The 56513-nt window shown below is 57.9% G+C and carries 54 protein-coding genes, 1 tRNA gene, 1 pseudogene and 1 riboswitch (1 of these 57 running past the window's edge); of the genes and pseudogenes, 28 read left to right on the forward strand and 28 right to left on the reverse strand.

What is annotated here, in order from left to right; translation table 11 throughout:
• The 4 genes from BMY44_RS13385 to BMY44_RS13400 form a co-directional block, all read right to left on the reverse strand.
• On the reverse strand, positions 1-1120 hold the 5' portion of the coding sequence (locus BMY44_RS13385; RefSeq protein WP_089995775.1) for a sensor histidine kinase. The gene continues 824 nt to the left of window position 1, outside the view; the window shows 1120 of its 1944 coding nt (coding positions 1-1120); the start codon lies at positions 1118-1120; its stop codon lies beyond the left edge, outside the window.
• 195 nt (positions 1121-1315) lie between these two features.
• The gene (locus tag BMY44_RS13390; RefSeq protein ID WP_089995778.1) at positions 1316-2002 is read right to left on the reverse strand and encodes a hypothetical protein; all 687 of its coding nucleotides are present in this window, start codon (positions 2000-2002) and stop codon (positions 1316-1318) included.
• Positions 2003-2097: 95 nt separating this feature from the next.
• Positions 2098-2739 carry a response regulator gene (locus BMY44_RS13395; RefSeq protein ID WP_089995781.1) on the reverse strand — a complete coding sequence of 214 codons (642 nt, stop codon included), beginning with the start codon at positions 2737-2739 and terminating at the stop codon, positions 2098-2100.
• Between the two features lie 172 nt (positions 2740-2911).
• A complete protein-coding gene (locus BMY44_RS13400; protein ID WP_089995783.1) occupies positions 2912-4291 on the reverse strand; it encodes an NAD-dependent succinate-semialdehyde dehydrogenase in 1380 nt (459 codons plus the stop codon).
• A 198-nt stretch (positions 4292-4489) separates the two neighbouring features.
• Between BMY44_RS13400 and BMY44_RS13405 the strand changes: the two genes are divergently transcribed.
• Positions 4490-5530, forward strand: a complete 1041-nt coding sequence (locus BMY44_RS13405; RefSeq protein WP_089995785.1) for a Gfo/Idh/MocA family protein — start codon at positions 4490-4492, stop codon at positions 5528-5530.
• Between the two features lie 178 nt (positions 5531-5708).
• Here BMY44_RS13405 and BMY44_RS13410 read toward each other — a convergent pair whose 3' ends face one another.
• From BMY44_RS13410 to BMY44_RS13425, 4 genes are all read right to left on the reverse strand, one after another.
• On the reverse strand, positions 5709-5978 hold the full coding sequence (locus BMY44_RS13410; RefSeq protein ID WP_207510549.1) for an NfeD family protein: 270 nt from the start codon (positions 5976-5978) through the stop codon (positions 5709-5711).
• Positions 5978-6871 carry an SPFH domain-containing protein gene (locus BMY44_RS13415; RefSeq protein ID WP_089995791.1) on the reverse strand — a complete coding sequence of 298 codons (894 nt, stop codon included), beginning with the start codon at positions 6869-6871 and terminating at the stop codon, positions 5978-5980. The genes BMY44_RS13410 and BMY44_RS13415 overlap by 1 nt, the downstream gene beginning before the upstream one ends.
• A gap of 42 nt (positions 6872-6913) precedes the next feature.
• Complete coding sequence (locus BMY44_RS13420) at positions 6914-8164, reverse strand: D-amino acid dehydrogenase (RefSeq protein ID WP_089995794.1); 1251 nt, start codon at positions 8162-8164, stop codon at positions 6914-6916.
• Between the two features lie 110 nt (positions 8165-8274).
• A riboswitch (glycine riboswitch) is annotated at positions 8275-8361 on the reverse strand.
• A 77-nt stretch (positions 8362-8438) separates the two neighbouring features.
• A complete protein-coding gene (locus BMY44_RS13425) occupies positions 8439-8894 on the reverse strand; it encodes an NUDIX domain-containing protein (RefSeq protein WP_089995797.1) in 456 nt (151 codons plus the stop codon).
• A gap of 35 nt (positions 8895-8929) precedes the next feature.
• Between BMY44_RS13425 and BMY44_RS13430 the strand changes: the two genes are divergently transcribed.
• Entirely contained in the window at positions 8930-10183 is a 1254-nt protein-coding gene (locus BMY44_RS13430) for a DNA polymerase IV (RefSeq protein WP_089995800.1), read from the forward strand.
• A gap of 217 nt (positions 10184-10400) precedes the next feature.
• The gene (locus BMY44_RS13435) at positions 10401-11918 is read left to right on the forward strand and encodes an ABC-F family ATP-binding cassette domain-containing protein (RefSeq protein WP_089995803.1); all 1518 of its coding nucleotides are present in this window, start codon (positions 10401-10403) and stop codon (positions 11916-11918) included.
• Positions 11919-11988: 70 nt separating this feature from the next.
• On the opposite strand, the gene BMY44_RS13440 is transcribed toward BMY44_RS13435, so the two are convergent.
• Positions 11989-12852, reverse strand: a complete 864-nt coding sequence (locus BMY44_RS13440; protein WP_089995806.1) for an N-formylglutamate amidohydrolase — start codon at positions 12850-12852, stop codon at positions 11989-11991.
• Positions 12853-13005: 153 nt separating this feature from the next.
• Between BMY44_RS13440 and BMY44_RS13445 the strand changes: the two genes are divergently transcribed.
• Together BMY44_RS13445 and ykgO are read left to right on the forward strand one after the other, a co-directional pair.
• Positions 13006-13080: transfer RNA gene (locus BMY44_RS13445), tRNA-Val, on the forward strand.
• A gap of 81 nt (positions 13081-13161) precedes the next feature.
• Positions 13162-13287, forward strand: coding sequence for a type B 50S ribosomal protein L36 (gene ykgO / locus BMY44_RS13450; RefSeq protein WP_010141322.1), 126 nt, complete (start codon positions 13162-13164; stop codon positions 13285-13287).
• A 74-nt stretch (positions 13288-13361) separates the two neighbouring features.
• On the opposite strand, the gene BMY44_RS13455 is transcribed toward ykgO, so the two are convergent.
• The gene (locus BMY44_RS13455; protein ID WP_089995809.1) at positions 13362-13760 is read right to left on the reverse strand and encodes a hypothetical protein; all 399 of its coding nucleotides are present in this window, start codon (positions 13758-13760) and stop codon (positions 13362-13364) included.
• A 222-nt stretch (positions 13761-13982) separates the two neighbouring features.
• Between BMY44_RS13455 and BMY44_RS13460 the strand changes: the two genes are divergently transcribed.
• The gene (locus BMY44_RS13460; protein ID WP_089995812.1) at positions 13983-15215 is read left to right on the forward strand and encodes a DVUA0089 family protein; all 1233 of its coding nucleotides are present in this window, start codon (positions 13983-13985) and stop codon (positions 15213-15215) included.
• 17 nt (positions 15216-15232) lie between these two features.
• Here the strand turns inward: BMY44_RS13460 and BMY44_RS13465 are convergent, their stop codons facing one another.
• The 9 genes from BMY44_RS13465 to BMY44_RS13505 all read right to left on the reverse strand — a co-directional run bounded on the left by BMY44_RS13465 (position 15233) and on the right by BMY44_RS13505 (position 26284).
• On the reverse strand, positions 15233-16882 hold the full coding sequence (locus tag BMY44_RS13465) for a peptidoglycan-binding domain-containing protein (RefSeq protein ID WP_089995815.1): 1650 nt from the start codon (positions 16880-16882) through the stop codon (positions 15233-15235).
• A gap of 12 nt (positions 16883-16894) precedes the next feature.
• Positions 16895-18097, reverse strand: coding sequence for a phenylacetate--CoA ligase family protein (locus tag BMY44_RS13470; RefSeq protein WP_089995818.1), 1203 nt, complete (start codon positions 18095-18097; stop codon positions 16895-16897).
• 71 nt (positions 18098-18168) lie between these two features.
• The gene (locus BMY44_RS13475; protein WP_089995820.1) at positions 18169-18876 is read right to left on the reverse strand and encodes a hypothetical protein; all 708 of its coding nucleotides are present in this window, start codon (positions 18874-18876) and stop codon (positions 18169-18171) included.
• On the reverse strand, positions 18836-19663 hold the full coding sequence (locus tag BMY44_RS13480) for an ABC transporter ATP-binding protein (protein WP_089997167.1): 828 nt from the start codon (positions 19661-19663) through the stop codon (positions 18836-18838). Before BMY44_RS13480 ends, BMY44_RS13475 begins: the two co-directional genes overlap by 41 nt.
• Positions 19664-19781: 118 nt before the next feature.
• Positions 19782-21068 (reverse strand): ABC transporter substrate-binding protein, encoded by a 1287-nt coding sequence (locus BMY44_RS13485; RefSeq protein WP_089995823.1) that lies wholly within the window; start codon positions 21066-21068, stop codon positions 19782-19784.
• Between the two features lie 56 nt (positions 21069-21124).
• Positions 21125-22201 carry a branched-chain amino acid ABC transporter permease gene (locus BMY44_RS13490; protein ID WP_089995826.1) on the reverse strand — a complete coding sequence of 359 codons (1077 nt, stop codon included), beginning with the start codon at positions 22199-22201 and terminating at the stop codon, positions 21125-21127.
• Positions 22202-22308: 107 nt separating this feature from the next.
• Positions 22309-23304 carry a branched-chain amino acid ABC transporter permease gene (locus BMY44_RS13495; RefSeq protein ID WP_089995828.1) on the reverse strand — a complete coding sequence of 332 codons (996 nt, stop codon included), beginning with the start codon at positions 23302-23304 and terminating at the stop codon, positions 22309-22311.
• 117 nt (positions 23305-23421) lie between these two features.
• Positions 23422-24180 carry an ABC transporter ATP-binding protein gene (locus BMY44_RS13500; protein ID WP_423219759.1) on the reverse strand — a complete coding sequence of 253 codons (759 nt, stop codon included), beginning with the start codon at positions 24178-24180 and terminating at the stop codon, positions 23422-23424.
• Between the two features lie 148 nt (positions 24181-24328).
• A complete protein-coding gene (locus tag BMY44_RS13505) occupies positions 24329-26284 on the reverse strand; it encodes an AMP-binding protein (protein WP_089995833.1) in 1956 nt (651 codons plus the stop codon).
• A 236-nt stretch (positions 26285-26520) separates the two neighbouring features.
• On the opposite strand from BMY44_RS13505, the gene BMY44_RS13510 reads away from it, so the two are divergent.
• Both BMY44_RS13510 and BMY44_RS18105 read left to right on the forward strand, forming a co-directional pair.
• Positions 26521-27126: a hypothetical protein gene (locus tag BMY44_RS13510; RefSeq protein WP_089995835.1), complete on the forward strand. Its 606-nt coding sequence runs from the start codon at positions 26521-26523 to the stop codon at positions 27124-27126.
• A 33-nt stretch (positions 27127-27159) separates the two neighbouring features.
• Positions 27160-27351 (forward strand): hypothetical protein, encoded by a 192-nt coding sequence (locus BMY44_RS18105; RefSeq protein WP_131801613.1) that lies wholly within the window; start codon positions 27160-27162, stop codon positions 27349-27351.
• A gap of 5 nt (positions 27352-27356) precedes the next feature.
• On the opposite strand, the gene fdhF is transcribed toward BMY44_RS18105, so the two are convergent.
• Positions 27357-30122 (reverse strand): formate dehydrogenase subunit alpha, encoded by a 2766-nt coding sequence (gene fdhF, locus BMY44_RS13515; RefSeq protein WP_089995838.1) that lies wholly within the window; start codon positions 30120-30122, stop codon positions 27357-27359.
• Between the two features lie 124 nt (positions 30123-30246).
• Positions 30247-30534, reverse strand: a complete 288-nt coding sequence (locus tag BMY44_RS13520) for a YggT family protein (protein ID WP_089995841.1) — start codon at positions 30532-30534, stop codon at positions 30247-30249.
• A gap of 135 nt (positions 30535-30669) precedes the next feature.
• Here BMY44_RS13520 and BMY44_RS13525 point away from each other — a divergent pair, with 135 nt between their 5' ends.
• The 8 genes from BMY44_RS13525 to BMY44_RS13555 all read left to right on the forward strand — a co-directional run bounded on the left by BMY44_RS13525 (position 30670) and on the right by BMY44_RS13555 (position 37705).
• Positions 30670-31212 carry an acyl-CoA thioesterase gene (locus BMY44_RS13525; protein ID WP_089995844.1) on the forward strand — a complete coding sequence of 181 codons (543 nt, stop codon included), beginning with the start codon at positions 30670-30672 and terminating at the stop codon, positions 31210-31212.
• Positions 31213-31276: 64 nt separating this feature from the next.
• Positions 31277-32665, forward strand: coding sequence for an MFS transporter (locus BMY44_RS13530; RefSeq protein ID WP_089995847.1), 1389 nt, complete (start codon positions 31277-31279; stop codon positions 32663-32665).
• Entirely contained in the window at positions 32662-33564 is a 903-nt protein-coding gene (gene mepA / locus BMY44_RS13535) for a penicillin-insensitive murein endopeptidase (RefSeq protein ID WP_089995850.1), read from the forward strand. Before BMY44_RS13530 ends, mepA begins: the two co-directional genes overlap by 4 nt.
• Positions 33565-34419, forward strand: a complete 855-nt coding sequence (locus BMY44_RS13540; RefSeq protein ID WP_089995853.1) for an esterase-like activity of phytase family protein — start codon at positions 33565-33567, stop codon at positions 34417-34419.
• Between the two features lie 88 nt (positions 34420-34507).
• Complete coding sequence (locus BMY44_RS13545; RefSeq protein ID WP_089995856.1) at positions 34508-35143, forward strand: queuosine precursor transporter; 636 nt, start codon at positions 34508-34510, stop codon at positions 35141-35143.
• 332 nt (positions 35144-35475) lie between these two features.
• Positions 35476-35889: an alternative ribosome rescue aminoacyl-tRNA hydrolase ArfB gene (arfB, locus tag BMY44_RS13550; RefSeq protein ID WP_089995859.1), complete on the forward strand. Its 414-nt coding sequence runs from the start codon at positions 35476-35478 to the stop codon at positions 35887-35889.
• Positions 35890-35937: 48 nt separating this feature from the next.
• On the forward strand, positions 35938-36096 hold the full coding sequence (locus BMY44_RS18075; RefSeq protein ID WP_110521949.1) for a nicotinate phosphoribosyltransferase: 159 nt from the start codon (positions 35938-35940) through the stop codon (positions 36094-36096).
• 580 nt (positions 36097-36676) lie between these two features.
• Positions 36677-37705 (forward strand): zinc-dependent alcohol dehydrogenase family protein, encoded by a 1029-nt coding sequence (locus BMY44_RS13555; RefSeq protein ID WP_278246586.1) that lies wholly within the window; start codon positions 36677-36679, stop codon positions 37703-37705.
• Between the two features lie 20 nt (positions 37706-37725).
• Here BMY44_RS13555 and BMY44_RS13560 read toward each other — a convergent pair whose 3' ends face one another.
• Positions 37726-39030, reverse strand: coding sequence for an aminotransferase family protein (locus BMY44_RS13560; RefSeq protein WP_089995862.1), 1305 nt, complete (start codon positions 39028-39030; stop codon positions 37726-37728).
• Positions 39027-39890: a carbon-nitrogen hydrolase gene (locus BMY44_RS13565; RefSeq protein ID WP_242650568.1), complete on the reverse strand. Its 864-nt coding sequence runs from the start codon at positions 39888-39890 to the stop codon at positions 39027-39029. The genes BMY44_RS13560 and BMY44_RS13565 overlap by 4 nt, the downstream gene beginning before the upstream one ends.
• A 216-nt stretch (positions 39891-40106) precedes the next feature.
• On the opposite strand from BMY44_RS13565, the pseudogene BMY44_RS18510 reads away from it, so the two are divergent.
• A pseudogene (locus BMY44_RS18510) lies at positions 40107-40304 on the forward strand (hypothetical protein); the annotation flags it as partial.
• Between the two features lie 222 nt (positions 40305-40526).
• Here BMY44_RS18510 and BMY44_RS13570 read toward each other — a convergent pair.
• Positions 40527-41477 (reverse strand): LysR family transcriptional regulator, encoded by a 951-nt coding sequence (locus tag BMY44_RS13570; RefSeq protein WP_089995867.1) that lies wholly within the window; start codon positions 41475-41477, stop codon positions 40527-40529.
• 91 nt (positions 41478-41568) lie between these two features.
• On the opposite strand from BMY44_RS13570, the gene BMY44_RS13575 reads away from it, so the two are divergent.
• The 9 genes from BMY44_RS13575 to BMY44_RS13615 all read left to right on the forward strand — a co-directional run bounded on the left by BMY44_RS13575 (position 41569) and on the right by BMY44_RS13615 (position 50837).
• The gene (locus tag BMY44_RS13575; protein ID WP_341349658.1) at positions 41569-42633 is read left to right on the forward strand and encodes a maleylacetate reductase; all 1065 of its coding nucleotides are present in this window, start codon (positions 41569-41571) and stop codon (positions 42631-42633) included.
• 25 nt (positions 42634-42658) lie between these two features.
• Positions 42659-43933: an ABC transporter substrate-binding protein gene (locus tag BMY44_RS13580; RefSeq protein WP_089997169.1), complete on the forward strand. Its 1275-nt coding sequence runs from the start codon at positions 42659-42661 to the stop codon at positions 43931-43933.
• 86 nt (positions 43934-44019) lie between these two features.
• On the forward strand, positions 44020-44739 hold the full coding sequence (locus tag BMY44_RS13585; protein WP_089995872.1) for an ABC transporter ATP-binding protein: 720 nt from the start codon (positions 44020-44022) through the stop codon (positions 44737-44739).
• The gene (locus BMY44_RS13590) at positions 44739-45446 is read left to right on the forward strand and encodes an ABC transporter ATP-binding protein (protein WP_089995875.1); all 708 of its coding nucleotides are present in this window, start codon (positions 44739-44741) and stop codon (positions 45444-45446) included. Before BMY44_RS13585 ends, BMY44_RS13590 begins: the two co-directional genes overlap by 1 nt.
• Positions 45443-46306, forward strand: coding sequence for a branched-chain amino acid ABC transporter permease (locus BMY44_RS13595; RefSeq protein WP_089995879.1), 864 nt, complete (start codon positions 45443-45445; stop codon positions 46304-46306). Before BMY44_RS13590 ends, BMY44_RS13595 begins: the two co-directional genes overlap by 4 nt.
• Positions 46306-47361 carry a branched-chain amino acid ABC transporter permease gene (locus BMY44_RS13600; RefSeq protein WP_089995882.1) on the forward strand — a complete coding sequence of 352 codons (1056 nt, stop codon included), beginning with the start codon at positions 46306-46308 and terminating at the stop codon, positions 47359-47361. Before BMY44_RS13595 ends, BMY44_RS13600 begins: the two co-directional genes overlap by 1 nt.
• Before the next feature lie 2 nt (positions 47362-47363).
• On the forward strand, positions 47364-49118 hold the full coding sequence (locus BMY44_RS13605; protein WP_089995885.1) for an FAD-dependent oxidoreductase: 1755 nt from the start codon (positions 47364-47366) through the stop codon (positions 49116-49118).
• Positions 49119-49128: 10 nt separating this feature from the next.
• Positions 49129-50010 (forward strand): intradiol ring-cleavage dioxygenase, encoded by an 882-nt coding sequence (locus BMY44_RS13610; RefSeq protein WP_089995889.1) that lies wholly within the window; start codon positions 49129-49131, stop codon positions 50008-50010.
• The gene (locus BMY44_RS13615; RefSeq protein ID WP_089995891.1) at positions 50007-50837 is read left to right on the forward strand and encodes a 3-oxoadipate:acetyl-CoA acetyltransferase; all 831 of its coding nucleotides are present in this window, start codon (positions 50007-50009) and stop codon (positions 50835-50837) included. The genes BMY44_RS13610 and BMY44_RS13615 overlap by 4 nt, the downstream gene beginning before the upstream one ends.
• A 357-nt stretch (positions 50838-51194) precedes the next feature.
• On the opposite strand, the gene pncB is transcribed toward BMY44_RS13615, so the two are convergent.
• Complete coding sequence (gene pncB, locus BMY44_RS13620) at positions 51195-52487, reverse strand: nicotinate phosphoribosyltransferase (protein ID WP_089995894.1); 1293 nt, start codon at positions 52485-52487, stop codon at positions 51195-51197.
• A 117-nt stretch (positions 52488-52604) separates the two neighbouring features.
• Here pncB and BMY44_RS13625 point away from each other — a divergent pair, with 117 nt between their 5' ends.
• Together BMY44_RS13625 and BMY44_RS13630 are read left to right on the forward strand one after the other, a co-directional pair.
• Positions 52605-53210, forward strand: a complete 606-nt coding sequence (locus BMY44_RS13625) for a hypothetical protein (protein ID WP_089995896.1) — start codon at positions 52605-52607, stop codon at positions 53208-53210.
• Positions 53211-53249: 39 nt separating this feature from the next.
• Positions 53250-54095, forward strand: a complete 846-nt coding sequence (locus BMY44_RS13630) for a DMT family transporter (protein ID WP_089995899.1) — start codon at positions 53250-53252, stop codon at positions 54093-54095.
• Here the strand turns inward: BMY44_RS13630 and BMY44_RS13635 are convergent.
• From BMY44_RS13635 to trhO, 3 genes are read right to left on the reverse strand one after another with little or no spacing between them, the layout of a single operon-like run.
• Positions 54092-54541 (reverse strand): tellurite resistance TerB family protein, encoded by a 450-nt coding sequence (locus tag BMY44_RS13635; protein WP_089995902.1) that lies wholly within the window; start codon positions 54539-54541, stop codon positions 54092-54094. The genes BMY44_RS13630 and BMY44_RS13635 overlap by 4 nt on opposite strands.
• A 23-nt stretch (positions 54542-54564) precedes the next feature.
• Positions 54565-55611: an AbrB family transcriptional regulator gene (locus BMY44_RS13640; protein WP_089995905.1), complete on the reverse strand. Its 1047-nt coding sequence runs from the start codon at positions 55609-55611 to the stop codon at positions 54565-54567.
• Complete coding sequence (gene trhO, locus BMY44_RS13645; protein WP_089995907.1) at positions 55608-56513, reverse strand: oxygen-dependent tRNA uridine(34) hydroxylase TrhO; 906 nt, start codon at positions 56511-56513, stop codon at positions 55608-55610. The genes BMY44_RS13640 and trhO overlap by 4 nt, the downstream gene beginning before the upstream one ends.

Consider the following 56513-nt stretch of genomic DNA (forward strand, 5'->3'; position numbering starts at 1 on the left):
TCAGCGGCACCAACATAAAGGCAAGCACCACGCAACCTGCCGCAAAAAACCAACGGCCTGTGACTCGCCGAACCACGCCAATCACCGCGTTAACGATGACAATCGCAACGCAAACGAACCCCCATCGGACCGATGCGGCAAACGGTATTCCAAAAATATCAACGGAAGAGGTCACGATCAGCATCGTCAACGCAGCAATCAGCACGATCCGTTTGTGCCATTTTCCGATTTGCAGATGCCCTGACAGAAACGCCCGCTGGAACATCAGGTAGAAAACAATCGCCAATGTCGCCCACCAAAACCGCATACCCGGGTAAACGACCTCTGTCAGAAATGGCACGAAAGGGAACAGATTAAGCACATAGCAGTAATGCATTGCGGCACTTAAAATGTAGGCCACGTAATAAACTGAAATCCACCGGTGCAGCACCCCGATCAAGCTGGTCGTGATCAAGGTGACACCGAAAATCAGTCCAAGGATGATGTAGTTTTGCAGTTCCTTCAAAAAGCGCCGGTCACGATAGTCTTCTGGCACTTCGATACTCATTGGGGCGGATGATGATACGTTGGCATAAGAAACGAATAGCGTAGCGACCGACTGGGCGGGCATGGTGAAGGTCGCGTAATGAAACCGGTCAGGGTCCGTCCATGGCGCGTCATCGGGAAAGACAAGGATTGGCGCAGTCGGCGGGGGCTGTCCTTCCAACACAAGATTGACCTCGCGCTTGCCCCAGGGGATCTGATTGAATGCCAATACCCAATCCTGCCGCTGGTCTGTGTCATTCCTCAATTCGGTGCGCACATGGATGACTGCGCTATTCCATCCAAACCCGATTTGTGGCGTCGTGATGGGCTCAAAGACCGTTTCCGGCAACGCAAGCAGTTCAGGCAGGGTCAGTCGGGCGTCCCAATCTGCTTCCGTCACATCGTGTTCAATAATTACACTGCTATAAGGCGCGAGGCGAAACAGCGCCTCAATCGGATCAAGACTGATCTCCCGACGCTCTTGCGCGTTGGAAACACTGGACACCCCAAGCGATAAGAAACAGATGCAGCAAATCAGGACAACGTGCCGAACGATTGTCATCGCTGCGCTTGATTTTGCCTTGCGAAATTTCATCTGGCGGCGTGCCTTGCTTCTATCGAAATGCCCGTAACTGCGAACCCACGGGGGCGAAATTGCACGGCGATATCAAATAAACGCACGAAAATGCAGCTGAGCCAAGAAATTACTCACGTCTCAACACGGTACTGTTTCTCCGCCCAATCCAAAGCAGGCGAAGAAACCGCAATTGGGAAAGTGCTCGACAGACGTTCAGTTGTTATCTCTGTCCGCCCGGAACTGACCCGTCGTGATGTCGATACCGCCGCCGCCAGTGACAAAGGATGCATCCCCGGTCGTGCGACCGGTTACGGTCGATCCGTTGTTGCCAAAGCCAGAGCGGTTGCGCATCTCGCCAGTGACATCCGCATCAATCTCGACGGATCGCGCGCTGTCACCACCAAAGAAACCTGTCAGCGTGCCGTCAAAGGTCGTTCCTTCGAACTCCTTATCAAGTCCGCCGATCTGGCCCGAAATAGCAAGGCTTCCGTCCAACGCTTCCAGACCCTCATTGCCATTGACGGTATTAAAGTTCGTGATCGTCCCAGAGACGGGATACTTCCCGCCACCCACATCAATCACCATCCGCACATCGCCAAACATTGCGTTGATGTCCGGCTCACCATTCACGGTAAGGCCAGTGGCCCAATGGCCCTGATAAGTCGCCGCACCGTTCCGAACACCGGCAATTGGGCCAGTTTCGTCAAGACGAAAGCCGCCGTTGATAAAGTTGCGCTGTTCCTGGACCTCTGCGGCACTTGAAAATGTGGTTGGGTTGGGCTCTGGGCCGTCTTTGTCACCTGGCTTGTCACCCGGTGGTTTTTCAATTGAAGTGCCGCCACAGGCCACCAGAAGGGTGACACCAAGCGCGCCAAAGATATGATTTGAATATTTAAACATCGTTCCCTCATTCACTTTTTAGAGTGGGCTGAGGGTGTGCGAAGCGGGGATGTCAGACCATAGGGGTAACTCCCCATATTGTCGGGCAGCCGGTCCTATAGCTGGCTCTGGACGTCGAACAGCCCTTCGCGGACAGCATAGGCCAGTAATTCTGCCATAGATTGGACACCCAATTTGGACATGATACTGGAGCGATGATTTTCGACGGTCTTCGGGCTTATGCCCAGACGTTTGGCAATTGCTTTGGTCGTCAATCCGCTGGCAATCTTGCTGATGATCTGCCGCTCGCGCTTTGTCAGCGCAGCAGTTTCCGTGCCTTTCGCAATGATCTCTGCCGCGTCTGACGAAACGATCTTGCCGCCTTCAAGAAGGATTGGGATCGCCTGTTCGAATTCACTGATCGCGCCGCGTTTTGTGAAAATGCCATCGGCACCCGCGTCCTGCAACTCCCTGAGCAGCGCGCTCGAGGTGATGCCGGAAAACACCGCCACACGGGTGTCAGGCGACCAGCGCTTCACTTCGACCAGAACAGAAATGCCCTGCGCGAACGGCATCGCAATATCCAGGGTCAACAGGTCCGGCTGGTGGCGTTTGGTCAGGGCAACCGCGCTTAAACCGTCGCTGGCGTGGGCAACAACACGGATGTTGCCCTGCTCTTCCAGAATATTGGCAATGCCGTGACGCAAAAGCTCGTGGTCGTCAGCAACAATAGCGGAATAGTTTGCCTGCGCTTTCATCAGGCGACATTGGACTAATAATTATGCCTCGGGAAGTGCGGAAATTAATCCAAAAGAACCGCAGGGCAGCAGCATTCTGCGCGCCAACCTGCAGATTGGATTAACTGTGGCGAAGACAAAATCTATCGCAGTCAACCGGCACATAGCTTTGGTATGTTGCACGCCAGATAATCTAGGATGGTAGGAATATTGCCTTCGTGTTGACGAATTCCTTCATACCAAACCCGCCATGTTCACGCCCGTATCCGGAATCCTTCACACCGCCAAATGGCATGTTCGGGTCAGCCGCTCCGAAGGAATTGATGCGGACCATGCCGGTGTCGAAATGATCGCGCGCCAGCCGCAGGGCGTGGTCTTCATCTTTGCAAAAGATACCCCCTCCCAAACCATAGCGGCTTTCATTTGCAATGCGCATCGCCTCTTCGTCGTCCTTGGCGCGGATGATTGATGCGACGGGACCAAAAATCTCGTCGTCATATGCAGGCATGCCAGGCGCAAGTTCTGCCAAAACCGTCGCAGGATAATAGGCACCCGGACCGTCAGGCGCGGTGCCACCACAAAGGACCTTCGCACCTTTCTTGACGCTCTCATCCACTTGATCTTTAACTGTATCAAACTGGTCATGGCTGGACAGCGGACCAAGCTGGGTGTCTTCCTTCGTCGGATCGCCCATGATGACATCTTTCATCTGCGCAACAAAGGCATCGACAAAGGCATCATGGACCTTATCCGTGACAATGAACCGCTTGGCGGACACGCATGTTTCGCCGTTGTTATAAAGCCGCCCCATCACTGAATACTTCACAGCCGTTTCGATGTCGGCATCTTCAAGAACAAGATACGCATCGTTCGATCCCAACTCCAATACGGTCTTTTTCAGCGCCTTCGCGGCCGCTGCACCAACGTGCTTTCCGGCCCCGTCGCTGCCGGTCAGGGTCACGCCACGAACCTTTGGATGCTCGATCAGTTTATCGCTTGTATCATGATCGATAAGGACAACCTGAAACAGGTCCTCCGGCAGGCCCGCTTCGATGCACAGTTCGCGCAGGCGTAGGCCCGAGCCCGTACAAATGCTCGCGTGCTTGAGAACGCACCCGTTGCCAGTCATCAGATTTGCAGCCAGCACACGGACCGGCTGGTAAAGTGGAAAGTTCCACGGCTGGATCGAATAGATCACACCAAGCGGCTGATAGCTGATCAAGCCACGCTTCCCATCCTTCCCGTGCGTCCGTTCCTCATCAGCCAGTTCGTCAGGACCATGCTTGGCAGTGTACTCAAAGATCGCGGCGCAAAGCTCGACCTCCGTCTGGCCGTCTTTCAACAGCTTACCGGTTTCACGGGTCATGAGTTCCGCCAACTCATCAGCGTTTTCGCGCAGTTTCTCTGCGATCTTCGTCAGATAGGGCGCGCGTTCTTGATGCGACAGCTTGCGCCACTCCAGAAACGCCGCGTGACAGGCCTCAAGCCGGTCAGTCGCTTCCTTCTCGGTCATCAAGTCATAGGTTTGAATGTCTTCGCCAGTCGCGGGGTTGATGGTTGTGATCTTGGACATGGGAACTCCTCTTGGGCTTGGGTGAACAACTATTCTGCTGCCCTTTAGTTCCTGCCGGTCAAACCAACGGCTGCGATGACATACCCCCGCCATGGCCTGAAAGCTTTTTGCGGATCAAAGGTGCCGGCATTGACCTTCAAATCGTTTCACTCCTAACCTTCACCGGTCTGAATGAGCAGCACGAAACTGGAAAGACCTATGAGCCGAAACAAACAGGGCGCACTCATCGGTTGCGGGTTCTTCGCCGACAACCACATGCATGCCTGGAAAACGCTTGAAGGTGCCGAGATTGGTGCGGTCTGTGATCTTGACCGCGCAAAAGCCACGGCCATGGCGACCAAATTCGGAATCGCACGGATCTATGACGACCCGGCAAAAATGTTCGATCACGAAAATCTCGACTTCGTCGATGTCGCAACCACCGTTGAATCGCACCTTCCCTTGGTAAGGCTGGCGTCCACGCACGCAAAGACCGTCATCTGTCAAAAGCCATTTGCCGAAAATATGAAAGATGCGCATGCGATGGTCGCCGCAGCAAAGAACGCCGGTTCAAACCTATTGATCCACGAAAACTTTCGCTGGCAGAAACCGTTCTTAACCATGAAAAAGCTGGTCGACGACGGTACTATCGGTACCCCGCATTTCGCGCATTTCAGTTTCCGGCATGGCTATGACAACTACGTCAACCAACCGTATCTGGCCAAGATCGATCGCTTTGCCATCATGGATGTCGGGCTCCACCTGTTCGATCTGGCGCGCCTTTTCATGGGCGAAGTGGCTCACCTGTCGTGCACCAAGCAAAGCCTCAATCCCATCGTGCAGGGCGAAGATGCGTTCACAGCCCTTTTGAACATGGAAAACGGCGGAACCTGCATTTGCGATTGTTCTTTCTACAGCAAATTCAGCCCTGAACCCTTTCCAAATACCGCCGCAGTGATCGAGGGCGACAAAGGCACGGTTCATCTGGATCGATGGAATCGATTGACTGTTCACACAGCCTCGGGTGCCGAGACCAGCAACGTCGATCCAGCGGTACCGTTGTGGGGTGCGAAACCATGGCATTGCGTTCAGGACAGCGTGACGAACTTTCAGGCACACGCCATTGATGTGATGCATGGTCGTACAAATCCGCGCCCGTCAGGCGAGGATAACCTCAGGACCATGGCGTTGGCCTTGGCGGCATATGACGCAGCAGAGCAGGCCAGTTCCATGAATATGGCGCAATGGTCAGAAGACTGAACGGGGGCCGCATTCCCCTGTCATCGCAGCGAAACATACCGGCCCGATGCCTGTGCGATGGTGCGCCTTTGCATCAGGCAACGATGTTATGTGTCTAAGGGTGACAACCCCACATCGTCACGTTGCGCTTTTTAACCCTGCGCACACCACACGTATGAAACCACCGTGTCGGCTTGCTTCATTCGTTGATATCACGATCCCAATGCTTCACCTGGCCTTTGGGCAGGGCAAAGAAATAGCGCATCCCGATATAGGCGATCAGGGACAAGACTGCGAAAATCAGCAGTGTAATCGGCAGTGAAAACGACAGCCCCAGCAACATCAGCGTGCCAAGCACCAGTGCGCCGATAGCAAAGCCAAGCGAAATGAAACCGGGAACAAGGACCTCCAGCGTGGCAAGCGCCAGCGCGGCGGACATCCAGAACCACCATTCAGTCCAAAGCGACATCACGATTTTCCTTTCAGCATATTGAAGGCATTGCCAAAGGCTTCAAGCGCGTTTGCTGGCAACACGATCGTCTGCTTGCCTTCGCCAGCGCCAAGCGCATTCAAGGCTTCGACCTGTTTCAAGGCAACCTGATACTGTGCAGCTTCCAGACCGTTTTCGGCAATCGCAACAGCGACGACCTGCGTGGCGTAGGCTTCGGCGTCCGCAGACACGCGGCGGGCCTTGGCTTCCTGTTCGGCAGAATAAAGATCTGCGTCGGCCTGAAGCTCGACTGCACGTTTCTTGCCCTCGGCCTCGGTCACCAGCGCGCGACGGGCGCGTTCGGCGTTCAACTGCTGCAACATCGCAGAACGGGTCGCGGCATCCAGATTGACGTCCAGAATTTCGGCACGGGTGACTTCGATCCCCCAGTCATCGACCTGTTGGGCCACCTGTTCGCGCACGGCAGCAATCAAACTCGAGCGATTGGCCTGTACCTGATCAAGTTCCATACGACCGATTTCAGAACGAACGATACCTGCCACGGTCGTCGAAATAGCTCCATCGACGTCGCGAATCCGGTACACCGTCTTTTCCGGCTCGATGATGCGGTAAAAGACCGAAGTTTCGACCTGCACCAGCACGTTGTCCGATGTGATCGCATCTTGGGTCATGTTCGGCAACTGACGCTCAAGGATGGACACCTTGTGGCGTACCTTGTCCAGAAACGGGACGATAAAGTTGATTCCCGGCCCAAGCACCGACTTCAACCGGCCAAGCCGTTCCACCACGTATTTTTCCGACTGCGGCACGATGCGGACACCGGCCATGATACAGATAATGATAAAGGCCGCGAGCAACAGATAAACGATGTTCGGGCCGACAAACTCAGCAAAAATAGTCTGTAAATCCATGGGGTGTAATCTCCTGTCCCTTACACCCCATGTAGGTAAAGCTTATGCCTCCTGCAACGCTGGCTTGTGGATCAGGGGGTGGCTGTTGCTTTGAAAACGCGCTGTCATGGTATGGGCAATCGCGTCTGCTGTGGCTGGGCTCAGGGTCCAGCCAAGGTGGCCGTGACCCGTGTTATAGAACACCCGATCCGACTTACCCTGCCCGACACGGGGCATCATGTTTGGCATCATCGGACGCAAACCGGCCCAAGGCACGCAATTTTCTGTCGAAACCTCTGGAAAATGCGTTTCCACCCACTTGATCAGGGGGCGTACACGGCGATCCAGAATATCGCGGTTTTCACCGTTGAATTCGGCCGTGCCCGCTACGCGGAACCGGGACTTGCCAAGGCGCGAACAAACGATCTTGGCCTTGTCGTCCAGCAGCGAAACAGTCGGGGCGGCCGCCTGGCTTTCGGCGTCATCAAGATTGACGGTGATCGAATAGCCCTTCACGGGGTAAATGTTGACGCTGTCCCCCAAAAGCTGGGCGAATTTGCGGCTCGCGACACCGGCAGAAACAACTACCCCGTCATAACGTTCTTCATGGTTACATTCGATGTAAACGCCGTCCTTGCGCACATGCAGGTCGGTGACCGGCGCACCAAGCTTGAAAGTCACGCCTTGCGTTATCAGCCACTTGGCCAGACCCATCGTGAATTTATGGATGTCGCCAGTGCTGTCGCTCTCGGTCCAGAACCCGCCAATGACGTCACCGCGCAGTGTGGGCTCTTTCGCCAGCACTTCGTCAGCAGTCAACTCATGGCGTTCCAGTCCGCCCTGTTCCAGCAAACCGTTCACCATCCGCGCATGCTTTAGATCTTTTTCAGCCATGTAAAAATGCAGGATACCGGCAGGGCTGAAATCGAAATCGACGCCGGACCGGTCTGCCATTTCGGCCAGACCTGCGCGCGCGGCCACGGCCATACCTGCGGTTTTGATCGTATTCGTCTTGTAACGGGGGATGTTGGCAAGAAACTGCGCCATCCAGCTGACCTTGTGCCAGCCGGGGCGCGGATTGACGGACAATGGCGCATCGCCCTGCATCATCCACTTGATACCCTTGATGACAGTCGACCACTGGTTCCAGACTTCGGCGTTCGATGCAGACAACTGCCCGCCATTGGCAAAACTGGTTTCCATTCCGGCATAACGCTGGCGGTCATAAACCGTCACGTCAAAACCGCGCTGCTGTAGGGAATAAGCCGTCGTAACGCCGGTAATTCCGGCACCGAGGATCGCGATATGAGGCATGGTACGTCTCCTGTAACCACTGCCCCCACCGTCTTTGAACCTGAGAGATTCACCCGGTTTCGCGGGCTTGCTCCTTCGGCGGACCAATCAAGGCCTCTCTTCGGCGTTTTATACCCCCACCGGTCCTTTTGCCTGAGAGTGACCGGGGCGGTTGCTCCTTCGGCGCTGACCTTGCCAGACTCTCCCGGCGGACGCGTTTACTGTGGCCAGCCCATATGCCTGCAATTGATTCCGTGCAAATGATTTCTGCGGGCAAAAGCGGTTTATGGCCCGTTCAGATGCCATCCGTTCTGCGCCCCGTCGCCGCGATCCAGTCGCGCAGCCGTTGCGCGTAGGACGGAACGACATGCGGCATGCCCAGAAAGCCCTGCAAGGTTACAAAGGCCCAGCCTTGTCCCTCATGACCAAAAACAACCTGCCGCGCCATGTCTGGCGCAATTTGACCGACAAAGAACCAGACCTGCGCATCCGCCTCGTCGGTGTCGCGCAGATACTCTGCGGCGTAGCGCCGTTTCCAGATCAGTGCATTTTGTGGAACGACCAGTCCGACTTCTTCGCGCACCTCGCGCAAAACCGTCTGTTCAGGTGTTTCGCCGGGTTCGCGCCCGCCGCCTGGGAAATCCCATAGACCGGGATAGGGAATGTCGGGCTTGTCGTCGCGCAGCGTGATCAGCAGGCGATCACCCACGAACAACGCCACTTTTGCCCCGACGAAATCCTGTTCTGTCATTGTTCCCCTGCCTCCGGAGGCGTATCCTGATCCACATGCAAGCCCTTTGCCGCGACTGCCTGACCACCTTTGAAGGCGCTGGACGTTGTCCGCAGTGTCGCAGCCCCCGTGTGACTCGTCACCCCGAATTGTTCGACCTGTCGATCGCGCACATGGATTGCGATGCGTTTTATGCCTCGGTCGAAAAACGCGACAACCCGGAACTGGCGGACAAACCCGTCATCATCGGCGGCGGGCGGCGCGGCGTTGTGTCGACCGCATGCTATGTCGCACGGATCAAAGGCGTGAAATCCGCGATGCCGATGTTTCAGGCGCTAAAGCTTTGCCCCGATGCGGTGGTCGTGCGCCCGCGATTTGACGCATATGTAACAGCGTCCAAGGCGATCCGCGCACTGATGGACGAATTGACACCTGTCGTGGAACCCCTGTCGCTGGACGAGGCGTTCATGGACCTGACTGGCACGGCCCGCCTGCACGGGCATCCGCCAGCCGTCATGCTCGCCCGCCTTGTCAAACGCATGAAAGTCGAAATCGGGCTATCGGGCTCGATCGGACTGAGCCACAACAAGTTTCTGGCCAAAGTCGCATCCGATCTCGACAAACCGCGCGGCTTTTCGATTATCGGCAAGGCCGAAACGACCGAATTCCTGCGGCCCAAGCCGGTGCGCCTGATCTGGGGCATCGGGGCCGTTGCGCAGGAAAACCTCGCCAGCGCTGGCATTCGTACCTTCGACGATCTGCTGCGCTGGGACAGGCGCGACTTGCACGACCGCTTCGGCGGCATGGGAGAGCGGCTCTATGCGCTGGCCCGCGGCGAAGATGGCCGGCGCATTTCATCGCACACACCCGTCAAAGGGTTAAGCAACGAAACAACGTTTCACGAAGATACAAATGATCCCGACATCCTGGACGGGCATCTGTGGCGCATGTCTGAAAAAGTGTCGTCGCGCGCCAAAGCCACGGACAAGGCCGGGCGGGTCGTGACGCTGAAACTGAAGTCATCCAAGTTCAAACTGATTACAAAGCGACAGTCGCTCTACCACCCCACGCAACTGGCCGATGTCATCTATCGCACCGCACGCGGGCTGTTCGATCAGGTCGGGGACAAGGGACCGTATCGCCTGCTGGGCGTCGGGATCAGCGACCTTGCCTCAGCCGCCGAAGCCGACCGCGAAGGTGATCTGCTTGACCCGGATGCAGGCAAACGTGCCAAAGCCGAACAGGCCGCCGACAAAATCCGCGAGAAATTCGGGCAGGAAGCAATCATCAAGGGCCGCGCCCTGCGCTAATTGGCGCGGAGGTCTTGACCCGACGCCACGTTCGAAAATACCCTTGGCCTATCGCAACACTAACCTGACAGGAGGGCACAAGCTGAGCATGCGTATCATCCGCCGACTTCAGCATGGTCCCCGTTCCGCCCTGTAAATCCGTTTGCAGGGCTGACCAGAACCCGGTCTGCCTGTTCCCGCGCCAAAGCGCGCACGCCTTGTTGCGAAAGACCAATCTATGTCCGTGATCAATCTTAACGCCGTCAGCCTTGTGCTGGGCGACCCGCTTTTCACCGATCTGAATCTGACCCTGTCCAAAGGCGACCGACTTGGCCTTGTCGCGGCCAACGGACGCGGCAAATCGTCTTTGCTTGCCCTGATGCATGGCACCGAAGACCCCACCACCGGGGATATCACGCGCGGGCGCGGCCTGCGGGTGGGTCACGTGCGCCAGCATTTGCCCGACGGCGATTTGAACCGCACCCTCTACGACTACGTTCGCGCCGCGCTGCCGCAAGATCAGGCCGACTACGAAAGCTGGCGTGTCGATGTGGCACTCGATGATCTGTCGGTGCCTTACGAGACCCAGCGAACCGCGCTGAACGCATTGTCCGGCGGCTGGCAGCGAACGGCAATGCTGGCAGCAGCCTGGATCACGGAACCCGATGTGCTCCTCCTCGACGAACCGACGAACCACCTTGATCTGCAGCGGATCGGCCTGTTGCAGAACTGGCTGGCGCGCTTGCCACAAGATGTGCCAGTGGTCGTCACCTCACATGACCGCGCCTTTCTGGACGCCACCACGAACCGGACGCTGTTTTTGCGGGCCGAACGATCCCGCGATTTCGCGCTGCCCTTCAGCCGCGCCCGCGCCGCTCTTGCCGAAGCGGACGAGGCCGACAACCGTCGCTTTGCCAACGACCTCAACAAGGCGAGCCAGCTGCGCAAACAGGCGGCCAAACTCAAGAACATCGGGATCAACTCCGGTTCCGATCTGCTTATCACCAAGACCAAGCAATTGACCGAACGCGCCGCAAAAATCGAAGCCGCCGCAAAACCGGCCCATCAGGAAAAGGGGGCTGGTGATATCCGGCTGACCAATTCCGGCACCCACGCCAAGGCGCTGGTCAGCTTTGACGATGTGATGGTCCAAACGCCGGACGGGCGCGACCTTTATCGGACAGGCAAGCTTTGGATCACGCCCGGCGACAGGATCGTACTGCTGGGCGCGAACGGGACGGGCAAGACCCAACTGGTCAAAGCCGTGCATCGCGCATTGCAGGGCGGCGCGGATGGGATCCGGACCGCACCGACCGTCACGCTCGGTTATTCCGACCAACACCTGACGCAATTGAAAGACAGCGACACACCGATGACCGCCGTGGCCGGTCAATTCGATGTCGGGGATCAGCGCGCGCGCGGGCTGCTGGCCGGTGCGGGCGTGATGATCCAGATGCAGGACACCCCCATCGGCAAGCTGTCCGGCGGGCAAAAGGCGCGGCTGGCCATGCTGGTCCTGCGGTTGACACAACCGAATTTCTACCTGCTAGACGAACCGACGAACCACCTTGATATCGAAGGGCAAGAGGCGCTGGAGGAAGAGCTTTGCGCGCACGGTGCCGCCTGCCTGCTGGTCAGTCATGACCGATCTTTCGTGCGCAATGTGGGAAACCGGTTCTGGCAGATCAATCGCAAGCGTCTGGAAGAAGTGGCGGACCCCGAGGCCTTTTTCAACGCCGAGATGGCATCAGCGTAACGTTTCGCACGCGAAACAATTAACTGTTCGTTATCAATGGTTTAGATTGAATTGAGGGTGCGTGCGCCGGTCACTCTGCCGCGACGCGCGCGTCTTCGGGACGCCCCATCAGGGCCAGATCGCGGATGACGCCTTGCAACAACGCCTTGAACGTTGCGAAATCTGCGTTCGGCTCCAGCGTCCGTTCATCCATATAAAGCGCGCGGTCAATTTCGATCTGCACCGCGTGCTGCTGACGCGACGGGCGCCCGTATTGCTGGGTGATGAACGCGCCGGCAAAGGGCATGTTGCGGGCAACGCGCAGGCCAGCACTGGCGAATGCGGCTTCGACCTGTTCCATCACGGATCCAGCAGCGGCGGCCCCGAACCTGTCACCCAGAACCACGTCAGGGCGCGGCGCGCCCGGCGGCCCGACATTTTCCAACGCTTCGTGCGGCATGGAATGACAATCGATCAGGATCGCCTCGCCAAAGGTGCGCTGGCTTTCGTCCAATAGGGTTTGCAGGATATCGTGATAGGGTCGCCAATACGTCGTGATCCGCTGATGCGCCTCGTGCAATGACAGCTTGCCTCGGTATATGGCCCGCCCGTTGGACACAACGCGGGGGATGACACCCAGCCCGCTGGCCACACGCGGATTGTGCGATGCACGCCGCACGCCGTCCACAAGCGCAGGGTCAAGCTCTTCAGGGGCGCGATTGAGATCGAGAAAGGCCCGCGGTGCCTTCGCGGTCAGTAATGGCGCACCGAAATCGGGGACAGAGGCGAACAATTCATCCACGAACGCATCTTCTGACGATCGGATTTCGCGTTCGTTCAGCACGGTCCGCTGCAAGAATGCATCAGGATAGTCCCGCCCGGAATGGGGCGATGCAAAGACAACACTGGTGTTGCGCGTCTTTGGCCGATGAAGTTCGTAGGCGTTTTGCGTCATTCCGCTTCCCTTGTTGCCCTAAGATAGCGCGGAAAGACATTTAGCAAAAGCTCTTGATCCCCTCACCGACTCCTTTTATAGCACCCGAACCAGACGCGGTTCGCCCCGCGTCCTGTTTCGTTATGGGACATTGGGCGAATCAAGTTTGCACGTGGATGATTAGCTCAGCGGTAGAGCACTTCGTTGACATCGAAGGGGTCACTGGTTCGATCCCAGTATCGTCCACCACGAGATTCACTGTCCCGGACTTCATCCGGGATAAACGCAACTTCGGCGCATCGCAGCGCCGCGACAACGAAGGAAACGACCATGAAGGTACGTAACTCCCTCCGCTCGCTCAAGCAGCGTCATCGCGATTGCCGCGTCGTGCGCCGTAAGGGCCGCGTCTATGTAATCAACAAGACGCAGCGTCGGTTCAAGGCCCGCCAGGGTTAAGTTCCGAACGGCAGATATTGGAATTGGGTCGCCCTTTGGGCGGCCCTTTTTCGTTGGTGCAGGATGGATCACGGTCAGCGGGACCCGCGCAGGGATCGCAGGAAAAGCCCCAGACCACCGACAAACAGCGTAAGAATGACAAGCAGGTCAAAGGCGCTCATCGCCGCAAGCTGCAGGTTGATGTTGGCGATCACACCAAACACCAAAGCCGCGACCGACCCCAGCGCCAGAAGCCAGCCAAGCCAGTTACGTGCGTTGTAAAATATCATGCCAACGCCGAACATGAACGGGATCAGGACCATGCCGCTGGTCACCGGAAATCCGCCCAACGTAAAGGCGACCATGCCCAGCCCGAACCGTGGCCGCACGATGATGCCGTTCAACAACAGATAGCCACCGGCAATCATCATCACGAGGCCGACCAGAAACGTGCCTGTGCCACCGTCCGTTCCGCCTGCGCCGCGCCGTGCCATTTCGATCTCCGTTTGCCTGTCTTTGCCCTAGCTAAGCAGATCGGGGCTGCCTTTCCAGATTTTCCGGGCGCGCGGGGCAACGAACAGCGCGGTTGTGCTTTCAATGACCCGGTCGCGCACCTTCTGTTTTCCGATGGCCTTCGTCAAAGCGCTGGCATTGCAACGCGACTTCGGACTAGGCTTTCTGCGAACGTACAAGACAACATCAAGGTATTTGTTCCCATGGATTTCATCGCGCCCAAGCCCCTCGCACTTTCCGTTGCCCTGATCGGGGTGGCCATGCCCGCCGTCGCGCAAGAGGCCTGCGGCGGCCTTGGCGCGAACGGTCAATGGATCGGCGGGAACGAGTCCGCGTCCGACATCACGACATCTGACAACTACCGCGAACAGATGGCGTTGGTGCTGTCGGGCAACCAGTATGTATCGCTCTTTTCCGTCAGCGCACCGACAGCTGTCAGGATCGAGGCGGCAGGACGCGGGGCCGGTGATCCGCTGATCGACGTAATCGACCCGGATGGAAACATCATTCTGTCCGACGACGACTCGGGCGGCAACAGCGCGGCCCGCGCCGAGGTCGAACTTGATCCCGGAACGTACTGCATGTCGTTGTCGAGCTTTGACGGCGCACCGATGACCGCATTCGTGCGGATCGGTCGCCCCGAACAGGAGCCGTTGACCGAAGGTGTGTCCGTCACATCCAATACCGGTAGCGAAGATATCATGCCAGTGAACGAGGATGGCAGTTGTCGCGATGCGACAGCACTCGGCGCGCTGTCGGGGGCATTGACAGCGACCGCGTCGGTCGACACGACCCCTTACTGGTCCTTCACGCTGGAAACACCGACAGCTGTCAGCATCACGGCAAGCAATGAAGATGCCGATCCGGTGGTCACCCTTTATGACGCGGACGAAAACTACATCACCGAAAACGACGACTACGACGGTCTGAATTCGCGCATCGACCAAAGCGAACCACTGGCTGCGGGCGATTATTGCGTTCAGGTCGCGGCATTGAACGATACCAGCCTGCCGATTGACCTGGAAATCACGGAATATGACCCGGATGCCGCGCTCGCCGCCCTTTACGACCGTGGCGAAGTCGCGCCTCCCCTCGACGGATCGGTTGCGATTGAAAACCTCGGCACACTGGAAAATCGCCTGCGCAAGGATGCGCAGATCAGCACATCAGCCACGTGGTACAGCATCGATCTGTCCCAGGGTGGGTTGCTTTTGGTCGAAGCCATCGCCGCCGGCAGTGACGGTGACCCATGGGTCGCGGTGTTTGATGATCTTGGCCGGCAAGTCGCGATGAATGACGATTACGGCGACGGGCTGGACTCGCTTGTCACTGCGCGCGTCAACAGCGGCACATATCTTGTCGCGGTCAAGCAAGTCGGCGGATCAAGCCAGGGCCTGATCCGCATGGTGTTTGAACGCTATATCCCGGCACCCTGAGTGACGTCAGGCGCACCTTAGCGAGTGATGTTCCCGATCGTATCGGCAAGCAGTTGCGACACGGTGCCCCGATCCAGAAATCCGCTTGTCGGCAATCCACGGTCACGCTGGTAAAGCCGTAGCGCGCGGCGGGTTTCGTCTGTGAATTCACCGTCTGCTGGCCCCGGATCAAGTCCAAGTGACGCAAGTTTCCCTTCGATCAGCCGCGCAGTGATCGGATCAACATTCAGTTCGACCTCGGCAGCTTCGGCATCTTCGCTGGCCTCGGCGCTATTCGCCGCACGCCGGATTTCCTTGATGCGGTCGCGGGCAGCGCGGCGGAACGCACCATCTTCAAAGGCGGCCAGATAATCGCGGTAACCGGGGATGGTGTCGATCGCGCGGGCGCGGTCCCAGCCTGCCTTGTCCTGCGTTTCAGCGGCCGCCAGCTTATCGGCCTCAATCGCATCCAAGCGATTGCGCGCCTCGCCCGCAAACAGCCCGTCAGGGAAGCGGTCCAGATAGGCACGATAGCCCGGCTCGTCACCGGCAGCGCCGGTTTCCTGCCAGAACGCACGGTCACGGCGTTCTTCTTCAGCCCGCGCACGGGCGGCTTCGGCCTCGATCTCGGCGGAACGACGGGCGGCCTGCGCATCAAGCTGGTTGATCTGGTCGGCAGTCAGATAGCTGGTCTGGGCAAAGCCCGTCTGCTGCTGCCAGTTGGTAATCGCCTGCCGGGTGCCGGGGCCAAAAATGCCGTCAATCCCACGGGTGTTATAGTTCAGCACAGTCAGATCGCGCTGGATATCGCGGCGCTGGTTTCGGGTCAGGGCAAGCGACTCCTCCGCCAGGCGGTCCTGCCGGTTCGGCTCACGATTGATCGCGCTGATACGCTCCTGCGCCTCGTCAACATACTGGCCAGCAGGGTATTTGCTCAGGTAATCAAGATAGGCCTCGGCGGTGTCGAGCGCCTGCGCACCTTCCCACATCGCATCTTCGGCAGCGGTATCGACCGTCTGCGGTGCGGCCGGGGTTTCCGTCGCATCTTCCGGCACCAGAACAAGCCGATCCGGGACGAACCCGCCCAGCAGAAGACGACGATTGCTTTTGGCAAGCGCGATGGCATCCGCACCCGGCGATGCGATGACCTGCAGATAATCAGCCGCATCATCAGGTTCGCCAATAACGACGGTTACACCCTGCGGGATGTCCAGATCACCCAGACCGGTGCGCAACAGATCGTCATACGTCCTGCCACGGTCCGGATTCTGGCCAATCACCAGAATGGACTGACCTGCCGCCGCGCCCATCACCGAAAGCAGGCTGTCGATGCCCAACGCGTCTTGCCCGACAGTGAACAAACCCGGTTCGTCGGTATCCGCCCCCAGCAGCCAAGTGGTGATGCCGTCCGTTGCAAAACGTCCCGAAAGGCCGACAATCATGCGATCCGCCGTGCCGCGGCTGTCGGCAAAGCGTGTGGCAAGTTCCTGCATCTGTGCACCGGTCGGATCGGCGCCCACCTGTGTTTCAAAGCCAAGGCGCGCCAGTGGGCCCGCCGCTTCTGCGATGTCTGTGCCGTTGCGCAATCTGTCCAATTCGCTGTAGCGGTCCACGCCCAACAGCAACGCGGCATCCTGCGCAAAAGCGGGACCGGCAAGAAGGGTGGTCAAAAGTAACAGGCGGTGCATCGGCACTCCTTTCTAGGTGTCGTAGGTCCGTCGATCTTCGATCACGATACCGTCGCGGGGAAGCGCGCCGGGATCACAAAGCGTGACGGTTCCTTTCAATTTCAAAATGTCGCTGACGGCGGCGATGATCGCTTCAGCGTCAAGCCCGGTGCCTTCGCAGCGGACTTCCATCGTATCAGCCTCGCCTGCGCGGTCGGCGATGACCCGTGCACGCGCCAACCCGTCGAATCGGGCAACAAGGGCGGCGACCTGTTCAGGACGCACAAACATGCCTTTGATCTTGGTGGTCTGGTCGGCACGTCCCATCCAACCCTTGATCCGGGTGTTGGTGCGCCCGCAAGGGCTGTCGCCTTCCATGATGGCCGAAAGATCACCGGTCGCGAACCGGATCAGCGGATAGTCAGGGTTCAGTGTGGTGACGACCACCTCGCCCACTTCGCCCGGCGCGACAGGTTCGCCGGTGCCGGGTGTCACGATCTCGACGATGACGCCTTCGTCCACGATAAGGCCATCGCCAGGCGTGGTTTCATAAGCGATATTGCCAAGATCGGCGGTCGCATAGGCTTGCAGACAGGTGATGCCCCGGCCAGTGTAATAATCGCGCAAGGATGGAAACAGCGCTCCGCCGGACACCGCAGCCTTGGTGATGCGCAGCGCGACGCCCAGCGTATCGGCCTTCTCAAGCATGATCTTCAGATAATCTGGCGTCCCTGCGTAGGCGGTAACACCGACCGCAGCGGCGGCCTGAACCTGCAGTTCCGTCTGCCCCGTTCCCGCTGGCAAAACACGCGCGCCGACAGCCCGGGCCCCGTTTTCAAAGATGCTGCCAGCCGGGGTCAGGTGATAGCCGAAACAGTTCTGCACCGTATCATCCGGGCCGATGCCGCAGGCATGCAGGAACCGGCCCAGCCGCCACCAGTCATGGCTCGACCCGCCCGGTTCATAGATCGGACCTGGCGATTGAAAGACGTGGGTAATATTGCTGACAGGGATGCCGCCAAACGGCGGATTTTCGGTCTGCCATTGGACCAGATCGGACTTGCGCAGCACTGGCAGGTGGCGCAGGTCTGCAAGACACTGCACCCTGTCGCCACCTGTCAGGCCAGAGTTTTCCGCCGCCGCAATCCTTTTGATCTGCGCCAGCAAACCCTGCAGCTGCGCTGTCTCCCGGTCAGCGTGGCTCCGGGTTTCCAGATCGTCGTAAAAGATGGGCATGGCGGGTCTCCTGTTGTCGGGTGTTGGCCCAACACGACGAAGCTATGTATCTGTCGTGTTGCTATTCAATATCACTCAGGCGCAGGGCAGTTTTGCAAACGATAGGCGTGAAGATCCTGCAAGATGGCATCGCGCAGATCGCCACGCAACGTCAGAACGAAATCGACATCGATCAGACCATAGGGTTCGTAATACCGGCCGGTCAGCGGGGTTTCACCTTCGGCAATCCCGACGTTGCGCTGCAGTAGCGGGCCGAATGCCCCCGTGCGGCGTTGATCGACAAGGTCGGCAAGCATCTCTGCGGCTTCGATGTCGGCGGTCGGATCACGCCAGAGCCAATCAAAGAACCCTGTTCCGTGATCCTCCACCGCCGCCAGAGCATCCTGATACCGCGCGATATCAGCGGAAAAACGCTGTGCGATCTCGGTGCGCAGCGGAAAGAATACTTGCGACGTCACCCATGTTTCACCACTGTCCGCTGTGGTTTGGCTGTCGATCATCAACCGCGCCGGGTCGGTTTCGAAATCAGCCAGATACCAGCTGATATCGCGCGCGCCATTGCGCTCGTTGGGTTGGGATTGCCGCCAATGCAGCGTGCAACCGTCAAGGTGGACGTCAAACCGCAGATCAGGCGACACGGCACGTTCCGCCGCCGCGATCCTTTCCGCCAGATCAAACCCGTCCGCCAGCGGTGCTGTCGCGAGACAGGCCACCAGGCAGGACGCGAAGACCCCCAGCTTACGCAAGCCAGCGTTTGCGGCGACGATAGCTGCGCACATCCCGGAACGATTTGCGCCCTTCATCCGACACGCCCAGATAGAATTCCTTCACATCCGGGTTCTCGCGCAACTCGGCGGCAGGGCCCTCCATCACGACACGGCCGCTTTCCAGAATATAGCCGTGATGTGCAAAGCGCAGTGCGACGTTGGTGTTCTGCTCGGCCAACAGAAAGGACACGCCTTCCTGTTCGTTGAGGTTCTTCACGATCGTGAAAATCTCCTCCACCAGCTGCGGGGCAAGGCCCATCGACGGCTCATCCAGCAGGATCGTCTCGGGGCGGGACATTAAGGCGCGGCCAATGGCGCACATCTGCTGTTCGCCGCCGGAAGTATAGCCAGCCTGACTCTTGCGCCGCTCTTTGAGGCGCGGAAAATAGGTATAAACAAGATCCAGATCCTGCGCGACCTTCGCTCCGCCGTCGCGGCGGGTATAGGCACCGGTCATCAGGTTTTCCTCGATTGTCAGATGCTCAAAGCAGTGACGGCCTTCCATTACCTGGATCACGCCACGCTTGACCAAATCGGAAGGCGACAGATCCTGCACACGATCACCGCGATAGGTGATGGCACCTTTGGTCACTTCGCCGCGTTCGGAATGCAGCAGATTGGAAATCGCCTTCAGCGTCGTGGTCTTGCCCGCACCGTTGCCGCCCAAAAGGGCAGTAATCCCGCCTTTGGGCACAGTCAGGGACACGCCTTTCAACACAAGGATCACGTGGTTGTAGATCACCTCGATGTTGTTGACCTCCAAAAGGGTGTCAACCTCGGTTTCAGCGGCATCAAGCATGTTCATATCCCGTCAAGGTTAACGCGCCCGGCAATCGGACAGGGCAACAGCCCTCATCATCTTGCCAAAAATACTCAAAAAACGGCGGACGGCCCGCAAAGGGCCGCCCGCGCATGCATCAAAGACAGCCTGCCTCGATCCCGGATTCGGATGCAAAGGCAGCCGAGTCCTCGTCGATCAGCGGTTGAATGACGCTCATATCGGACTCGATATAGTCGGTCAGCGCAACCCACTTGCCGTCAGCCGCGTTCCACTGCTGGACGATACCCAGACCGGATCCACCGTGGTTTTCACAAGACACGCCGAATTCCGGCCCGATCTGCGACATGCCAAGTTCGGCCATCCGGGCTTCGGTAATTTCCAGCGCTTCCATCCCGTCACGCATCATCGCCGGTGTAATCGCTGAAACACCATGGATATCCTGCGCCTTGGCAATGGCCTCGGAAGCCAGCATCGCCGCGTACATACCGCGGGTATAAAGCACCGAACCGACGTGCGATCCGTCACCGGCTGCATTGCCCGCATCGTGGACAAGCGAACGGATTTCATCAAAGACGGGCAGTTCCGCATCGACACGGTTCATGTTCAGGGATTTGTAACCGTCAGCCGCCGCACCCGCAGGTGTCACGTCATGTTCGGCACCGGCCCACCAGTTGCCGATGAAATTCTCCATCGGGAAATTGATGTTCGCAGCTTCCTGCACAGCGACCTGGTTCATGACACCCCAGCCCCACATCAGGACATAGTCGGGACGCTCGCGGCGGATCTGCAGCCACTGTGATTTCTGCTCCTGGCCCGGATGATCGACAGCCAGCTGGGTCAGCTCGAAGCCATGCATCGCAGACAGTTCTTCCAGCGTGCGGATTGGCTCCTTGCCATAGGCAGAGTTGTGATAGATCAGGGCGATCTTCTTGCCATCCAGCGACCCGCCGTTCTCTTCCAGCAGGTAGTTCACCATGACAGAGGCGGCGTTCCAGTAGTTCGCAGGATAGTTGAAGACCCAGTTGAAAACTTCGCCATTCGCGGCAGAGGTCCGGCCATAGCCCATCGTGTGGATGGGAATACCGTCAGCCGTGGCCTTGGGAATAATCTGATAGGTGATACCTGTGGACAGGGGTTGATAGACAAGCGCGCCCTCGCCCTTGGTAGACTCATAGCATTCCACACCTTTCTCGGTGTTATAGCCGGTTTCGCATTCGACGATACGGACCATCTCGCCGCCAATGCCGCCATCACGGGCATTGAGCAGGTTGAAATAGTCCTGATAGCCATCCGAAAACGGCGTCCCGCCCGCCGCGTAAGGGCCGGTGCGATAGCTGAGGTCGGGAATGACAAGCTCGGCCAGTGCCGGGCCGCTGGCAAGCACGCCCGCAAGGGCCGCTGCTGCTAGGGTCTTCATTTTCATCGGTGTTTCCTCCCATGGTTTTCCGATTTGTTGTCCCCTCTTCAGGGGTCGTTCGCTTAATATGGAAACGGCCAAAGCCGCAGTTTTTCTTTCGCCAGCCGCCAAAGCTGCGCCAGACCATGCGGTTCCTTGATCAGGAAGAACATGATCAACGCCCCGACGATAACAAGTTGGAAATGCGCGACAAGGTCTGTCGGCCAGCCAAGCAGATCCACACCGATCAACTTCAGAACGACCGGTAGGATCACCAGAAACGCCGCCCCGGCAAAGCTGCCAAAAATCGATCCAAGCCCGCCAATGATGATCATGAACAGCACCAGAAACGATTTCTGAATGCCAAAGGCCTCACCGACCTCAACCGCACCCAGATAGACGGCGAAGAACAGCGCCCCCGAAATGCCGACAAAAAAGGACGACACGGCAAAAGCCGTCAGTTTGGCCTTCAACGGGTTCACGCCGATGATCTCGGCCGCAATATCCATGTCACGAATGCCCATCCACGTCCGCCCGATGGTGCCGCGCGTCAGGTTGCGCGCAATCAGGGCACAGACGGTCACAAAGACCAGACAGATCAGATACTGCGCCCAGGCTTCGGTGTTCGGACCAGTCACAGGCACGCCAAAAACAAGACGCTCTGGTGCCGTGATCTGGCCGGATGCGGAATCATTGTAGAACCACGATACCTTGTTGAACAACCAGACCAGAAAGAACTGCGCAGCCAACGTCGCGACCGCCAGATAGAAGCCTTTGATGCGCAAGGATGGCAACCCGAATGCCGCACCCACCGCCGCGGTAATCCCGCCCGAAAGGATGATGTGGATCACGATATTCACATCCGGAAACGCGGTCATCAGCTTGTAGCAGGCATAAGCGCCCACAGCCATGAACCCGCCGGTGCCAAGCGACACCTGTCCGCAATAACCCGTCAGGATGTTTAGCCCGATCGCTGCAATCGCATAGATCAGGAAGGGGACGAAAATAGCGCTGGCCCAATAGTCGTTGATAAAAAACGGTACGACCAGAAAGGCCACCGCCATCGTCACCCAGAAGCCGATCCGGTCAAATTTGATCGGAAAGGTCTGGCTGTCAGCAGCATAGGAGGTCTTGAAATCACCGGCTTCACGATAAAGCATGACCACCCTCCTTCATCTGGCCCCAAAAACTCCCGCCGGAGGCCCCAATGGCCGGGTGGGCGGGCGTCGTGAGCCAAAGGCTCACGCGGTTGGCCGCACGGACATCATCAAACCCGTTCAATGATCTTCTCCCCGAACAGACCCTGCGGGCGAAACACAAGAAAGATCAGCGCAAGAACATAGGCAAACCAGTTCTCCGTGGCACCGCCAACCATCGGACCGATCATGAATTCGAACAGTTTCTCACCGACACCAATGATCAACCCGCCCACAATGGCACCGGGAATTGACGTGAACCCGCCCAGCATCAACACAGGCAAGGCCTTCAACGCAATCAGCGACAGCGAAAACTGCACGCCGGATTTCGCGCCCCACATGACACCGGCAACCAAGGCCACAAGTCCCGCAAGCGACCAGACCAGCACCCAGATGTAGTTCAACGAAATCCCGACAGACAAAGCGGCCTGATGGTCATCCGCCACAGCGCGCATCGCACGGCCCTGTTTGGTGTACTGGGCAAACACGATCAGGCTGATGACCAGCACTGCCGCCACGACAGTGGCCACCATATCCAGCTTGTCGATGAAGAAGCCGTAGAAATCCTCTCCGCCAAGACCCCGCGTGGCTTGCTCGACCCACATCGACCCACCCTGCGGCAGACCCAAAGCAAGGGTTTTGATGTCCGACCCCCACATCAGATCGCCCACACCCTCTAGGAAATAGGCCAACCCGATGGTTGCCATGAACAGGATGATCGGTTCCTGCCCGACCAGATGGCGAAAGACGAACTGCTGAACCATCCATGCGAAGGCAACCATGACCAGCAAGGTAAAAGCAATCGCCAGCAATGCAGGAACAGTCCAGCCGAAATGATGCACTTCGGTCCCGAAAATCGCATTGATCAGATGGGCAAACGGCACCTGCCCCTCCATGATCCCCACCAATGTGAGGGCGGCAAACAGCGCCATGACCCCTTGGGCGTAGTTGAAGATGCCAGAGGCCTTGAAGATCAGCACAAAGCCCAGCGCCACAAGCGCGTAAAGAACGCCTGCCATCAGGCCATTGATGATAACTTCGATGCCATAGAGGAAATCAGCTGACATGAATGCCTCCGGTCTTACGATCAAAATTCAAGGTTCGTATCCTCCACGTCTACGGACACCCAAGCGCCATCATCATACGGGACAAGAACGACATCCAAGCGCGGTGCACAGCCAATGTCAGTCATGCGCCACCCCCAAATACGCATCAATCACCTCCTGATTGCCACGGACCTCATCCGGCGTGCCGTCCCCGATCTTGCGGCCATAATCCATGACAACGACACGATCAGACAGGTCCATGACGACACCCATATCATGCTCGATCAAGGCGATGGTCGTGCCGAATTCATCATTCACATCAAGGATAAAACGGCTCATATCCTCTTTTTCCTCGACGTTCATGCCGGCCATCGGTTCATCAAGCAGCAAAAGCTTCGGTTCAGCCGCCAACGCACGGGCCAATTCGACGCGCTTTTTCAACCCGTAGGGCAAACGGCCGACCGGCGTTTTGCGAATGGCCTGAATCTCCAGAAAATCGATGATGCGCTCGACAGCCGCGCGGTTTTCTGTCTCTTCGCGCTCCGCCTTCCCGAACCACAGCGCCTGCGCCAACATGCCGGCCCGCATGTGATTGAGCCGTCCCGTCATCACGTTGTCCAGAACAGACATGCCCTCGAACAAGGCGATATTCTGGAACGTGCGGGCAATACCAAGGCGGGCGACCTGATAGGGTTTCATCGGCGGGCGTTTCTTGCCGCGAAACCAGACCTCGCCTTCCTGCGGATTGTAAAAGCCGGAAATGACGTTAAGCATCGAGGACTTGCCAGCCCCGTTCGGCCCGATGATCGCGCGAATCTCGCCCTCGCGGATATCAAAGGAAATATCCTTGATCGCTTCAACCCCGCCAAAACGCAGTGTGATGTTGCGCATGTCCATCAAAACACCACCGATCTGGCGACCGTCGGCAGTGACATATGGCGTGGCGGAATCCTTCACGCAAATTCCCTTTCATCTGGCCAAAAAAACTCCCGCCGGAGGCGATGGGATGGCGGGCGGGGCGATGCCGCAGGCGAGCGACGATCCGTCATGCCGCCACCTGCTGATGCGCCACGACAGCTGCATCGCGGATGTCCAGCGTCGCCTTGATCTTGCCCTTGCGGCCATCTTCATAGGTGACTTCGGTTTCGGTATAGATTTCCGCAGCATCGCTCTCCAACGCGGCAATCAGATCGGCGAATTTTTCGCCGATCACGGCGCGGCGTACTTTGCGGGTGCGGGTCATCTCGCCGTCATCGGCATCCAGTTCCTTGTGTAGGACCAGAAAACGGTGCACCTGACAGCCCGCCAACATCGGGTCTGCCGCGACAGATTTGTTGACCTCGTTCACATGGCCCTCGATCATGTCCAGCACGCGGGGATGTTGTGACAGCTCCTGATAGGATGAATAGGCGATGTTGTTGCGCTCCGCCCAGTTCCCGACAGCAGAGAGGTCGATATTGATGAAGGCGGTGCAGCGCGCTTTGCCAGCGCCAAAGACCACAGCCTCCAATATATTGGGATAGAACTTCAACTTGTTCTCGACGTACTTCGGCGCGAACAGCGACCCATCCGCCATTTTGCCGACGTCCTTGGCGCGGTCGATGATCCGCAAATGCCCCGACCCTTCTTCAATAAAGCCGGCATCGCCCGTTGCCACCCAGCCTTCTGCATCCTTGGTCGACGCAGTGCTGTCGGCATTCTTGTAATATTCTACAAAAACACCGGGGGACCGGTAATAGACCTCTCCGCTTTCTGCGATTTTCAACTCCACACCCGGTGATGGCACGCCCACCGTGTCCGATCGCACCTCGCCGTCGGGTTGCTGCGTGATGAAAACGGTGGCTTCGGTCTGGCCATACAGCTGTTTGAGGTTGATCCCGAGCGAGCGGTAGAAGTCGAAAATCTCCGGCCCGATCGCTTCACCGGCGGTATAGCCGACACGCACGCGGCTCAGACCCAGCGTGTTCTTCAGCGGGCCGTAAACCAGCAGGTTCCCGATCGCATAGGACAGCCGGTCACCGAAGCTGACAGTCTTGCCATCCAGCAACGCCGGGCCGACACGGTTCGCCACTTTCATAAAGCGATCAAACAGCCATTTCTTGAAACGGCTCGCGTCCTCCATGCGGATCATCACCGTTGTCAGTTGTGTTTCGAACACGCGCGGCGGGGCAAAGAAATAGGTGGGGCCGATTTCTCGCAGATCGGTCATCATCGTATGTTCGGATTCCGGACAGTTCACACAGAACCCCGTCCACATCGCCTGCCCGACCGAAAAGATGAAATCCCCGACCCAGGCCATCGGCAGATAGGCAAGGATTTCGTCATCCGTGCGCAGATGATCGAACTCCGCCGAGTTCTTTGCCGTTTCAATGACGTTCCGATTGGACAGTACCACGCCTTTGGGCCGCCCCGTTGTGCCGGACGTGTAAAGCATGACGCAGGTGGTCTCATAGGTGATCGCCGCGATCCGCTCTGCCAGTTGCGTCGCCGTATCCCCGTCGCGCCCTTTGGCCTGCACGTCGGCGTAGGATGTCATGTGGCTGTGGTCGTATTTGCGCAAGCCCCGCCCATCAAGGTAGATCACGTGCTCAAGCGCGCCCAGACCTTCACGCACGTCGGCAATCTTGTCGACCTGCTCCTGGTCACCCACAACGGCAAAGCGTGCCCCGCAATGATCCAGCGCATAGGCGATCTCTTCGGCGGCGGCATCCTGATAAAGCGGCACAGGAACGCAGCCCACCATCTGTGCCGCAACCATAGCCCAGTAAAGATGGGGGCGGTTGTGCCCGATGATCGCGATATGATCACCATGGTTGGCACCAAGCGCCATCAGCCCTTGCGCAAAGGCCTTGATCTCGGACTCTGTTTCGGACCAGGTCCAGCTCTGCCATATCCCGAATTCCTTTTCGCGATAGGCTGGCTTGCTGCCGAACTGTGCCACATTGCGTGCCAGCAGGTGCGGAATCGAAACCGGTACGGGTGTCGGTGTTCGCGAAATCATGCAGTTGCCTCCCAAGCGGGCCGTCAGGCCCCGGGGGTGCAACGCCTCCTACATCACATCCCCGACGCCATACTGTGACGGAGGCGGCGATTCCGTCAAATGGTTTTTTGAACAAGCGTTCAGTTAATTTGAAATCACACAGCAGGCGCGGTTTTGTGCCAAGGAAACGCTTTATGGTTGTATCAACGACAGCGACGCCGCACGATCTCCCTGACTGAAATCAGGGGCAACTCGACATGCAACGCACCCATATCTTTCTCTGCGCCCCCATCGTCGTGCTTGCCGCCTGCAGTTCGTCTTCGCAAAGCACGACGTCAGGCTTTCTTGCCCCCGACGCCAACAACGTCATTGACGGCGACATTGATGAGGCGACACGCGTCGGAAACCAGCGCCAGATCCCCGAAACCCGCAACGGTTTCGTCTATACCGCAGGCCAACTGGACGACAGCGGCGCTTACGTTGCCTACGCGGGTCAAAAGCTCAACAACGCCGTTGACGACCGTCCCGCCAGTGGCGGCGCGACCACATTTGTGGGAACATACGCCATCGCAGAGGTCACTGGCATTTCAACCGACAGCGCCACGCCAAACACCGAAATCGCGGACATCTCGTTCGAGGTCGATTTCGACACCCTGACCCTCACCGGCGAAAGCGATAACGGCAAGCTGTCGGTTGATGGGCAGCTCACAGGGACGCAAGGCCTGACGGGTTCCGTCGCTTATCAAGAGACGGCAGGTGCGCTAGACGGATTGGTCAGCGGCGACGAAGCGATCGGAGTCTTCCACGGCAGCAATGACGACACGGTTTTTGCAGGCGGTTTCGTCGGTGTGCCCGAGGATTGAACCAATAATGCTGCCGGCACAGAACAACGCGACATGTCGCGGTTTCTGCGATATACTGCCCCTATGGATGTGATCGCCCTTGCATTTTATGCGTGTGTTTGTGGGCTGCTCAGCGCTTTTGCACCGCAGCTCAGCACGTTCTATGTGCGCCTTGGCGTTGGGGCTGTGGTCGGTATCGTCGCCGCGACGGTTCTGCCGCTCATCAAGGTCGCGATGGGCAATTAGCTCACCTATTCGGCTGCGACCGCTGCATCTGCTTTTTCCACCTTCACCGCAGCGAACTTGAACTCCGGGATCTTGCCGTAGGGGTCGACGGCCGGGTTCGTCAGGATATTCGCTGCCGCCTCGACAAAGGCAAAAGGCAGGAACACCATGTCCGGTGCGACGGCGCGGTCTTCGCGGGCCATGATCGTGATCGACCCGCGCCGCGTCGTCAGCCGCACCAGACCGCCGGGAACAACGTCCAACTTGCGCAATGTTGACGGATGCAGCGAACAGTTGGCTTCGGGCTCGACGGCGTCCAGCACTTTGGACCGACGGGTCATCGACCCTGTGTGCCAGTGTTCCAACTGGCGGCCAGTGGTCAGGATCATCGGATAATCCGCATCCGGGCTTTCATCCGGCGCGATGACGTTGGCGGGTGTGAAACGGGCACGGCCATCGGGGCGCGGAAAACCGTCTGCAAACACGATGGGCTGGCCCGGATCGTCGGCAGAAAGCGACGGATAGGTCACGGCGTTCTCCGCCTCAAGCCTATCCCAAGTGATGTTGGCAAGGGACTTCATGGATTTGCCCATCTCAGCGAAAACTTCGGACGGGTGCGTATAATCCCAACCAACACCGATGCGCTTTGCCAGTTCGACAGTAATCCACCAATCCTCTTTCGCGTCGCCGGGTGGGGTCACGGCGGGACGGCCCATTTGAACCTGCCGGTTCGTGTTCGTCACCGTGCCGGTTTTTTCCGCGAATGCAGAGGCAGGCAGGATAACATCGGCGTAGTTCGCCGTTTCGGTGATGAAGATATCCTGCACGACCAGATGTTTCAGCTTGGCGAGCGCGTCGCGGGCATGTTCGACATCTGGATCGGACATCGCCGGATTTTCGCCAAGGATATACATGCCGTGAATGTCGCCCGCATGAACGGCATCAAGAATTTCGGTTACGGTCAGGCCGCGGTTCGGATCAATCGTTCCTTCCTGCCAGATTTCCTGAAACGCGTTGCGCACGCCTTCGTCCCCGACCGGCTGGTAATCCGGCAGGAACATCGGGATCAATCCGGCGTCCGACGCGCCTTGCACGTTGTTCTGTCCGCGCAGAGGGTGCAAACCGGCACCCGGGCGGCCAACCTGCCCTGTCATCAGCGCAAGGCTGATAAGGCAGCGCGAATTGTCGGTGCCATGAATGTGCTGGCTGACCCCCATCCCCCAGAAAATCATCCCCGCCTTCGCACCGGCAAATGTGCGGGCCACATCGCGCAGCATCTCTGCGTCAATGCCGCAGATCTTTGACATCCGTTCAGGGCTGAAATCGGCAAGGTGACGTTTCTCAGCTTCCCAGTTTTCGGTGTAGGCGTCGATATACTGCTGGTCGTAAAGCTTTTCCTCGACGATCACATGCATGATCGCGTTCAGCATCGACACATCCGCACCCGGGCGGAATTGGAGCATGTGCGACGCAAAGCGTTTGAGTGCCTGTCCGCGCGGGTCCATGACAATCAACTTGCCGCCACGCTTGGTGAACTGCTTGAAGTAGGTCGCCGCAACCGGGTGGTTTTCAACCGGGTTGGCCCCGATGACGATGGCGACATCCGCGTTTTCGATTTCGTTGAACGTCGCGGTGACGGCACCAGAGCCGACGTTTTCCATCAACGCCGCAACAGATGACGCATGACACAGCCGCGTGCAGTGATCGACGTTGTTGTGACCAAAACCCTGACGGATAAATTTCTGAAAAAGATACGCCTCTTCATTGGTGCATTTGGCCGACCCAAAACCCGCGACACCTTTGCCGCCGATGTCTTTCAGCCCGTTGGCTGCAGCATCAAGCGCTTCGTCCCATGTTGCTTCGCGAAACACCTCGCCCCATTTGCCGGGATCGACGTTCAAACCCTTGGGCGGCGCGTCTTCGCGGCGGATAAGCGGCTTGGTAAGCCGGTGTTCATGGTGAATGTAGTCGAACCCGAACCGTCCCTTGACGCACAGGCGGCCTTCGTTCGCGGGACCATTGATGCCTTCGACGAATTTGACCTTGTTGTCCTTGACCTTGAGCGACACCTGACAGCCGACACCGCAGAACGGGCAGACAGAGTTGACTTCGCTGTCGTAATCCTTGCTGTCGCCGATCTGCTGCGCATCCGTCACCGTCGCGGGCATCAATGCACCTGTAGGGCACGCCTGCACACATTCGCCGCAAGCCACACAAGAGGACGCACCCATCGGATCGTCGAAATCAAAGACCGGATAGGCATTGTGGCCCCGACCGGCCATGCCGATGACGTCATTGACCTGTACCTCGCGGCAGGCGCGCACGCACAACCCGCATTGGATACAGGCATCAAGGTTGACTGACATTGCGACGTGGCTGTCATCCAGCAGCGGAATAGTGGCGGCGTCCATCGTCGGAAAGCGGCTTTCGTGCACGCCCTGCTGTTCGGCCATATCCCAAAGATGGGATGACTTGTCGTGTGCGACCGGCTTTTCTGGCTGATCCGCCACCAGCATTTCCATCACCATGCGGCGGGCCTGCACTTCGCGCGGTTGGTTCGTGGTGACGACCATACCTTCGGACGGCTCACGGATACAGGATGCGGCCAGCGTGCGTTCGCCTTCGATGGCGACCATGCAGGCGCGGCAGTTGCCATCGCTGCGATACCCCGGTGCCGGTTTATAGCAAAGGTGCGGAATCACAAGGCCGCGGCCATGCGCGACCTCCCAGATTGTCTGGCCCGGTTCTGCGGTGACGTCCTTGCCATCAAGGGTAAAGGTGATCGCGGTCATGGGTGTCTCCCTCTCTCCGAAGAAGACTAGACCATACCAACCCCATGCCTGTCAGCCCATGCACGACGCCCGCCCGCGATTTTGCGCCATCGCGCTGACGCGGATCGGAAACCCGCGCCGCGGATCAGAAGAAGAAGGACTGGTTCTGGATCAGGATGATGCGGATGATTTCGATCCCGATCAGCGCGACAATCGGCGAAAGATCGATCCCCCCAAGGTCAGGCATGAAACGGCGGATCGGGCGATATACCGGATCAAGGATGCGTTGCAGCGCGTACCAGACCTGCGCGACGAATTGCTGGTTGATATTGAGCACATTGAACGAGATGAGCCAGCTCATGATGAAGTGGACGAAGATAAGTGTCCGGGCGACGCCCAGAAGAAACATCAAAATCAGAAAAATCGAGCCCATGCGTCATTCCTTTTGCAACGTCCTATCAGGTAGGCGGTGAAGCACGAACACACAAGCCCCACTTGCCGCAAGGTCAAAGTTGACGTTAACGTCAATCACCTTACTGTCAGATATGACTTTCTGTAAGGACTTCAGATGTATCCCTTTATTCGGCTGGCCAAGGAGCTTGTCCTGCACCGCAAGGCAGGCGATCTGCCCACACTTGGCACACATGTTTCCCACCACCGCTGCTGGCCGCAGGATATCGATGTCTTCATGGAAATGAACAACGGGCGCATCCTGACGATCCTCGACCTTGGCCGCACCGTATTGGCCAAACGCGTGGGCCTGCTGCGCGCGTTAAGTGAAAATCGTTGGGGGCTGACCATGGCAGGTGTGTCCGTTCGCTATCGCCGCCGCATCCGCCCTTTCGTGAAATTCCGCGTTGTCAGCCGCGCCGTTGGCTGGGATGCGCGGTTTTTCTATCTCGACCAGTCGATCTGGATCGGCGAGCATTGCGCGGCGCAGGCGCTTTACCGCTCTGCCGTGACGGACAAAAACGGGATCGTGGCACCCGAGCGTGTTTTTGCAGCCATGGGATACACCGAAGCGTCGCCCGCCCTGCCCGACTGGATCCAGAACTGGGTCGATGCAGAGGCAACGCGACCCTGGCCACCCGAACATGGAGCCGATTTGTAAACCAAGGGTTGCAAGGTATCGCCTTCGCAGTGTCTAGTGCCAAAAAACGGGGACGGGGACGGGCATGACTACTGCAGTGACAGGCGTGGCGACGGCGGTGCCGAAACGGCGCATCTGGGGCTGGATCTCATTCGACTGGGCCAGCCAGCCTTACTACACCTTGGGGCTGACGTTCATCTTTGGTCCCTATTTCGCCGTCGTGGCGACAGACTATTACACATCCATCGGGGCCGAAGACGCCAAGGCCAATGCGCAAAGCATCTGGTCCTTCGCGCAAGGCTGTGCGGGGATCATCATCGCGCTGACGGCACCGTTCCTTGGGGCGTTTGCCGACAACACGGGGCGCAAGCGGCCGTGGATTGCCTTGTTTTCCGCGCTTTACGTCATCGGGGCTGCGTCGCTGTGGTTTCTGACACCCGACAGCAGCGCGCTGACGCTGTTTCTGATCCTGTTCTACGTCGGTTTCATCGCCGCTGAATCCGCGCTGAACTTCGTAAACGCCTACCTGCCCTCACTTGGGACCGAAAAACAAGTCGGGCGCATTTCTGGTCTTGGGGCGTCGATCGGCTATTGGGGCGGGCTTGTCGCGCTGATCATCATGCTGGTTTTCTTTGCAGAAAGCGGGGACACAGGTAAAACGATCGTAGGGTTCATTCCGGCCTTGGGACTTGATGCTGCAGTCAAGGAAGGCACGCGGTTCGTCGGGCCGTTCATGGCCGTCTGGTATGCGCTTTTCATCCTGCCGTTCTTTCTGTTCGTCAAAGACGATCCGTCGATTTCGCGCCCAATCCCCAAGATGTCACAAGTCTGGGCAGAGCTGGTCGCGACCGTCAAATCGGTCTGGAAACGCAAAAGCGCCGCGAACTTCCTGATCGGGTCGATGTTCTATCGCGACGCGCTGAACGCACTTTATGCATTCGGGGGGGTCTATGCTACGCTGGTGCTGGACTGGACCGTGCTACAGCTGGGGCCATTCGGGATCATCAGTGTGATTACAGCGGCTGTGTTCACCTATGTCGGCGGGGTCTGTGACGGCAAGTTCGGACCCAAGCCGGTCATCATCTTCTGCATCCTCAGCCTGATGTTGGTCAGCGCCACGATCATCGGCATGTCACGCGAATACCTGTTCGGGGTGCCTCTGCCGGAAGGTTCGCGCATCCCTGATGCGGTGCTGTTCATCTGCGGGTCCATCATCGGTGGTGCAGGCGGTGCGCTTTATGCCGCGTCACGGTCCATGATGGTGCGCCACACTGACCCGGAACGGCCAACCGAAGCGTTCGGATTGTTCGCCCTTTCGGGCAAGGCAACGGCGTTTCTGGCCCCGATGCTGATCTCGCTCTTTGCGTTGCTGACAGGAAGCGTCCAATTAAGTTTTCTTCCCGTCATCTTCCTCTTCCTTATCGGGCTCTACTTGCTAAAGTGGGTCAACCCAGAGGGAGACAGAGGCCTATGACCCGCATCGCGCTGGTACTTTCACTGATACTTGGCCTTGCGGCCTGCCAGAATGAAACCGCGTCCACAGCGGCCGTTTCAACCCAGAACGCCGGCGACAACCGAGTCGCCAAGACGTTGTTCGGGGCAGCACAGGTCGCATCCGCACAAAGTCCGCAATCTTATGGCGGCTACGCACGCGGCTGTCAGGCAGGGGCGGTGCAACTGCCCGAAACAGGACCGACATGGCAAGCGATGCGCCTGTCGCGCAACCGCAACTGGGCGCAGCCGGAAACGATCAGTTTTGTTCAGGATCTCAGCGCCTTTGCAGCAACCCAACCGGGGTGGAGCGGGCTTTACATCGGCGACATGAGCCAGCCGCGTGGCGGGCCGATGTTGACCGGACACCGCAGTCACCAGACCGGTCTTGATATCGACGTCTGGATGCTGCCACCCAAGCGGCTTGACCTCACGCGGCAGGAACGGGAAAACATCTCTTCGATCTCGATGCGCCGCGCCAGCGGGGCCTACACGAACAGCAGCTGGACACCACAACACGAAGCCATTCTGCGCCGCGCGGCCTCTGACCCGCGGGTTGCACGCATCTTTGTCTTTCCGGGTGCAAAAGTCGCCATGTGCAACAATGCAACCGGCGACCGGTCGTGGCTGCGCAAAGTGCGCCCGTGGTGGGGACACCACTATCATTTCCATGTCAGGCTGAACTGCCCGGCAGGGGATCGTGGCTGCGAGGATCAGGCTCCACCACCAGCCGGTGACGGCTGTGCAGACGCGGACCGCTGGGTTGCGAATATCCTGAACCCACCGCCGCCAGATCCCAACGCGCCACCCGCCCCGCCACGGCGCGAGCTGACGATGGCAAGCCTGCCCGGCCAGTGCCTCGGGGTTCTGAACGCCCAGTAAATGCGCATCTTAGCGGTGATCATTGCCACATGGGTCTGTGGCCCATCGGCTGCGGCTGATGTGCGCTACCTCGGCACTTTCGTGTGGGAAAGCAGCGCGCGCGGTTTCGGCGGCATGTCAGGTCTGCATATCGCAGATGGGGGCACCAGCTTTACCGCGTTAAGCGATAAGGGCCTGATCACATCCGGCACAATCACACGAGATGGTGACAGGATTATCGCCCTCACGCATGACCGCATGACACGCCTGCGCATATCCGACGGCACCAAGGTCGAAGGCGACACATCAGACGCCGAAGGGCTGGCAATCAGCCCTGACGGCACCATCTATGTATCCTTCGAGGCACTGGCGCGGGTCGCCGCCTATGTTGACATTAACGGTCCGGCAACGCGAATTCCGCGCGCGGCAGATTTCCAGCGGATGCAGGAAAACGCATCGCTCGAGGCTCTTGCAATTGGCCCTGACGGCGCGCTCTACACGCTGCCCGAACGCAGCGGACGGCAAACGCGGCCCTTTCCTGTTTACCGGTTCAAGGACGGCGCATGGGATGTCCCCTTTTCAGTCCCGCGGCGGGACGCACATCTGGTGGTCGGGGCAGATATCGGTCCGGACAACCGGCTTTATCTGTTGGAACGGGATTTCACCGGTTTCGGTTTCCGGTCTCGCGTGCGCCGCTTCGCACTTGATGGAACAGGCGAGGAACTGCTGATCGACACGGGCAACGCCACACATGACAACCTTGAAGGGATCAGTGTTTGGGATGACGGGACGGGACTGCGGATCACAATGATCGCAGATGACAACTACAAGTTCTTCCAACAGACCGAGATCGTGGAATATCGCGTAACAGATTGACGGCACGCGCTGGCAGGGGTAGAGCGCGGCGTCCGCGCGGATTAACCGGCGGGCCAAGTGCCGCACCCTTGTCAAAACGGAACATCACATGACCCGCATTCTTCCCGGCGTTCTTGCCATGGCGACGATCGTCGTCGCATCCAACATCCTTGTGCAATTCTTTATCGGTGACTGGCTCACCTGGGGGGCGTTCACCTATCCGTTCGCGTTCCTTGTGACGGACCTGATGAACCGCATCCACGGCAAAGAGGCCGCGCGCAAGGTTGTTTTCTTCGGCTTTATCGTCGGGATCATCTGTTCGTTCATAGGCACGCGGGTGTCGGTCGAAATCGCCCCCGACTTCATCGCTCCCGCCGTCACGCTGCGCGTCGCGATCGGATCGGCAACGGCATTTCTGGTGGCACAACTGGTGGACGTCGCAATCTTTGACCGTCTACGGTCCGGTGCCTGGTGGCGCGCACCGCTCGCCTCGACTTTAGTGGGGTCCACCCTGGACACGGCACTCTTCTTCTTCATCGCGTTCTCGGCGCCCGCGTCGGGGATCCTTGGCACCGATCACAACACGGACTTCTTCAACGAAATCGTCGCCACCCCCTTCGGCACCGACCTCACCCGCTGGATCGGCACAGCGGGCGTTGACTGGTGCGTAAAAGTGGCGCTGGCGCTGGTCGCTTTGGTCCCGTTTCGCCTGATTGTTGGGCGTCGGGCCGCACCTGTCAACTAAACGCGAGCGGTGGTATATTTTTACTTGAAATATACCAAATCTGTGCCAACCTTCTGGATAGGCGAAACATTTTGAAAGGAGGTGATCCAGTGCATCATGAGGTATTGGAGAAGGCAGTCGGGACAACTTATGGGGGTCGCAGCTAGGGCAGCCCTTGGCTGAGAGAACCATAAGGTGGGAAACCTAACCGACCCACCTCCGAAAATTCAGGGAAGGGCCACCCCAACGCCGGGGCGGCCCTTTTTCCATTTTCGGGCTGTGCACACCGCGTGCACTGGACGTACACCGGGCGTGCACCGCAAAATGCACGACAAACACAAGCGGCGATCAAGATGAAAGTGAACGACCAGATCACAATCGAAGACTGGGAACTGACCGAAAGCTTTACGCGCGCGTCAGGGCCCGGCGGGCAGAACGTGAACAAAGTGTCCACGGCGGTGGAACTGCGGTTCGAGGCGGAGCGGTCGCCCAACCTGTCGCCTGCGGTGAAGGCGCGGCTGAAACGGCTGGCAGGGCGGCGCTGGACGCAGGACGGGGCGGTCGTGATCTTTGTGCAGGAAACGCGGCACCAAGCGCGCAACCGCGAGATCGCGCGGGAGCGGTTGGCCGATCTGATCCAGAAAGCGACGGTCGCGCCGAAACGCCGGCTTGCCACCAAGCCGACCTACGGGTCGGTCAAGCGGCGGCTGACGGCAAAGAAGGTGCGCGGCGAAGTGAAGAAGCTGCGCGGGAAGGTGGAGGAGTGAGGGAACAACCACGGCCAACCGACGGTTACTTCTGAAAAGGAGACCCCCATGAATGACACCCAGAAATCCCCGAACCGCAAATGGCTCTACGCCCTGATCCCCGCAGGCTTTGCCATCATCGTGCTGATCATGCTCGGCAGCGGCGAGGTCGTGCAGGAAACGACCGACAGCGTGCTGCCGGATGAGTTGGAGGAAGCGACGGAGTAGGCCAGTGTCAGGTGAAGGCGTCGCGGTGTAGTGAGACGGAAACCGCACCTTCACTACTTCTCATATCAAAGACTGCTAAGCGGACAAACCGGACTTGTGCAAGCGCGGCTATTGCTTACGCAGCATTTGCTAACATTTATAGCGCCACGAATTTTGCAGCGCAGTGGATTCCACCAGAGCGGTCGCTGAGAGGGTAAAAAACTGGGCATTCACCAACCACTCTTTCGCCGTGCAAACACCGTACGTCGGATCGCGGGACGCGATCGAGCTTCGCTAGACCGCACGGCGCGCATAACGGCCAGACCCCTTTCGAAGCTCCCAAAGACAAGCTACAATAACCGCACAAGTATTCCGTGGGTCTGTCTAGGCTACAAGGACGTTTCGACCGGCCCAAGACGCCTATATCCTGCAAATAGGGATCCTCCTCGACCATCTCTCTTCACCGATCGGGATTGAGATGAACCCCTGGGCAGTCGAGAGGCGGCGTGTCACTGGCGAATTTGACACTTCTATTGTGACCGTCGGCTGATATCTAAGAACAAGAAGGCTAATGGATGAGGGTTACAGAGTGAAAGCAGTCATGTTCGAAGCCTTCGGGCAAGCACCAAAAGTGACAACTTTGCAGGACCCTTCGCCCAGCAATCACGGAGTTGTGGTGACCGTTGGCGCAACAGGCGTATGCCGCAGTGATTGGCACGGCTGGATGGGGCACGATGCCGGTATCGAATTGCCGCACGTACCCGGTCATGAGCTTGCTGGCACTATTGCCGCTGTTGGCAAAGACGTGCGGAAATGGCGTGTTGGTGACAGGGTCACTGTGCCGTTTGTCGGCGGTTGCGGGGCGTGCCCGGAGTGCCATGCCGGACATCAACAGGTCTGCCATAGCCAATTCCAACCGGGATTTACGCATTGGGGATCGTTTGCCGAACATGTGGCTCTTCATCAGGCTGATCTGAATCTTGTAAGACTTCCCGATGATATTGATTTTGCTACGGCGGCAAGTCTGGGATGTCGTTTCGCTACCGCTTTTCGCGCGGTGGTGGATCAGGGAAAAACAGCGGCAGGACAATGGGTCGCTGTTCATGGCTGCGGCGGTGTGGGGTTGTCCGCGGTAATGATCGCCAATGCTATCGGCGCCAATGTTATCGCTGTAGATATTTCCGAGGAAAAGCTGGCGCTTGCCAGCGCTTTGGGTGCAGTTGCGACTGTAAACGCCGCAAAGACCGATGATGTTCCAGAAGCTGTATGTGATCTGACACAAGGTGGCGTGCATGTATCGCTAGATGCGTTGGGCCATCCCGTTACATGCTACAATTCAGTGAAAAACCTGCGGCGGCGAGGAAAGCACATTCAAGTGGGACTGATCCTTGGGCAAACAACGGATGCCACCGTTCCAATGGCCGACGTTATTGCCAATGAGCTTGAGATCTTGGGAAGCCATGGCATGCAGGCGCATCGCTATGAAGCCATGCTCGCTTTGGTATTAGCTGGTAAACTAGATCTGTCCCGCCTTGTCGGGGCGCAGATCAATTTGGAGCAGTCAATTGATGCGCTGATGCAAATGGACAGCTTTCAATCCGTTGGCGCGACGGTGATTACCGAATTCTGACAGGATTGTGCTTCTGATTGTTAGCTATGTGTCTGCGCGATGCTATCTCTCATGACCTGAACCATCTTGTCGATGTCGTGAGTTGTACAAATGTAAGGCGGGCTGATAGCCAAGGTATTGTTAATGATCCGAAAAAGGACGCCACGCCTTTCGGCTTCTTCTCCGACCGCACGTGCTGTTGCATCGTCGGGCGCGCCATTCTTAGTAAATTCGATCCCAGCGACAAAACCGATCGAACGTATGTTTCCGACGCCGGCCATATCCTGAAGTGGTTCGAGAGCTTTCCTGAGATGCGCGCCGAGCGCAGCGATATGCACTGGCAGATCCATCTCTTCATAGATTTTAAGAGTTTCGAGCGCGATAGCGGCCCCCACTGGATGCCCTCCGTAAGTCACCCCATGGCCGAATGTGCCCAACCGATGCGCATGTTCTGACAAGCCATCATAAATCTGAGCTGACATGCCCACAGCTGATAGCGGAAACATCGCTCCGGTTAACTGTTTGGCCATTGTCATCAGATCGGGTTTGATCCCGAACGTCTGTGACCCGAACCATTGGCCCGTACGTCCGAAGCCCGTGATGATTTCGTCAGCGATCAAAAGGATATCGTATTTCCTCAAAACCTGCTGCACACCCTGCCAGTAGCCCTCTGGAGGAATAAATACACCACCTGAGCCCATCAAGGGTTCGCCAATGAATGCGCAGATCGTGTCAGGATCTTGGGCGATTATCAGCTCTTCAAGCTCTTGAACGCGGCGGTTGGCGAAGTCAGTTTCGCTTTCACCCTGATGGGCGTCCGCAAAATGGTGCGCCCGCCCTGTGCGAATAACTTCTGACAGAGGCACATCAAAACCGTCATGGCAGTAGGACATTCCAGTTAAGGCTGCACTGATACTGCCTGAGCCGTGATAGGCACCATCACGTGCGATAATGCGGGCCTTTGTGGATTTACCACGTCCGATTTGGAAGTAACGCGCGAACTTGATTGCGTTTTCAACGGCTTCAGAGCCTGACGTTCCAAAGAACACATGATCGATCCCGTCAGGGAGTTTCTCGACCAGTCGCTCGGCGAGATGATTGGTGACCTCGCCAGTGCGCCCCATAAAGCTGTGATAATATCCCAGCTTTCCCATCTGGTCTGTCGCGGCTTTTTGAAGACGTTCGGGATTGAAGCCGAGGGAGGCGCACCACAGCCCCGACACGGCATCAAGATAGGTGTTGCCGAGCGTGTCTGTCACATATGCTCCATCGCCTGACACCATTTGTTTGGGCGGTGTTGCCCGCGCTTCGATAGGGTCTGTGAACGGATAGAGATGCGCGTTCATACCGGCGTCTTTGTGTTGCCATCCAGGGTCAAAATCGGGCCGTACAGATCGGGGCGACGGTCGCGGAACAGGCCCCAATGGGCCCGCATCTCGGCTATCTGCGCAAGATCGAAGGTGTGGGCGATAAACATATCTGACGTCTTGTCGGCCTTCTCGACAACTTCGCCTTGCGGGCCCGTTATGAAGGCCTGCCCGAAATATGTGACCTCACCCAACGTACCCTTTTCGTGGCCCACACGGTTTGAACAGACCAACGGAACGATATTTGCGGCGGCATGTCCTCGCATGACAGTTTGCCAATGGTCATGACAATCCGATCCGATCGCGGACGGATAGAACAAGATTTCCGCCCCCTTCAGGGCCATAATCCGTGCGGCCTCGGGAAACCACTGGTCCCAGCACACTGCGGTGCCAATGCGTCCATAGGCCGTGCCAAACGCCAAGAAGCCCGTATCGCCAGGGTTTGAATAAACCTTTTCATAGCAGCCGGGCAGTCCTAGTGGGATGTGCGACTTGCGGTAGTGCCCCAGAATGGCCCCATCCGCATCAATGATGACATTGGTGTTGAAATAAGCATTGTTCGCCTTCTCAAAAATATTCGTCGGGATGACAATCGAAAGCTCTTTGGCCAGCGCGCGCATGTGGCTGACCGTTGGTCCATCTAACGCTTCAGCCAATTTGAAAGGTTCTACATCCATTTCCATGAACTGGAATTCGTGAGAAGAGAACATCTCACCCGGCAAAACAATCTGCGCACCAGCAGCCGCCGCATCGCGGATGACCTTTTCCGCTGTTGCCATGTTCGTATCATAGTCCTTGGTGCTCGCGATCTGCATCGCTGCGACGGTTACACTCGTCATGATGACCCTAACTTTGCTTGTCTCTGCACCTAAAAGTGCGTGTTTTCATGACCGCTCGATACTCTCCTTGCGACATTCCAAGACACTTTATAACTCAAACTGAGGCTCAAACGACCTATGTCTAACAACATTCCCTCGCCAGTGCAGCCAAATACTGGGAGGCAATGACCCGGTTTTTTGTTACATGCCCAAAGTGAACCTGTAGCCTTTGAAAAAATTCTACGTAGCTATCAGGACAACCAAGCACAGGCAGTTGTCATCAGAGGCGGCCATGTCGACTGTTCGATCCACTACCATCTGGCGAGACTAGGCTAGTCCGGTGAAGTCTTGCTCGAACAGGGTGAGTTAACGTCTGGGTTGATGCAGCACGCAGCCGCGAACATTCGTAGTTTGCGCGAGAGCACCAACATTAGCTGAATTTAGCTTTAAGCCGTGGAGGCCTATACCGAATTGGAACGTGAAAACGGGGCAAGAGTGCGAATTAGTCTAGCTAGGATCGCTTAGTATTTTGGCGAGTGAGCTTCGTGCCGCGGCAATAGCAGACCTCTTGCTGCGCGGGGCCTGAAATGGATTTGACAATTATTCTCGCCAAGTGCCGGACCATTTGGCCACCGGCGTTGTCTGAAAACTATTTATTTAACGCCGCCAGACGTCTTCTCTCCCGCGTTCGTCGATCCGGTCTGCTAAGCCTCTAAATTCGGTTTCGAGAAACCTCTGAAATCTCCGAACAGCAGGTCGCATTGGTCGATCTGCATGCCAAAGGAGCCCAAGCTCACGCTCTGGATGCTCAAGCCTGACCGGCAACGCGGTGATCGTCTTCGCGGCTCTTTGCATGAACACGACGGAATATGGCAACACAGTAAGTGCGTCTGAGCCGGCCATAACGCTAAAGATGGATGCAAGCGATCCGCCTGTGAAGCTGACACGGAAATCGGTAATTCCGATACTGTCCAATGCTCTTTTCAGATCGCTATACAAGGGGCTTCCGGCGGGCGGTGCAATCCAAGGATAGGCGGCGATGTCTTCAAATTTGAAAGCGGCTTTGCGTGCTAACGGATGCGATGGGGCGCAGGCAATGACATTCCGACCGCGCAAGATCGGTCTAAAGCTCAAATTGGAAGGGACCTCATTTGGCGTTATCGGGCATATCGCCAAGTCAATGTTGCCGACACTCAGTTGTTCGGACAGTTCGGCTAGATAACCGTAGCTTTGATGGATTGAAACTTCAGGAAAAGCGGTTTGGAACGCGGCCATCATGTTTGAGATGACGCCATCCATGAATATTGGTGTTCCCGCCACGCGCGCTGTGCCTGCTTTGCCGCCTGAATAGAGTTCCACCGCTGATTGCGCCGCGGTGCCTGCCGCCACGATAATTCGCCCTTGTTCGGCTAAGGTCTGGCACAACTCCGTTGGTCGAAGCGGCCGTTTTCCCTTCTCAAACAACCGTGACCCAAGGCGCTTTTCAAGCATAGCGACAGATCGAGAGACGCTTGGTTGCGACTTGTTCAACACGGCGGCGCCTTCGCTGAGGCCACCAGAATCGATAATCGCTGCAAGCATGTGAAGATGGTTTGGATCAATTTTCATACCATCATGATATATTGTTTGCGCAAAATTCGATCAACAGTGCATTTTCTGCCGCTATTCTAGGTTAGATCAGAATTAGGAGAGCATCCTCTTGGGACAGCCAGCGCCAGTTATCACTTCAGACGTCAGGGTCGTCTTCGGTGCGAACACGCGCAACACAGTTGCCGCAGAGCTTCGCAAACTGAACTTGTCAAAAGCGCTCGTTCTGGCAACTCCTCAGCAATGTGATGATGCTTTGGATATTGCCGAGCAACTTGGCTCCCTTGCTGCCGGTGTCTTCTGCAAGGCGGCGATGCATACACCTGTTGACGTAACCGAAGCCGCGATGCAGCACGTTACGGAAACGAGCGCTGATTGTGTCGTGGCGATCGGTGGTGGGTCAACGACTGGGCTTGGCAAGGCCATCGCCTATCGCACCGACCTGCCGCAGATCGTCATTCCAACGACCTACGCCGGAAGCGAATGCACGCCCATCCTTGGTCAAACCGAGAATGGTGTGAAAACCACGCTCAGTGATCCAAAGGTTCTGCCAGAGGTCATTATCTACGATTCCGAACTGGTCAAAACACTGCCCGTCCCCATGACTGTGACATCTGCGCTGAACGCAATGGCCCATGCGGCTGAGGCGCTTTATGCAACGGATCGGACGGCTGAGACCACGGCGTTGGCCCTTGATGGTTTGAAAGCCTTTGTGGATGGCCTGCCAAAAGTTTTGGAAGATCCCTCTGATCTGGAGGCGCGCGAGGCGACGCAACGCGGCGCGTGGGCGTGCGGCACTGTTCTAGGTCAAGTCGGTATGGCATTGCATCACAAGCTTTGTCACACGCTTGGCGGATCCTTCGATCTGCCCCACGCGGAGACACACGCCATCGTGCTGCCCCACGCCATCGCCTACAACGCGCGCGCAGTTGCCAAGGACTTGCAGCCCATCTGCGATCTGCTCGGCGGCAGCAATGCCGGAACGGCTCTGCATAATTTCGCCAAGGCGATGAATGCGCCGATAGCGCTGCGCGAACTGGGATTGAAAAAAGCGGACCTTGATCGGGCGGCGGAACTGGCCACGACAAAACCATACCCGAACCCGCAACCTGTCACGCGTGAGGACATTCGCGCGCTTTTGCAGGCGGCCTGGGCGGGTGACACACCGATTGAATAAATACGATGACGTTTGGGAGGACATCATGATCACACGACGTAAACTACTTAAATCTACCGCCGCGACGGGTCTGACGCTCGCCGCTAGCGGCCTTGCCGCTCCGGCGCTGGCGCAAGGCGCGAAGATCAGGCTGGGGTATGTGAGCCCGCAGTCCGGTCCATTGGCTGCCTTTTCCGAAGCTGATCAATTCATCATCGACGGCTTTCTGAGGTCCGAGGCGGGGGCCAATTTCGAGGTGATCGTCAAGGATAGCCAGTCCAACCCGAACCGCGCCGCGGAAGTCGCCAAGGAACTGATCATCGACGACGAGATCGACATGATGCTCGTCGCGTCGACACCCGAGACAACGAACCCGGTCGCGACTACCTGCGAGTCCGAAGAAATCCCCGTAATCTCGACCGTGGCCCCTTGGCAGCCCTACTTTATTGGCCAGCAAGGCAACCCTGGCGATCCGGGCAGCTGGCGTCCGTTTGATTTCAGCTTCCATTTCTTCTGGGGGCTTGAAGATGTGATCTCGGTCTTCACTGCGATGTGGAACCAGCTCGACACGAACAAATCCGTCGGGGCGATTTTCCCCAACGATGGTGACGGCAATGCCTGGGGTGATCCAAACGTAGGCTTCCCGCCTGTTTTGGATGCTCAGGGGTTCAACCTTACTGACACAGGTCGTTACCAGAACCTGACGGATGATTTCAGTGCGCAAATCAATGCGTTCAAGGCGGCGAATTGCGAGATTGTCACGGGCGTGCCGATCCCTCCAGATTTCACGACCTTCTGGACGCAAGCCAAACAGCAGGGGTTCAATCCCAAGGCGGCAAGCATCGGAAAGGCGATCCTTTTCCCGCAGGCGGTCGAAGCCCTTGGCGATCAGGGTCACAATCTCAGCTCCGAAGTTTGGTGGTCGCCTACACATCCTTTCGCATCCTCGTTGACGGGCCAATCAGCCGGCGATCTCGCGTCCGGCTATGAGACAGCAACAGGCAAGCAATGGACCCAGCCGATTGGCTTTGTTCATGCTCTATTTGAGATGGCAGCCGACGTGATGGGCCGTGTCGAAGACAGCCGAGATCCTGATGAAGTTGCCTCCGCAATTGCGGCGACCGAGCTGAATTCGATGGTCGGACGGATTGCATTCGATGGTGCGGGCCTGCCACCTTTCGCGGTTCAGAATGTCGCCAAAACACCCCTTGTTGGCGGGCAGTGGCGCATGAAGGACGGCGGTGGCTACGATCTGGTGATCGTAGACAATTCCGACCACCCCAACATTCCGACAGGCGGGACGATGGAAGAGATTTCCTGAAACCAACTGGCTGCGGCCCGGCACTGACGCCGGGTCGCCAATAGTGAATTACCAACAGGTTGGCGTTGCCCGGCCAAGGACCCTTCATGTCGATTTTGTCGCTCAAAAATGTCTCCAAGAGTTTTGGTGCCTTGACCGTCACTGATGACGCCAGCTTTGACGTCCCGGAGGGTCAGGCCCTTGGCATCATCGGGCCCAACGGGGCCGGAAAGTCGACGTTGTTCAACTTGATCACCGGTAATATCAGATCTGATCAGGGCAATATTCACTTTCAAGGGCGCGACGTGACTAAAGTGTCAGCTATGGAACGGTGCCTCACTGGGATCGGGAGATCATTCCAGATCCCGCAGCCTTTTGAAAAACTTACCGTCTTTGAAAATCTGCTGGTGGCGGCGACCCACGGGCGGAACCTCTCGGAACGGGATGTGCGCGATGACTGCGCCGACGTCCTTGAACGCACCGAGTTGATCAAACGCGCCAATGTCCCTGCCGGGCAGCTGTCATTGCTTGAACGAAAACGGCTGGAGCTTTCGCGTGCGATGGCCACGCAACCGAAACTTCTGTTGCTGGATGAAATTGCGGGCGGATTAACGGAGGGTGAGTGTCAGGCGCTTATCCGCACCATCAAAGATATTCACGCCCAAGGCGTCACCATCATATGGATCGAGCATGTGCTCCATGCGCTGACCTCTGTTGTCGAACGATTGCTGGTTCTGGATTTCGGCAAGGTGATCGGTCTCGGTGATCCAGACGAGATCATGGCCAGCAAAGAGGTGCAGGAAATCTATCTAGGAATCGAAGTCTGATGGCGCTGTTGCAAACAGAAGGATTGGTGGCCCACTACGGTGATTTTCAGGCACTTTTTGGTGTCGATATCGAACTGCGGGAAGCCGAGACCGTCGCAATCATCGGTGCCAATGGCGCAGGCAAAACGACCCTGATGCGGTCTATCGCTGGCGTGCTGCGCAATGAGGCCGCTTCTGTCTCCTTTGATGGTGCGCCCATCGGCGCGCAAGCGGCAGATGAAATTATGGCCCAAGGCGTCGCCATGGTGCCGGAGGGTCGGAAGCTGTTCCCCTCGTTGTCTGTCGAAGAGAACCTGCTGATCGGCACATATGGGCGGAAAACTGAGGGCCACTGGACCCTCAAAACAGTCTATGAGCTGTTTCCGATCCTTGCTGAGCGGCGCCATAACCCCGGTACAGCCCTGTCAGGGGGCCAACAACAAATGGTCGCCATAGGCCGTGCCTTGATGAGTAATCCGCGCGTCTTACTGTGCGATGAAATCAGCCTCGGCCTTGCGCCTGTGGTCATCAAAGACATCTACAAGGCGATCCCGCAGATCAAGGCGGCGGGGGCGTCGATGATCGTAGTCGAACAGGACATCGCACAGGCCATGGCCGTCGCAGATCGCGTCTATTGCATGATGGAAGGCCGCGTGACGCTTTCGGGCACACCCGACAACCTGTCACGCGACGATATCCACAACGCCTATTTCGGAGCAAGCCATTGATCTGGGTCGACACAATCATTCAGGGCATCCTGCTGGGGGGTCTCTACGCGCTCTTCGCTTCCGGTCTGAGCCTCGTTTTCGGGATCATGCGGCTGGTAAACCTCGCCCATGGGGATCTGATCGTGATGGGAGCCTATTTGATCCTGGTTCTGGTGACGCTGCTGGGCCTTTCGCCCTTCATCGCGGTGTTCATCGCTATGCCGCTGATGTTCGCATTGGGCTGGGTTCTGCAAAAATACCTGCTGAACAGGACCTTGGGTGATGACATCTTGCCACCGCTTCTGGTGACGTTCGGCCTGTCAATTGCGTTGCAGAACGCTCTGCTCGAAGGCTTCTCCGCTGACAGCCAGCGCCTCCCAACCAATGCGTTGACGACAGCGTCCGTGGATGCGGGACCCATCACGCTTGGCGTCATGCCGCTCTTAACCTTTGCCTCTGCCGTCTTGGTCATCATCGGGCTGAACCAGCTCTTTTATCGCACAGCGCTTGGCCGAGCTTTCCGGGCCACCTCTGACGACGCCACAACGGCGAGCCTTATGGGGATCAAACCCGCGAATATCTTTGCAACGGCGACAGGCATAGCGCTGGTGATCGTCACCATCGCCGCACTCTACCTCGGCTTACGCGCCAATTTCGATCCCAACATTGGCCCGGCCCGTCTGATCTATGCCTTTGAGGCTGTGATCATCGGCGGTCTCGGATCCCTTTGGGGGACCCTTCTGGGTGGCATCATCATTGGGGTCGCGCAAACCGTTGGTGCTGCGATCAACCCCGAATGGCAAATTCTCGCAGGCCACATTGCGTTTCTGGTAGTTCTGTTGATCCGGCCACGTGGCCTCTTTCCAAGGGCGAATGACTGATGGCTTATACCGTAACCACCCAAACACCTGCTTCGCGCATTGCGGCGATCCTTGGTGCCCTTGTAATCGTCGTCCTCGTCGCGCTGCCGTTCTTCGCTGGACGTGGGACCATTCAAGACATGTTCTTTATCCTGACGATGCTGGTCCTTGCGCAATTCTGGAACCTGCTCGCTGGCTATGGCGGGCTGGTCAGCATCGGGCAACAAGCCTTCGTCGGCATGGGGGCTTATGCGCTGTTCGGTACGGTCATCCTGTGGGGGCTTGATCCTGTCCCGTCGATTCTGCTCGCGGGTGTTGCGGCCCTCGTGATCGCAGTGCCGACAGCCTTCTTCGCGTTCCGCCTCAACGGGGCCTACTTTGCCATTGGTACATGGGTCATTGCCGAGGTCGTCCGCCTGCTAGTGGCCCAATGGAAAACGCTCGGCGGCGGTACGGGTACGTCTTTGCCCCGCGATGCGACACGCGACATGTGGTTCGTTGAAATGATCGAGGAAACTCTTGGCGTCCGCTCCGCGGCTGCCCGCGACATCCTCGCATACTGGCTGGCGCTAATCCTCGCACTGGCGACGATTGGCGGAATCTACTGGCTGCTGCGCACCCGGCGAGGGTTGGCATTGGCCGCCGTCCGCGACAATACCGAGGCTGCGAAATCCGTCGGCGTCGATGCAGGTCGCATGAAGTGGATTGTTTTTCTGACCTCTGCCTTCGGAACCGGCTTAGCGGGTGGCCTGATATACATGCAAAAGGCACGGATCAGCCCGGATGCCGCGTTCAGCGTCACCGACTGGACGGCCTATGTCATCTTTATCGTGGTAATCGGCGGTATCGGTACCGTCGAAGGCCCAATCATCGGCGTGCTGGTTTTCTTCGCCTTGCAGTCGCTGCTTGCTGATTTTGGCAGCTGGTATCTGATGACGCTTGGCGTGCTTGCCATTGTCATCATGCTGGTCGCGCCGCGCGGGCTTTGGGGCCTTCTGTCCGAGCGAACAGGCCTGCACCTTTTCCCAATTCGCCGCCGCCTGACCGGTGGAAAACTTACAGCATCGGAGGAATGACCATGGCTGACATCACGACTGAGGTCCTTGTGATCGGAACCGGACCGGCGGGTTCGACAAGTGCAGCACTGCTGTCGACCTACGGTGTCGAGAACATCGTCATCAACCGTTACCATTGGCTGGCGAACACGCCCCGCGCGCACATCACGAACCAGCGCACGATGGAAGTGCTGCGCGACCTTGGCAAAGAGGTCGAAGACGAAGTTTATCTGAATGCTATGGATCAAAGCCTGATGGGCGAGAATGTCTTTTGCGAGAGCCTCGCGGGTGAGGAAATCGGGCGTATGAAGTCATGGGGCACACATCCGCTATCCAAAGCGGAACACCTGTTGTCTTCGCCGTCCTTCATGAACGATCTGCCGCAGACCTTCATGGAGCCGATCCTGTTCAAGACCGCTTGCAAGCGCGGCACCCGCGCCCGGATGAGCACAGAGTACAAAAGCCATGTTCAGGATGCCGATGGCGTCACAACCATTTGTCTAGACCGCCTGACCGGGAGGGAATTCACGATCCGCTCGAAATATCTGATCGGTGCGGACGGCGGCAATTCTTTGGTCGCCGAGAATGAGGACTTGCCGTTTGAAGGCAAGATGGGCGTCGGCGGGTCGATGAACATTTATTTCCGGGCGGACCTGTCAAAGTATGTCGCGCACCGCCCCTCGGTTCTGTATTGGATCATGCAGCCCGGCGCTGACGTTGGCGGTATCGGCATGGGCCTGATCCGGGCGATCCGCCCTTGGAACGAGTGGCTGATCGTGTGGGGCTACGACATCAATGAACCGGCGCCGAATGTAGATCAGAAAATGGCGACAGAGGTCGCACGCCAATTGGTTGGCGACCCAGAGTTGGAGATTGATCTGATCAGCGCCAACACTTGGACGGTCAATGATGCCTATGCCACACAACTGTCGAAGGGCCGCGTGTTCATCATGGGCGACGCCGCGCACCGGCATCCGCCGTCCAACGGTCTGGGTTCGAACACATCTATCCAGGATGCGTTCAACCTGGCATGGAAAATTGCGGCTGTCGTGAAAGGCGAAGCAGGCGACAGCCTGCTGGACAGCTACTCCGAAGAACGCGCACCTATCGCCAAGCAGATTGTCACCCGAGCCAATCAATCCATCGGTGAATTTGGACCGATCTTCGAAGCCTTGGGAATGACCGGCGGCACCGATATCGAAAAGATCAAAGCCAACATGGACGCGCGGTGCGACAGTACACCCGAAGCAGAGGCCCAGAGAGACGCTCTTAATGCAGCTATTGCGTTCAAGAAATACGAATTTGACGCCCATGGTGTCGAGATGAATCAGCGCTACTCGTCCCACGCGACTGTGACCGATGGTCAGATCGAACCGGACTTCGCTTTGGACGCCGATCTCCACTATCAGCCGACAACTTGGCCCGGCGCTCGCATCCCGCATTCGTGGTTGTTCGACAACCAAGGCGGCAAACATTCCACACTCGATCTCGCCGGGGGAGGTGCATTTACACTCTTCACGGGTCTAGGCGGAAAAGCCTGGGCAGCAGCGGCCGAGAAAGTGGCCGGGGACCTTAGCATCAAACTGACTGCCCACGTCATTGGGCCGCGTCAAGAGTACATCGACCATACAGGCGACTGGGCGCGGGCGCGAGAAATCGGCGACGCGGGCTGTATTCTGACCCGGCCCGATCAGCACGTCTGCTGGCGGTATGACGCTTTGCCTGATGATCCGGCAGCGGAACTGACCCGCGTTCTTACGCTAATTCTTGCACGATAGGAGGCCACCCATGCCCGCTCAAACCCAAGGATATTTCACGGAAGAAAATTCGGCCGATGTCGTGGTTGGCCAGATTGCCGACACCACGGAACCACGGCTTGCTAAAGTCATCGAAGCCGTGACGCGGCACCTTCATGCAGCAGTCAAGGAGATTGAACCAACGCAAGAAGAATGGCTGGCGGCGATCATGTTTCTGACCAAAACGGGACAGATGTCTGACGACTGGCGGCAGGAATTCATCTTGTTGAGCGATATCTTCGGTGTGTCAATGCTGGTCGATGCCATCAACAACCGCAAACCAAGCGGGGCTTCAGAATCTACCGTTCTTGGGCCATTCCACGTGCCTGACGTGCCCGAACTTCCGATGGGTTCAAATATCTGCCTTGATGGCAAAGGCCATCCGATGCTTATCAAAGGGCGTATCTTGAACACTGAAGGCCAACCAATCGAAGGCACGAAAATCGACGTTTGGCAGACCAACGACGATGGATTTTATGACGTTCAGCAAAAAGGGATTCAGCCGGATTTCAACTTGCGCGGCGTGTTCCGCACGGGCGCGGATGGGACTTACACGTTCTGGGGCGCAAAGCCTCGGTTCTATCCAATCCCTGACGACGGCCCTGTTGGCAAGCTTCTAGGCAGCCTTGGACGCCATCCTTACCGGCCTGCGCATTTACACTACATCCTTGAGGCCGAAGGCTACGAGACGTTGATCACGCATATCTTTGATCCGGACGATGAATACATCAATTCCGACGCGGTATTTGGTGTGAAGGAAAGCCTGCTCGCCAAATTCGATCTGATCGAAGTCCCGGACCGCATCAAGGAAGAAGGGGCAGAGGGTCCGTTCTATGAGGTTGTTCACGATTTTGTACTGGCTCCTGAAGCATGAGCAATCCCTGCATCATCTGTGTGGCGATCACAGGCAGTCTGCCACGGAAATCAGACAATCCAGCGGTGCCGATCACGGTTGCCGAGCAGGTTGAGAGCACCCATGCTGCATTTGAGGCTGGGGCGACGATCGTTCATGCCCATGTACGGAATGATGACGGAAGCCCCTCTAGTGATCCTGACAAGTTTGCAGCCCTAAAAGAAGGCGTAGAGAAACACTGTCCGGGGATGATCATCCAGTTTTCCACCGGAGGGAGATCTGGTGCAGGCAAAGAGCGAGGCGGCGCTCTCAAGCTAAAGCCAGATATGGCGTCGTTTTCGGTGGGATCAAACAACTTTCCCACGCGGGTTTATGAAAACCCACCCGATCTCATCGACTGGCTTGCGTCCGAAATGCGCGCCAACGGCGTTAAACCAGAAATTGAGGCATTCGACCTGTCCCACATCCTCAAAGCAGCCGAAATGCACAAGAAAGGCCAAATTTTGGGCACCCCGTACGTGCAGTTCGTTATGGGCGTTAAAAATGCCATGCCCGCCGACCGCCACGTCTTTGATTACTATGTGCAAACGGTTAAGCGACTGTTCGGCGAAGATGTACCATGGTGTGCGGCCGGCATTGGAGCGAACCAATCTGTCCTCAATGAATGGTCGGTGTCTTCCGGAGGTCATGCCCGCACAGGGCTTGAGGACAACATCCGACTGGACAAAGATACCTTAGCACCGTCCAACGCAGTCTTAGTGGAACGATTGGTCGAGATTTGCGCGCGGCACGAAAGGCCTGTAGCAAACTATGTACAAGCGCGAGACATTTTGAGCCTGCCCCAGTAGTTAAGTTTTACTCTCAAGTGCCACCGCACAAATTGGCGCAATCGTTTCGTCCTCACATCTTTACGGTCTGTCTAGGAAAACAACCATTGGTGGAACGGTTGAGTTTTTGGGCAAAGAGGCCATCCAATTCTACCAAACTAACGGCAACTTAATCCTGCAGCATATGCACTCAGCATTTGACCCCTGCTGCCCTTCGCACGAATGCCTGGTTTTCTTGCTGCGAGGCAACACTGGCCATTGCGCTGACACAGCATCTTCCACGATGCGAGCCCATGTAGCAGGAAAACCGAATTTACAGAATGGGCTCAAAGCTGACAGGTGCTGCACCTTGGATGAATGACCGCGCAGCGTCGAACTCTAAACCACCACCTCGACCGCGTCCTGCTGCCCCACCTCGAACACCCGTTTGTACCGCGCGATTTCGTCTTGTGGGCCCATTGCTTTCTTCGGGTTGTCGCTCAGCTTAACCGTCGGTTTACCGTTGGCTGATATGGCTTTGCACACCAGTGAAAACGGCGCGAGGCTGTCACCATGTGTTAACCCTTTGAAATCATTCGTCAGCATCGTGCCCCAGCCGAAGGATACGCGCACACGCCCTGCGAATTGCTTTTGCAGTTCGATGATCTTGTCCACGTCCAGCCCGTCAGAAAAGATGACGAGCTTTTTGGTCGGGTCTTCCCCCCGCTCTTTCCACCAGCGGATCGCGATTTCGGCCCCTGTCGCGGGATCGCCGCTGTCGATGCGGATGCCCGTCCACCCTGCCAGCCAGTCGGGCGCGCGCGACAGGAACCCTTCGGTCCCGTAGGTGTCGGGCAGGATGATCCGTAGGTTGCCGTCGTGTTCCGCGTGCCAGTCCGACAGCACGTCATAGGGGGCCTGCAGCAGCGCGTCATCCGACTCTGCCAGCGCGGCATAGACCATGGGCAGTTCGTGGGCATTGGTGCCGATCGCCTCCAGATCGCGGTTCTTGGCGATCAGGCAGTTCGATGTGCCGGCGAAACTGTCGCCCAGCCCTTCGCGCATGGCCTGCACGCACCAGTCCTGCCACAGGAACGAATGCCGCCGCCTAGTGCCGAAATCCGCAATCCGCAAGGATGGCAGGGTTTGCAGCTTTTCGACCTTTTCCCAAAGTTTGGTCATGGCGCGCGCATACAGCACCTGCAGTTCGAACCGCCCCATGTCTTTGAGCACCGCCCGCCCGCGCAGTTCCATCAGCACCGAAAGCGCGGGGATTTCCCATAGCATGACCTCGGGCCATTTGCCTTCGAACGTCAGTTCATACTGCCCGTCGCGTTTTTCAAGGTGGTATGGCGGCAGCTGCACCTTTTCGAACCAGTCCATGAAGCTGGACGAGAACATCTGCCGCTTGCCATAGAACGTGTTCCCCCGCATCCACGTGCTTTCCCCGCGCGAGAGCGAGAGCGAGCGGATGTGGTCCAGCTGTTCGCGCAATTCGCCTTCGTCCACGAGGTCCGCCAGCCGCACCGACTTTGTCCGGTTGATAAGCGAGAATGTCACCTGCGTGTCCGGTTTGTTGCGGAACACCGACTGGCACATCAGCAGTTTATAGAAATCCGTGTCGATCAGCGACCGCACGATGGGGTCGATCTTCCATTTGTGGTTCCAGACGCGGGTGGCGATATCGACCATGTTCGTTTTCCCTTTGGCTTGGGGCTTTAGACCAAGGCCGCGCCGCGAGGGCAAGTGCCATGATATCGCCAAGGTTGTGTGTTTTCCTGACCGCCGAACCGTTGTGCGAGGCGTGCGATGACCAAGATACCCGACCCGTTCGATCTGATCCCGAGCCGCAAGGCGAAGGCCCTGCCCGGCCTGCGTATGGCCGACCTTGATATCGCCCACGAAAGTGTCCGCGTGTCCGCCCAGCCCGATCAGGTCTTGTCCGACAACCCCCTGAACTATGATTTCGATATGTGCCCTGTTCCGCTGACCGGTCTGGGCGAGGACGAGATGTATCTGGAGGCCCGCTGGCGCGACCCGCAGACCCACGCCGCGATGGCCGCGGCCGATCCCCGCCTGCAGGATCTGTTTAAGCGCGCCGGTTTCGGCACCGAATTGTCCGGTGTCCGCATTCCGCCCGGCCAGTACGCCCGCGAGCATGACCGCGACCGTCACAATGTCATTGTCCGCCTGACCCAGTCCCTGTCAGAGATCGATACGTCCCAGATGGACTGGGGTGCGATCAACCGGTTGGATTTTTTCAAGGCCCATGCCGAGGCGCGCCCCGTTCCGACTGCCCCCGGTGGTGCCCCCGCACCACGCCGGACCCGCCCCGACCCAAAGCGCCAGTTTGCGATGATCGTTATGGTCTGCGGTATCGTTCTCTTGGCACTGGCGGCGCTTTCGCTTCCGTGATCGCTTGACTTGTCGCGGGCGGACCGCTTTGTCCGCTCCATGACCTCCCAATCGACCCTTCTTGTCGCGGCCATGGTTGTGACCGCCATGTTTCTGATCGTCGGTGGCGATGCCGCCGGTACCGTCATGACCCGCGACGGCGTCAGCCCGTTTTTCGTGGCCTGGTCCCGTTTTGCCGTGGCCGCTGTCATATTGCTGCCATTGGTCGGGATACAGCGGGCCGATCTGGTGTGGGACTGGCGGCTGGTCTTTCGCGCATCCCTGATCGCCACAGCGATTTGCTGTATTCTGACCGCCCTGAAGACCGAAGAAGTCGCCAATGTCTTTGGTGCCTTCTTTGTCGGCCCGCTGGTTGCCTACACCCTGTCGGTGATCCTTCTGCGCGAGACCTCATCGCTGCCGCGTGTCATGCTGCTGGGCCTTGGATTTGCCGGTGTTCTGCTGGTCGTGAAGCCCGGTTTCGGCATGACCATCGGACTTGGCCTAGCCGTTCTTGCCGGGGTGTTGCACGGCGGCTATCTGGTTGCGACGCGCTGGATGGCGCGTGATTACAGACCCCGTTTTCTGCTGTGGTCCCAGCTGCTGATCGGGGCCGTGATCCTGGCCCCGTTTGGTGCGACCCAGATTCCTGCGTTGGATACCCAGACCATCCAGCTGACCGTCATCAGTGCGCTGGGGTCTGCGATCGGGAACTTGCTGCTGGTTCTGGCCAACCGCCGCGCCCCTGCGACTACGATTGCGCCGTTGATTTATAGCCAGTTGATCCATGCCACATTGCTTGGCTGGCTCGTCTTTGGTGATCTGCCTGACGGGCTGAGCTTGCTTGGCCTGCTCGTCATCCTGTGCTCGGGTCTTGCGACTATCTGGGTGGCCCGCAAGGGCTAGCGCTGCATCTTTGCCATTTCCGTATCGTGCAACTGCTTGGCCACATCCGGTGCCACGCCGAGCGTTTCCTCGATCTGGTGCAGCACGGCATCTTCTTCTTCTGTTTCCACACCGTCCGAGAAGACAACGCGCCAAAGCGCGCTGACTGCGGCTTCGCGGTCGGTCTGCGAGATCGCTTCGCGCAGGATGCCTGCAAGATCCGTCGTCGCCGGGATCGCCTGTTCCAGCCGTTCGCATGACGCCCGCATCTTTGCCGCCTCGACCGGGTTCAGATGGTACATCGCCCCCAGAAGCCGGTCGATCTGTTCGACCTCTTCAAAAAGATAGGCTTTGTCTGCCTTGGCCGCCCTGACGAACAACGCCCCCAAAGCGTGCTTGGCGTCCGCAGCCGGAAGCGGAGTTTCCGATCCCGGAGATTTGAAATAGCTGAGAAGATTTTCGAACATCCACTGCTCCGTTTCTTGTTTTCCTATTCATTACGCAAAAAACGCCGTTGGAACAGGGTGAATAATATCGGCGCAACCGCGATCACAACTGTGATCCGCACGATATGCGTGACCGAAACAAAGGCAACGTCCTGCCCCATCGCCAATGTCAGCAGGCTCATTTCCGTCAGACCGCCGGGCGAGAACGCCAGAAATGCCTGTGACAGCGGCATGCCGGCAAGCTGCGTGATGATTTCCGCGAACCCGATTGCCACGACTATCATGCCAAGCGTCGCCCCGAGCGCGAGCGCGAGATCGGTTCCGACTTCTTTCATGGTCGCCCCGACGAAGCGCCCGCCGATCACTGTTCCGATCACGATCTGCGCGGCAATAATCAGGAGCGTCGGCGGGGGAACCTCAACCCATCCGATGACATGCGCCGCGCCGGACAGGATCATCGGTCCGAAGACCGGACCTGCTGGCAGCCGCAGCAGTTTGCCAAAGGGGATGCCGAAAAGCGCGCAAAGGCCGAGGATCGCGTAATCCAGCGCTGTGATGTCGCCCAGCGCAGTCCAGTTTCCACTGTTGCCCGGTCCGGCCCGTACCCCGAGGAACAGGCCGAAAAACAACGCCACACATAGGATCACAAGCAGCACCCGCGCCGCATGGGCCAGCGCGATGCGGCGTGAGTCACCGCCTGCTGCCTCGCCCAGAAGCAACATTTCATTCAGCCCGCCGGGCATGGCGGCATAGAATGCGGTGACAGGGTCGTAACGCCCGATCCGCCGGTAAACTGTGAACGAAACTCCCGCCGCGCAGCACAAGAACAGCGGCAAGAGTGCGAGTGTCACCAGCCAGCCGCTGATCTCTCCCAGAATATCCGGTGTGATCCCGCTGCCCAGCATGACGCCGATCACGGGGATCACCACAGGACGCAGCTTGTCAGGTGATTTGACGGGCAAGCGCAGCATTGCCGCCGCTGTCACCCCGATCATGGGTCCCAGCATCCACGGCAGTGGCATTCCGATTACATAGCTCGCAATGCCCGCGATCACGCCGATCAGCAGGGCAAGTGCCGACGCCTTGGTCAAAGGCTGCCCATGTGCTTTTCACCCCGTTCGGCGGCAAGGCGCATCTGCTTTTGCCGTTCGCGGAACCGCTCCTTTGCCTCTTCGGTCGTGGCATTGATGCACTGGTGGCACGAAACGCCGTCTTCGAATTCGGCCCTGTTCATGTCTTCGGGCAGGATTGGCTGGCGGCAGGCGTGGCACAGGATATGCGGCCCTTCCTTCAGCCCATGTCCGACGCTGACACGCGCATCGAAGACAAAGCATTCGCCGTCCCATTTGCTTTGGTCTTGCGGCACTTCTTCGAGGTATTTCAGGATGCCGCCCTGCAGGTGATAGACCTCGTCCACGCCCTGCCCCTTGAGGTAGTTCGTCGATTTCTCACACCGGATGCCGCCTGTGCAGAACATGGCGATCTTCTTGTTGTGAAAGCGGTGCTTGTTCGCTTCCCACCAGGCCGGAAATTCACCGAAGGATTTCGTCTGCGGGTCGATTGCCCCGTCGAACGTGCCAATCGCCACTTCGTAGTCGTTGCGCGTGTCGATCACTGCCACGTCGGGGCTGCTGATCAGGGCGTTCCATTCTGTCGGGGCCACATATTGCCCGACGTCTTTTGTCGGGTCCACGTCGGGTTGCCCCATCGTGACGATTTCCTTTTTCAGCCGCACCTTCATCCGGTTGAACGGGGCCACGCGCGCCGTGCTTTCCTTGTGCACGAGGTCTGCGCACCCCGGGAGCGACCGGATATGTGCCAGCACCGCGTCGATCCCGCCCCGCGTGCCCGCGATGGTGCCATTGATCCCTTCGCGTGCAAGCAGCAGCGTGCCGCCGATCTTGTGGGCGTTGCACAAATCCTGCAGCGGGCCGCGAAGGGCAGCGGGGTATTCGAAACGGGTGAAGTGATAGAGTGCAGCGACGGTATACAT

Origin of the sequence: Cognatiyoonia koreensis (assembly GCF_900109295.1) — a bacterium.
Classification (GTDB): domain Bacteria; phylum Pseudomonadota; class Alphaproteobacteria; order Rhodobacterales; family Rhodobacteraceae; genus Cognatiyoonia; species Cognatiyoonia koreensis.

Excerpts from the sequence above, each read along its gene's own strand:
- BMY44_RS13390 (WP_089995778.1), bottom strand. The coding sequence starts at position 2,002 with ATGTTTAAATATTCAAATCATATCTTTGGCGCGCTTGGTGTCACCCTT.
- BMY44_RS13395 (WP_089995781.1), bottom strand. The coding sequence starts at position 2,739 with ATGAAAGCGCAGGCAAACTATTCCGCTATTGTTGCTGACGACCACGAG.
- BMY44_RS13400 (WP_089995783.1), bottom strand. The coding sequence starts at position 4,291 with ATGTCCAAGATCACAACCATCAACCCCGCGACTGGCGAAGACATTCAA.
- BMY44_RS13405 (WP_089995785.1), top strand. The coding sequence starts at position 4,490 with ATGAGCCGAAACAAACAGGGCGCACTCATCGGTTGCGGGTTCTTCGCC.
- BMY44_RS13410 (WP_207510549.1), bottom strand. The coding sequence starts at position 5,978 with ATGTCGCTTTGGACTGAATGGTGGTTCTGGATGTCCGCCGCGCTGGCG.
- BMY44_RS13415 (WP_089995791.1), bottom strand. The coding sequence starts at position 6,871 with ATGGATTTACAGACTATTTTTGCTGAGTTTGTCGGCCCGAACATCGTT.
- BMY44_RS13420 (WP_089995794.1), bottom strand. The coding sequence starts at position 8,164 with ATGCCTCATATCGCGATCCTCGGTGCCGGAATTACCGGCGTTACGACG.
- BMY44_RS13425 (WP_089995797.1), bottom strand. The coding sequence starts at position 8,894 with ATGACAGAACAGGATTTCGTCGGGGCAAAAGTGGCGTTGTTCGTGGGT.
- BMY44_RS13430 (WP_089995800.1), top strand. The coding sequence starts at position 8,930 with ATGCAAGCCCTTTGCCGCGACTGCCTGACCACCTTTGAAGGCGCTGGA.
- BMY44_RS13435 (WP_089995803.1), top strand. The coding sequence starts at position 10,401 with ATGTCCGTGATCAATCTTAACGCCGTCAGCCTTGTGCTGGGCGACCCG.
- BMY44_RS13440 (WP_089995806.1), bottom strand. The coding sequence starts at position 12,852 with ATGACGCAAAACGCCTACGAACTTCATCGGCCAAAGACGCGCAACACC.
- ykgO (WP_010141322.1), top strand. The coding sequence starts at position 13,162 with ATGAAGGTACGTAACTCCCTCCGCTCGCTCAAGCAGCGTCATCGCGAT.
- BMY44_RS13455 (WP_089995809.1), bottom strand. The coding sequence starts at position 13,760 with ATGGCACGGCGCGGCGCAGGCGGAACGGACGGTGGCACAGGCACGTTT.
- BMY44_RS13460 (WP_089995812.1), top strand. The coding sequence starts at position 13,983 with ATGGATTTCATCGCGCCCAAGCCCCTCGCACTTTCCGTTGCCCTGATC.
- BMY44_RS13465 (WP_089995815.1), bottom strand. The coding sequence starts at position 16,882 with ATGCACCGCCTGTTACTTTTGACCACCCTTCTTGCCGGTCCCGCTTTT.
- BMY44_RS13470 (WP_089995818.1), bottom strand. The coding sequence starts at position 18,097 with ATGCCCATCTTTTACGACGATCTGGAAACCCGGAGCCACGCTGACCGG.
- BMY44_RS13475 (WP_089995820.1), bottom strand. The coding sequence starts at position 18,876 with ATGTGCGCAGCTATCGTCGCCGCAAACGCTGGCTTGCGTAAGCTGGGG.
- BMY44_RS13480 (WP_089997167.1), bottom strand. The coding sequence starts at position 19,663 with ATGCTTGATGCCGCTGAAACCGAGGTTGACACCCTTTTGGAGGTCAAC.
- BMY44_RS13485 (WP_089995823.1), bottom strand. The coding sequence starts at position 21,068 with ATGAAAATGAAGACCCTAGCAGCAGCGGCCCTTGCGGGCGTGCTTGCC.
- BMY44_RS13490 (WP_089995826.1), bottom strand. The coding sequence starts at position 22,201 with ATGCTTTATCGTGAAGCCGGTGATTTCAAGACCTCCTATGCTGCTGAC.
- BMY44_RS13495 (WP_089995828.1), bottom strand. The coding sequence starts at position 23,304 with ATGTCAGCTGATTTCCTCTATGGCATCGAAGTTATCATCAATGGCCTG.
- BMY44_RS13500 (WP_423219759.1), bottom strand. The coding sequence starts at position 24,180 with ATGGACATGCGCAACATCACACTGCGTTTTGGCGGGGTTGAAGCGATC.
- BMY44_RS13505 (WP_089995833.1), bottom strand. The coding sequence starts at position 26,284 with ATGATTTCGCGAACACCGACACCCGTACCGGTTTCGATTCCGCACCTG.
- BMY44_RS13510 (WP_089995835.1), top strand. The coding sequence starts at position 26,521 with ATGCAACGCACCCATATCTTTCTCTGCGCCCCCATCGTCGTGCTTGCC.
- BMY44_RS18105 (WP_131801613.1), top strand. The coding sequence starts at position 27,160 with ATGTCGCGGTTTCTGCGATATACTGCCCCTATGGATGTGATCGCCCTT.
- fdhF (WP_089995838.1), bottom strand. The coding sequence starts at position 30,122 with ATGACCGCGATCACCTTTACCCTTGATGGCAAGGACGTCACCGCAGAA.
- BMY44_RS13520 (WP_089995841.1), bottom strand. The coding sequence starts at position 30,534 with ATGGGCTCGATTTTTCTGATTTTGATGTTTCTTCTGGGCGTCGCCCGG.
- BMY44_RS13525 (WP_089995844.1), top strand. The coding sequence starts at position 30,670 with ATGTATCCCTTTATTCGGCTGGCCAAGGAGCTTGTCCTGCACCGCAAG.
- BMY44_RS13530 (WP_089995847.1), top strand. The coding sequence starts at position 31,277 with ATGACTACTGCAGTGACAGGCGTGGCGACGGCGGTGCCGAAACGGCGC.
- mepA (WP_089995850.1), top strand. The coding sequence starts at position 32,662 with ATGACCCGCATCGCGCTGGTACTTTCACTGATACTTGGCCTTGCGGCC.
- BMY44_RS13540 (WP_089995853.1), top strand. The coding sequence starts at position 33,565 with ATGCGCATCTTAGCGGTGATCATTGCCACATGGGTCTGTGGCCCATCG.
- BMY44_RS13545 (WP_089995856.1), top strand. The coding sequence starts at position 34,508 with ATGACCCGCATTCTTCCCGGCGTTCTTGCCATGGCGACGATCGTCGTC.
- arfB (WP_089995859.1), top strand. The coding sequence starts at position 35,476 with ATGAAAGTGAACGACCAGATCACAATCGAAGACTGGGAACTGACCGAA.
- BMY44_RS18075 (WP_110521949.1), top strand. The coding sequence starts at position 35,938 with ATGAATGACACCCAGAAATCCCCGAACCGCAAATGGCTCTACGCCCTG.
- BMY44_RS13555 (WP_278246586.1), top strand. The coding sequence starts at position 36,677 with ATGTTCGAAGCCTTCGGGCAAGCACCAAAAGTGACAACTTTGCAGGAC.
- BMY44_RS13560 (WP_089995862.1), bottom strand. The coding sequence starts at position 39,030 with ATGAACGCGCATCTCTATCCGTTCACAGACCCTATCGAAGCGCGGGCA.
- BMY44_RS13565 (WP_242650568.1), bottom strand. The coding sequence starts at position 39,890 with ATGACGAGTGTAACCGTCGCAGCGATGCAGATCGCGAGCACCAAGGAC.
- BMY44_RS13570 (WP_089995867.1), bottom strand. The coding sequence starts at position 41,477 with ATGAAAATTGATCCAAACCATCTTCACATGCTTGCAGCGATTATCGAT.
- BMY44_RS13580 (WP_089997169.1), top strand. The coding sequence starts at position 42,659 with ATGATCACACGACGTAAACTACTTAAATCTACCGCCGCGACGGGTCTG.
- BMY44_RS13585 (WP_089995872.1), top strand. The coding sequence starts at position 44,020 with ATGTCGATTTTGTCGCTCAAAAATGTCTCCAAGAGTTTTGGTGCCTTG.
- BMY44_RS13590 (WP_089995875.1), top strand. The coding sequence starts at position 44,739 with ATGGCGCTGTTGCAAACAGAAGGATTGGTGGCCCACTACGGTGATTTT.
- BMY44_RS13600 (WP_089995882.1), top strand. The coding sequence starts at position 46,306 with ATGGCTTATACCGTAACCACCCAAACACCTGCTTCGCGCATTGCGGCG.
- BMY44_RS13605 (WP_089995885.1), top strand. The coding sequence starts at position 47,364 with ATGGCTGACATCACGACTGAGGTCCTTGTGATCGGAACCGGACCGGCG.
- BMY44_RS13610 (WP_089995889.1), top strand. The coding sequence starts at position 49,129 with ATGCCCGCTCAAACCCAAGGATATTTCACGGAAGAAAATTCGGCCGAT.
- BMY44_RS13615 (WP_089995891.1), top strand. The coding sequence starts at position 50,007 with ATGAGCAATCCCTGCATCATCTGTGTGGCGATCACAGGCAGTCTGCCA.
- pncB (WP_089995894.1), bottom strand. The coding sequence starts at position 52,487 with ATGGTCGATATCGCCACCCGCGTCTGGAACCACAAATGGAAGATCGAC.
- BMY44_RS13625 (WP_089995896.1), top strand. The coding sequence starts at position 52,605 with ATGACCAAGATACCCGACCCGTTCGATCTGATCCCGAGCCGCAAGGCG.
- BMY44_RS13630 (WP_089995899.1), top strand. The coding sequence starts at position 53,250 with ATGACCTCCCAATCGACCCTTCTTGTCGCGGCCATGGTTGTGACCGCC.
- BMY44_RS13635 (WP_089995902.1), bottom strand. The coding sequence starts at position 54,541 with ATGTTCGAAAATCTTCTCAGCTATTTCAAATCTCCGGGATCGGAAACT.
- trhO (WP_089995907.1), bottom strand. The coding sequence starts at position 56,513 with ATGTATACCGTCGCTGCACTCTATCACTTCACCCGTTTCGAATACCCC.